Source organism: Sulfurimonas sp., from assembly GCF_019429335.1.
Lineage (GTDB): Bacteria > Campylobacterota > Campylobacteria > Campylobacterales > Sulfurimonadaceae > Sulfurimonas.
On the sequence record NZ_JAHYJB010000008.1, the window covers coordinates 1 to 57,671 of the forward strand.

The window sequence follows — 57,671 nt, forward strand, 5'->3', positions numbered from 1 at the left end:
TTAAACTTAAGTGTCGGTTTTTACTCCAAAGTGTCCGAATCATTTCCGACACCACTGTCCGATTAGAACCGACATCACTGTCCGAACTCAACCGACATTAGTGTCCGATTTGAACCGTTTTTTGCAAAGGGAGGGGTTTTAACATGCAAACCATCCAAATTAATAATCCGGAAGTAGAAAGCTTTATAGCTTCAAGATATGGTAATGACACGCAAAGCTTGGTCAATGATTTTATAAAATTTGTGAAGCTTTCTTTAGATGATGGCTACCCTGCGATTACAAAAGAAGAAGCAAAAAAAAGAGTTGCAAAATCACTCCAAGATATAAAAAGCGACGAAGCTGTACTACTTAGCCAAAAAGAGTATGATAAAGAGATAGATGAATTTATGAAGACTTTGTAGATGACAATTGTACGAAAAAGAGAATACTTAGATTCACTCAAAAGCATACTCTCTTACATCTCAAAAGATAGTAAAAACAAAGCTTTAACCTTCAAAAGCGAAGTAGATAACAAAATCAACAACTTAGCAAACTTTCCACATAAATTTCGACCATCCGTTCATAATGAAGATGAGAATGTTAGAGATATGATCTGATGTTACGATAATCTAAATCATTAAATTTACAAAAAGTAACATTGCAAGATTTTATAGGCATTAATAATGCTTAAAAGAGTGTATGCAACAACTACAAGATATTTACATAAACTTCACAATAAGTTCATTCGGAAAAATAGAAATGACAAAACTTTCACAACTAACAGGTCGGAGTCATGATATCTTTACAAAGTATTTACTCTTAGATAATTCTCTTGATGATGATAAAAGGCTATGGAAGTCAATAAAACCATTTCTAAGAGAGTATGAGAATGAAGAGAGTGGCTGCATTCTTATAGATGATATGCTTATGCATAAGCCATGGACAAAAGCTAATGATGTTGTTTGTTGGCACTATGACCATGTATCTCAAAAAATGGCAAAAGGTATCTTGATGCTAAACTTTCATTATACAGATGCTACAGGCATATCCATTCCATTAGGATATGAAATTATCACAAAGACAGAAGATGTTTGGAGTGAAGAGTATCAGAAATATATCAAAAAATCGCTCTTTACTAAAAACGAAATAATGCAAGATAAACTTCATGTTTTACATTTTAACAACGAGGTAAAATACAAATACATTTTATTTGATAAATGGTTTGCAAGTACCAAGAACTTGCTATTTATCGAAGAAGAACTCCAAAAGAAGTTTGTATGTCCAATAAAAAGTAATAGAAAAATAGCACTTACTTTGGAAGAAAAAAATAAAGGAAAATATGTTAATATCTCAACTATAGATATAGAGGGTGGTAGTAGTCGTTTGGTATACCTTGAGGGTTATGAAAAACCTTTAAGACTTATCAAGCAAGTAGTCAAAAACGGCGATGATGGCGAATCTACTTATTTATATCTTGTTACAAATGATATAGACTTATCTTTCGATGAAGTACTCGAAATCTACAAAAGACGGTGGAAAATAGAGGAATATCACAAATCACTCAAGCAGAATTTAAAAATAGAACACTCCCCTACAAAAGTTGAAACTTCACAAAGAAACCATATACACTTAGCCGTACTTGGCTTTATTAAATTAGAAAAACTTCGACTGAGTTACAAAATGAACCATTTTGCTATCAAGGAAAAAATCTATATTGAGGCTCTTCGGAGTGCTTATCAAAAAGTTCAGGAATTACAGGTTGCTTAGAATTGTAACATTTCTAGGAATTTATAAATTTAGATTATCGTAACATCAGTAAATAATTTATTACCGTGTAGAAAATTCATTCTATTCCAACTACCCTTAATCTATAATAACAAATATAAGTATTCAATCCAATAGAACATTATTTTAGATAAAATATAAAAAATATAAAAAAAGCTTTTAAATGAACTCACTTAGCATATTTGGCACAAGCAGCGATGCCGGAAAATCGACACTCAGTTTTGCGATAACCTATCTTCTGCACCATCGTGGCATCAGCGTAGCTCCCTTTAAAGCCCAAAACGTCTCAAATAATTCACATGTAACGGATGATAGTGGCGAGATAGCAATCCCTCAGTACTTTGCGGCAGAGGCAATAGGCCTAAAAACAACTACAAATATGAACCCTGTTTTGCTAAAGTCAGGCTCAAAAAACAGCGCTCATCTCATCATTAACGGCAAAAGTGTAGGCGAGAGGGACATGCATGCATATTACCGTGACATAAAAACACTACAACCCATCGTAAAAGAGGCATTTTTAAAGCTCAAAGATGAGTATGACGTCATTGTCGCCGAGGGGGCTGGAAGTCCTGTTGAGCTTAACCTTATGGATAAAGACCTCTCTAATATCTACGTGGCAGATGAGTTTAACACAAAGATTATCTTGATTGCGGACATTGAGCGCGGCGGAGTTTTTGCATCCATTTACGGAGTTTATAAACTGCTTCCAAAAAAACTGCGTGAAAATGTTATCGGAGCAATCGTCAATAAATTTCGAGGCGACATAACTCTTTTTGATGAGGGCAGAGTTATCATAGAGAAGAAGTTTGGCATCAAAGTTTTGGGCGTTGTGCCATACAAACCATTTAACCTCGGTTTTGAAGACAGCCAGTCTATAATGAACTACACTCAGGACAATTTAAAAGCCAAAATCAAGGTAGGCGTTATAAAACTCCCGCACATCAGCAACTTTACAGACTTTGAGCCGCTTGTTGCGGACCGTGAAGTTGCACTCTCCTTTATCTCAAATCCCGCCGAGGCTTCTGTACGTGACCTGATTGTTCTTCCAGGGAGCAAAAGAGTAGTAGAGGATTTGGCGTGGCTTCGTGAGAGAGGCTTTGAAGAGATTTTAACCTCTAAAAAACAAAAAATAGTCGCCATCTGCGGCGGTTATGAGATGATGTTTGAGCGCATCTTAGACCCAGACGGAGTGGAATCCGAACGTCAAGAGGTCAAAGGTTTAGGACGCATAAAAGGCGATGTAGTTTTTGGCAAAGAGAAGATTGTGAAAAAGGGGTGTTACTATCTCTTTGGCTACATGATAGATGGCTACGAAATACATAACGGAGTTGCTAAAAAAAGAGTTGTAAAGAAGAAAAATCTATACGCTACTTTTGTGCACGGCATTTTTGAAAACGACTCATTTAGATACAGACTATTCTCTAAAATAGATAAAAACTACGAGGGATATGACTTTAAAGAGTACAAGGCAAAAGCGATAGATGAGTTTGCAGAACATATAAATCTACATGTAGATATGGATTTTATAGAAATGGCGCTCCATGAGTAAAAAAGCACTCTTTATCGGCGGCATCAAAAGCGGAAAATCTCTAAATGCAGAGATATACACTCTCAAGAACTCTTCAAAAAAACCAATCTATCTGGCAACTACAGAGTTTATAGACGATGAGATGCAAAAACGCATCGACGCTCACAAACTCCAAAGAAGCGCTCAATTTGAAACTATCGAAGAGCCTCTGCAACTCTATAACGCAATAACAGAGTGTGATAGCTCTGTTTTAATTGAGTGTGTTAGTATCTGGATAAACAACATGCTCTACCACGGATTTGGATTTGAGGAGATGAAGAGAGAAATAGAGGAAATTTTGGCGCTTGATAAAACGGTCGTCTTTGTTCTAAACGATGTCGGATGCGGGATAATCCCAGAAAACAAGCTTGGACGTGAATTTATAGATATAAGCGGAAAATTATCTCAGCTTATCGCATCTTCTTGTGACGAGGTTTACCACACGATAGCCGGCATCTCAACGAGGATAAAATGAAAAATATTTTTAAAGGTTTCGCCCTCGCAATATCTATGTTAACAACTGTTCCTTTTTTTAAAATTCACGATTTTTACAAGGGAATAAACGGCTACGCTGTTATGTTTTACCCGCTTGTAGGCTTCGTGCTGGGCGCTGTGTTATGGGGAGTGCATGAACTTTTAAATCCGTTTGTAACATCAACTCATCTTGGCATCATCATCTTTGCTCTTTGGGTTTTGCTTACGGGGGCACTTCATCTTGATGGTTTCAGCGATACAGTGGATGGGCTTTATGCTCCTAAAGAGAGAGCCTTGGAGGTTATGAAAGACGCTCATATCGGCGGAATGGGGATGATAATAGGTGTCACTTTTCTTATCCTAAAAGCATCCTCTTTGGCGCATTTTGAACTATTCTATCTTCTGCCGCTTATTCTTATGCTCTCAAGACTAAACGCTGTTTTGGCAATCTACTTCTACCCTTACATCAGCAAAAGCGGGATGGGAACTTTGGCAAAAGAGGAGCTTACAAAATCGCAGATGCTTATAGCGCTCTTTTACTCATTTTTGATAGTTCTGCTATATAGCAAACTCCTTCTGCTTGTTAGCATTTTGTTAGTTTTGTTTGTTATTAAAAGCATATTTGTAAAGAGATACGGCGGTTTTACAGGCGATATTTACGGTTTTTGTATCGAAGTCAGCGAGCTTGTTCTTCTAAATATAGTACTCTTTGGCTTTTTTATATGAGAGTAACACTTCTTCGCCACGGTGAGGTCGATGAGAGATATAAAAACTGCTACAACGGGCACATAGACATAGGCTTATCGGAAAATGGCTCCGCTCAGGCAAAAGAGGTTGCAAAAAAGCTTGATGCAATGGAGTTTGACGCTGTTTATTGTTCTGATTTGAGACGCGCAAAAGAGACTCTTCAACACTCTCTGCATGTAGAAAATGCAATCTTTACGGATAAGCTCAGAGAGAAGTCGTGGGGAAAACATGAGGGACTTGGTTTTGATGAGATTATCGCTCAGGGCGAGGCAGAGTACATAGACTTTTTACAGTGGATAGAAGCACTTGACGGAGAGGCGCACAAAGAGTATGTAAAAAGAGTTGAGAAGTTTTTTTTCGAGTTTTTACCATCACTCAAAAAAGAGAATATCTTGATCGTTACCCATGCGGGAGTTATCCATGTTTTGCTCTCTCTTATAAACGACATAACGCTTGAAGAGGCTTTTGGCATAAAAATTGAGAACAGTTCGATAACAAGGGTTGAAATATGCTAAAATAAACCAAGATTTGAGAAACAAGGTCGAAAGATGGGCGATAAAATCAGCAGCATTCTAATCTCTCTAAAAAACAAAATTGATAAATTTAAAAAACGTATAGGCATAGTTGATAAAAAAGCGCTTATCTCTTTTGAGCTTTCCGAATTTATACAGGAGAGCGAATCTGCACTGCAAAAACTTCCAGAAACCTACAAAAATATCTATGAGTTTACACATGTGCAAGCACAGTTTTTTGTAAACAGAGAAAAAGAACTCAAAGAGATTGGAAACTCTTTTACAAACTGGACAAAAAACCGTTTTGTCGCTTGTGCAATTATTGGAGAAAAGGGATGCGGTATAACATCCATGCTTGATTATTTTTTGACCTCCATTCCGCAAATAGATACTATCAGGGGCGAACTGCACAAAAAAATATTCACTAAAGAGGAGTACTTCAGATACTTCAACTCTCTCTTGAAAACAGAGGGAATTGTGTCAAATAAAGAGCTAATCGATTTTCTTAACAATACACAAGGTGCAAAAATAATTATTTTAGAAAACATTCACCATATGTTCTTAAAAAAAATTGAAGGATTTGAGAGCATGAAGATGCTATTTGAACTTATCTCATACACTACAAAAAAAGTGTTTTGGATAGGTGTTTTAACTCCAGAGACATGGACCTACCTCAACAAAACAATCTCTATCTCAAACTACTTTACAAATGAGATATTTATGGAGCCTTTAGATAGTGATAACATAAAAGAGATAATTTCTAAGCGCAGTGAATTTGAAAATCTAAAAATAGAGTTTATCCCAAAAAATGAGAGACTTAAAAGCACTATGTTTAAGAAGCTAGGTGACGAAGATAAGCACCGTTTTTTAGAAGAAAAAATTTTTAAACAGCTGCATAAACTATCAAATGGAAACATCTCTCTTGCAATGCTCTACTGGGTAAGAGCGATTGAGAAGATTGATGAGCAAACTATCTTTGTCACAGAGATTGACGACATCGACTACTCATTTGTTAAAAATCTCTCCTCAGAAGCCCTCTTCGCACTTCAGGCGCTTATACTACATGACGGACTTGCGCTCAACGACTTCTCTATCGTGATGAACGAATCCCATGAAGAGTGCCGTAAGATGCTTATGCCGATGCTAAAAGAGGGGTTGCTCATACAGCCGCATAAAAAGTACAATATAAATCCTGCCATCTATAAGCAGATACATGACTATCTCTTATCTAAAAATTTTATCCACTAAGACGGAGCGCTAGTATGAAATTTATAACTCTCTTATTTTTTACTTTTTTTACGCAGTTACTATTCGCTGCCGATGCCTTGACAGAGGATGCCGAACCAGCAGTTGTCCCTATAGATTTTTTTGCAATATTTTCTCTCTCAAAAATTCTTTGGACGCTGCTCTTTTTTGTTATCGCTTATACATTTATAACTCTTTTAACAAAAATATTTGAGTTTTTTGCGCAAAAGAGCGCCAGAGTCAGAATCCCTATAAAAGGGTTTATTCCACTCTTTAGAATTGCACTTTGGACACTTTTTGTAATTGCAATCATAAAGATAATATACAACCCTCCAAAAGAGATTCTTCTTACTACTTTTGCCTCTGTTGCGATAGCGGTCGGTTTTGCTACGCAGGATTTGCTCAAAAATATATTCGGCGGTATTATGCTTCTTTTTGACCGCCCTTTTAAAGTCGGTGACAAGATAAAAGTTGGCGAGGATTACGGCGAGGTTATAAACATTGGACTTCGTGCAACAAGAATTGCAACTCCTCAAGACTCAGTGGTAGTAATCCCAAATATGGAGCTTATGAACACCTCCGTTTCAAATAGCAACTCTGGCGAACTATACTGTCAAGTAGTTGCAAAAGTCATGCTACCCATTGATGCGCCGATGGATAAAATCCGCAAAATCGCCATTGAAGCGGCGCAAGTTTCAAGATATGTCTATCTTAACAAACCTATAGAAGTGCTTTTTACAAACAAAATCTATCAACGCAGCTCTTTTTTAGATATGGAGATAAAGGCATATGTCATGGATATTCGTTATGAGTTTGAGTTTAAAAGCGATATGACGGAGATAGTTATAAAAGAGCTTTTTGCTCAAGGCATTATCAGCAAGGAAGATTTAGATTGATGAATACGTACAACATTTTTACAAACGAGCCTGACACTCTGCCAAGCGGCAAAGCGGACTTTTTACTAGCAGCTTCCGTTACAAAAACCTGCGAGATTGAGGGGATAACTCAAGCGGGCATCCCCGGAATGATACCGCTTACTCCTACGCTTGATGCGGAGTTTATCATAAACGAAAGAGTCTACTCTCTTGGTGAAGTTGCAGAAACTCCAACAGGCGTACCTACCCCTGCAATCATTACAAGAGCGGTACACAACCTCACACCTTTTAGCGCTATAGAGATTCTTGACTTGGGACTGCAAAGAGTGCCGCAAAATTCACCGTGCCAGCACTTTAACATTCTCCCATCTGACTCGATAGCCACGGGTGCAAATATAGACGCAAAAGCTGTTTTTGAAAAAGGGATGAGAGCGGGAAGAGCTTACGAGCTAAAAGGAAGCTATCTTATCCTCGCAGAGAGCACGCCTAGCGGAACAACAACAGCCGCGGCAACAGCCTTGGCACTCGGATATGAGTGCAGAGGCGACTTCTCTTCAAGTTTTCTAAATGTGCCGAGCAATATCAGAGACGAGACCATAAACATGGCTCTTTCTTTGATAAATAACGATATGGGCAATTTTGAAAAGCTCTCCTTTGTGAGTGACAATATGCTTATCTTCTGTGCCGGTTTTTTAATGGAAGCAACGCGGAGATTTCATGTGGTTTTAGCCGGAGGAACACAGATGGCGGCGTGCCTTTTGGTGGCGGACGCACTTAGAGAAGATGTACTGATGAGAGTAAAACATGAGAATATTACTCTTGCAACTACGCAGTGGGTGGCAGGTGATAAAAACTCGAATATTGCGCATATTTTATCACTTCTAAGCTACAAGCCGCATGCGATTTATACGACCTTTTCATTTAAAGAGGCGACAATTTCTGTTTTGAAAAAATATGACGATGGAGAGGCTAAAGAGGGCGTAGGTGCAGGCGGAGCGCTTGCTTATGCCTATACAAACGAGAGCGACAACGAAGAGATTTTAAGAGAGATTGAGCGCATTTTATATATAATGTAAATTTATATGTTAGAATTTCTCTAAAAAAAGGTTTTTTAGTTATGAAGTTGGATTTAAAATCAAAATTACTAATCTTGCTAATAATTCCCCTAATGTTCGTAATCGCTCTATCATCAACTATCCTCTATAGCCTATATAGCGAGAAAAAAAATCTAGAATATACAAAACACCATATTCTTCAAGCTGAAACATTATCCAGAGTTACCCACTATATGCAGATAGAGAGAGGTGTCACCACAGGATTGATTACAAGCTCAAATATTGATGGAAATAGCGAGCAGCTCCTAGATGCAAAGAAAAACACAGACAGGGCAATCGATGATGCGATAGCCAGAGTATCTTTGTGTGAAATATGCACAAGCAACGGTGAGGCACTAGAGCTTTTAGGAGAGATAAAATCAAGGGAAGAGGCTGATTTACTTCGCACTTCAGCGGTTTACGCAAGAGATTACTACACAAAAAAAATATCCTCTCTACACACTCTGATACAAGCAATCCCTTCGCTAATCGATGACAGAGAAAACAGAAACTACATTCAATCATACAGCTATCTCTCTTCTGCAAAAGAGGCTCTGGGCCAAAATAGAGCAATTTTAGTGGAAGTGTTTACAAATAAAGAATTTTTAAACAGCACCTTTATGGCTTTGAAGCAAAACATAAAAATATATAGTATTGATACTCAAAGTTTTATTACTGTTGCGTCAAAAAAAGTTTTATATTTTTATAATGAAATATTTAAAGGCGAAGCGGTCGAGGAGACATTTACAATAATAGATGCGGCTGTAAAAAACAGTGATTCTCTTGTAGCTACACCCTCCTATTGGTTTGAAAAATCGACAGAAACTATAAATCTGCTAAAAAAAGTAGAGGAGAAGCTTTTTAGTGAGGTAAATATTCTTATAAACGAAAAACTTGATGCCACCTCCTATAAACTAACGGCACTACTCCTGTTTTTAACTATCTCTGCGGTTGTTGTTACCTTTTTAATAGTGCTTACGGTTAGAAAAATTTTATTCTCTGCCAATGCACTAGAGAGCGAGTACGATAATTCGCTTCTTCTTTTAGAGCAGTACAAATCAACGGTTGACAGAAGCTTTATTGTCTCAAAGTCAGATGCAAATGGGATTATTACCTATGTAAATGACGAATTTTGCAATATTACCGGATATTCAAAAGACGAACTCTTAGGCAAACCGCACAATATAGTAAGACACCCAGATATGTCAAAAGAGACGTTTAAAGATTTATGGCATACTGTAAAAGATTTAAAACAGCCATGGTTTGGCAATATTAAAAACAGAAAAAAAGATGGCTCTTACTACTGGGTAAAAGCGATTATAAACCCGATAATGGACAATAACGGAAATATTGTAGAGTACATAGGCATAAGAACAGATATCACACAGCAGCAGAAAATAGCACAACACTTCCAAGAGCAGCTGATGGTATCTGTGAAAAACTTTGATTCCTCCTTGCATCTCTTAAAAGAGTATGAAAAGGCCATTGATATAAGCGCGATACTCTCAAGAACCGGTAAAGAGGGCAATATAACCTACGCCAATAACAAGTTTTTGGAAATTACAGAATACTCGCTAAATGAACTTCTTGGCAAAAGCCACAATATTTTAAAAACTGACGATACCGATGAAAAGCTCTATAAAAATCTCTGGACTACTATTACAAAAGGGAAGGTATGGCAGGGGATTCTCAAAAACAGAGCAAAATCTGGAAGAGAGTTTTGGGTAAATGTAACGATTGTACCCATTAAAGATATAGGCGGCACTATCGTCGAGTATCTCGCAATCAGAACCGATGTGACAAAAATCATGCAGCATAAAAAGGAGCTTGAAGAGTTTGCAAAAACTGACTCGCTGACTGGACATGGAAACAGATTTCAATTAAATTGCGATATTGAGAATTTGCTCAATCCCTCCATTGCTGTTTTTAACATCGACAATTTCAGACAAATCAACGATTTTTACGGGCATCAATTCGGAGATCTGGTTATCATATCTATCGCAAACAAGATATACAATCTTATTTCCAAAGAGAATAACCTCAGCTTTTACAGACTGCAGGGAGATGAGTTTGTCATATTGGCTACTAACACTCCAAAAGAGGAGTTTATATCAAAAAGCAGAACGATTTTAAACATTATAACAGAGAAGTTTAGCCTCAACAATGAGGAGATACTCCTCTCATGCAGCTGCGGAATCTCGTTTGAATACATGGAGCACCTTCTATCTAGCGCAAATATGGCGTTAAATGTGGCAAAAAAGAGTAATGTAGATTTTTTAGTCTATGATGAGTCTCTCTCGCTAAACAGCAAATATGAGAACAATATAACTTGGACAAGAAAACTCTCAAATGCACTAAAGACGGATAACATAGTCGCATACTACCAACCGATTGTAAATAACTCAGATATATCTAACAAAAAGTATGAGTGTCTTGTGAGAATGATTGACGATGGCAAAGTAATCTCTCCATTTTTCTTTCTCGATATCGCCAAGCAGACAAGACAATATTTTGATATTACTAAAACCGTAATTTATCAGGCGTTTGAGATGTTTAAAGACAAAAATATTGAATTTTCAATCAACCTCTCAATCAACGACATATTAGAAGCTAATATCTCCGACTATATACTAATGATGCTAGAAAAATACGACATCGGCTCCAAGGTTGTTTTTGAGATTGTAGAATCCGAGTATATAGAGAACGTTGATGGCGTTCTAAATTTTATAGCAGCTGTTAAAAAATATGAGTGCAAAATAGCCATAGACGACTTTGGAACAGGATACAGCAACTTTGAATATCTTATAAAACTAAAAGCCGATTATCTAAAGATAGACGGCTCTCTTATAAAAAATATGGACAGTGACCAAAACGCATTTTTAGTTGTTTCTACCATTGTAGATTTCTCAAAAAAGCTTGGCATGAAGACTATTGCAGAGTTTGTGGAGAGTGAAGCGATATTTAAAATAGTAAAAGATTTAGGGATAGACTACTCTCAGGGGTACTACTTCTCTGCACCAAAAAATATTTTATAAAATTTCCTAAACTCTATCAAGAAGTTTTTTAAGAATGTAGAGCTTCGCCTTTAAATCCTGCAACTCCTCATCGCTCTTGGCATCTTTTATCTCTTTTTTTGTCTGTTCTATCTTTTCGTAAAGCTTCTCTCTTAGTTTTTCCTTCTTCTTCTCATCGGTTATCTCACTGAAAAAAAGCTTCTCAATCCCCTCAAATACTCTATCTATCTTCATATTTGGACTCCTAAAGTTCTGATGTCTATATCTTTTATCCACAATATTGTAGCTACTTGTATCAGTTTTTGCGTCACGTCATAGGCAAATACGCTGTCGTTTATAAGCGATGTTGCCATCTTGGAGTCTATTTTATTCTCTCTTATTAGCGTATCTATTCTGCTGTTTTTAATGCTCTCAAGCGCCTTTGTATTCTCTTTTAAAAGCTCGATGGCAGAGATAACGTCAAGCTCATCATCATGCTCTTTTAGCTTCTCTATCGTGTCTATGGTTCTTGCGATGTAGAGCCTTAGGTTGTTATACTCATCTTTTACATAAGGGTTTTTTGATTTTGAGTAGTAGAGAATGTTTTTTTGCAAATCCCTCATATTTTTTATCGCCTCAATAATCATTCGCGAAGCAAGCTTTAGGTCATATACCTTGTTTTGATACTCTTCATTCATATTATCCTGCGAAAGAGTGGCATAGTGGACAATCTCGCCATAGAGTGATTTAATCTTGTTTGTGTAAAACTCGTTTATATCTGTATTTAGGGTTATGTCCGTATCTTTTACCGCGCTCTCCAAGTCGGCATTTTTTATAAACTTGTGTCTATGCAAAAACATTGAGTGAGAGATGGCTTCAATCGCGCTGTCGTAAAGACGAATGGTCTCTTTTTTTATCGACTCTATCGCCGCATCAGGTACATTTATAACCACTTTGTCGAGATAGAGCGGTTTTAGCGCATACATATTTACCTCTATAAAGAGCGTCTCCAAGTACTTCACAAGCCTGTGCGTAAATGGAGAGACGACCATAACTCCAAGAAGATTGAAAATAGTGTGAAAAAGTGCCAGCTTCATAGCGTAATCGTTATCAGCTATTCCTATTTTTGAAGCTAACAGTATCGTCAAATCGCTTAGTTGATAGAGAAAAATAACCGCTATCGTCGCGGTTGTAATGTTAAAAATAAAGTGCGCAAGAGCTACTCTTTTTCCGTTTGAGTTTGAAGATATAGCCCCGAGAACAGCAGTTATGGTCGTTCCTACATTTGCCCCGATTGAAAGTTCAAGCGCATTTATATAGACAATCTGGTTTGTAGCAAGAGCGGTGATAATAAGCGCCATTGCGGCACTGCTTGACTGCATAACTACTGTCGCAAAAATTCCAAAAGAGATGTAAATCAGAGCGCCCAAATACCCCTCGACCGCAAACTTTGAGAGTTCAAACCTGCTCTCTAAAACCTCAAATCCGTCTTTCATGTAATCAATACCTAGAAAAATAAATCCCAGTCCAAGCAGTATTTTTCCTACACCCTGATAGCTTTTGCTCTGCGAAAATCTCAGCACGACCCCAAAAATCACCATTGGCATCGCATATATCGCTATATCTATCTTTACGCCAAAAGAAGAGACTATCCAAGCAGTCGTAGTCGTTCCCAAATTAGAGCCGAAGATTACGCCGATAGCTCCTGCTAGAGTAATAAGCTCTGCACTTAAAAAAGAGATGATTATTACAGAGACCAGAGATGAACTCTGCATAATCGCCGTTGCAACAAATCCGGTTCCTATCGCCTTTGGCAGAGTATCTGTACTGACTTGCAAAGCCCTCTCAAGCACACCTCCGCTAAATAGTTTAAACCCCTCTTCCATAAAAACCATACCGACTAAAAATATAGCAACACCAGCTATGATAATCTTGTAGTCGTCGTTATAAAAGACCACAAATGCAAGGGAAAGTAAAAAAAACTGAAAATAGTACTTTTTTAACATCAGCGACCTTAGATGATATGAGTGTAATTTAACATACTACTATCTTTTGTTTTAAATTTGCTTTTTTATGTTTTTGTATTTACTAAGGTCTGAAGATATATTTTTTTCCTTCGCTATTTTTTACGTTGCAATTCTAAAAGTTGTTTATCCATCTATTCCCCCAAGATATTTACTATCAGATTTATCACGGTTTCTTTTTGTTGCGGGTCGCTTTTGGCAGTCATGAGTGAAAGTGCTACAAGAGCGTTATCATTGATTTTTAGCTCGCCGCTATTTTTATAAAGCATATTGTTTTTAGACAAAAAGAGAATAAACATAAAAGCACCGATGCGTTTGTTGCCGTCATTAAAAGGATGCCCTTTGATGATGTAGTAGAGCAGATTTGCCGCTTTCTCTTCTACGCTAGGAAGTAAATCAACACCGCCAAATGTTTGGTAGATGTTTCGCACCATACCGCCAAACTCTCCCGCTTTTTCATGTCCAAAAAGCTCGGTAGCTTCGCCTTTTTGCATAAGCTCACTTTTTAGTTGTGCGATAGCCTCTTTTGCCTCATCAAAATCCAAAACGAACTTTGCTTCTTTTGGCTCAATGTTTACATGTAAAGAGTCCTCATCATAACCTTGTAACAGTGACCAAGTACGAGAGTAGTTTAGTATTACATCCAACAGCCCTTTGGCTTCATGAAGTTCAAGCTCGCTTTGTGAGATAGTATTTTGCAGCAGTGATATAGTCTCGTTTAACTCTTTAAGCCCTTTTTGCTCCAGCCTTTTATGGTTGATAGCATAGCCGTTTACGAGATACTCTTTTAGGACTTTGGTCGCCCATACTCTAAAGCTTGTGGCTCTTTTAGAGTTTACTCTGTAACCAAGTGAGATGATCATATCTAGGTTATAAAATTCTACTTCCCGTTTAACTTCTCTTTTTCCCTCTTTTTGAACTGTTGCATTTTTTGCAACAGTTGAGTTTTTATCTAGTTCGCCCTCTTTAAAAATATTTCTTATATGCCTTGAGATAACAGACTTATCTCTATCAAAAAGCACTTCCATCTGCTTCTGACTCAGCCATACGGTATCGTTTTCAAGCGATACATCAAGCTTTATCTCTCCGTTTATATCTTTGTAGATGATTATGTCTGACTTGATTTGATTATTCATTGTTTTTTCCTTATTTCAAACTATCTTTACTATTCCACGAGAGACGAGCAAGTCTCTTACCGCTTTATTGTTAGTTACATGTTCACTTGAGATTTGACTTTTACAGCTCATATTTCGAGCTTTTACTTTGTACTTGGTAATTTCCGTTGCAAAATCTTTTGCTTTGAGCGATAGTATTGCTATGTCTGGGAACTTTTTTTCTATCATCGATGTACTCCAAAAATCAAATAATTACAAATATATTAGCAAGAAAGATAAAGAGCAAGAAAAAGTATTGCGATTTGTCATAAATTTTTTTTCATTTCTATATGCCGTACTTTAAATATTGGTATTTGTTTATTCAAGATAAAATAGAGCGTCCATAAGAGCTACTCTTCCATTCCAAGCTTTTAACTCTTCTTTATTAGTTGGTTTATCTGAATTATACCAAGGGGATTGCCTAACTGGTTCAATAATTTCATCCCAATATCTTTCATAACTTTTTGCTTTTATAATATCTCTTTTTATTCCGAAATTTTTCATTAAATTAGGTTGATTTGCCCCAGTTAAACAAAAAAACTCATCTGGTCTTTTCATTGAAAGTAATCTAGTTATAGGGCTTACTCCATAACCCCATCCAGCTTTTTCAAACTTATTATCAATATCTTTAAAAAACTTATCCGCCATTTTAAAATAGTATAAAAACTCATTATAGTTTTTAAAACTAACTTCTCCATCTAATGGCATAAGTTTAAGACTATCTGAAATATATTGTAATTGTGGATCATTAGGAGCTAACCTGCCTAAAAATGCTGGTATTGGCATTCTTCCAAATAATCTCCAATCTTTTATTCCATCGCTTATTTTATTCGCACCAGCAATATTCTTTCTTTGTATTTCTGTCATCTTTTCAAAACTATTCTGATTAAAATATTCACGAACTTTTGTTAAAAGTCTTAACCTCTCATCTAAATGGTTGCCTTTTTCTAGCAATAGAGAATAATATTCATCCCAACTCAATGATAAAATTGGTGATTTATACAAAGGATTTTGTATTACATTTGGACTAAAATCATCAAGATTTTGCTTTTGTATATTTTTTTGATTCCAAACATTTTGATAACCTTGTAAATCTTCTTTTTTAAAAATTTCAGCTTTTTTATAATAGTTATCAATTATGTTTTTAATTTCTGTAAAATTATTGCCATCTTTTGAGTTAAACATTGTCATAACTTCACTATTTTTAGATAAAGCAGATTGTGTAAAATTCGCACTTCCGCTTAAACAAATCCAATCGTTGTCATCATTCCAAAATAGATAAATTTTTGGATGAAAAATACCGTTTTCTTGTTTATAAAATCTTACCCTTTCATCATCTAAAAATTCTTTTATAAAATCAGGATGTGTCTGATAAAAGTGTAGTCCAACTGTAGAAAATTTAATTTTCTTTTTATTATCTATTAACAATTTAAAAGCCTCGCTACTAGCAGAAGCCCAAGCAACGGACATACTAATATTCTCAAATTTTGTAATACAATCACAGATATTGCGTGCAATTTCTTTAGCAGAAGATAAAATTTGCATTATTTTTCCTTGTTATTTTTTCATTTCACATACCGATGTTACCAAATATTAATGATGATGTTCCGCCTTAAGCAGCTCTTTTGCAGCCTCGTCCGAGAGCTGTTCTATCTCCAAAATCTTGCCGCTTGCTACGAGCGGGATGCCTGCTAGTTCATGATTTGCATTGAGGGTTGCGTGCTTTTTCTCTATGCTCTCAACCACATAAACCACTCCTTCCTCTTCGCCGTCAAGTTCTGCACCTACATGAATATCATCAGGCAGATCTTTGAGCAGTTCTTTTAAAACTAAAGTCTCATCATACTCTCCAAACGCTTCTGCGGGAGTGAGCGTAACATGAAAAGTATCACCTATCTTTTTTCCCTCAAGCTCATCTTCTAGCTTTTGAAAGATTTGATTATAACCGCCGTGAATATACATAAGCTCCTCACTCTCATCAATTATGTTGCCCTCTTCATCTTCAAGCTTTATAAGCATTGACACAAGTGTATTTTTTTTAATTTTATCCATAGAAAATCCTTTCATTACCTAAGTAACTCTTTTTGTTTTTTGGTAAGTTTATCGTAAACAAGCCCATAAGAGTGGTCTATTAGTTCTCTAAGAAGCGCATCATCCACATCGCCGCCGAGTGTTATGATGTTCCACTGTTTTTTGCTCTTTTCATATTAAACAAAACAACCGCCGCAAATGCCAACAGACACCCGATAATTGTAGAGAGAGCAACAACCTCACCATAGACAAACCAGCTTGAGACTATTGCCCCTATCGGGACTATAAACATAAAAACTCCAGTTCTGTGCGCTCCGACTTTTCCTGCTGAGACAAAATAGAGCGCGGTGCTGAATGTTCCCGGAATCACTCCGATAAAAATTATAGTCATCCAAAAAACAGCATCATACGCTTCAAAATCAAACGGCGCGTACGGCAGAGCAAAAAGCATATTTATAAAAGCCGTAACTCCAAAAACAACAAAAGTGTAAAACATCAAATGCGCTCTTGAAGAGGCCTTTTGCGAGATAACCGTTACAAGCGACCAGACAAAAGCGCACCCTAAAAAGTATGAGCTTTGAACATCAAAAAACCCAAATCCATCAAAAGGTATGCGAAGAAGAATCACAGCGCCCAAAACACCAATGAAGAGCGCTGTAACCTGCCTAAGCGAGACTTTTGTGCCCAAGAGGGATATAGACAACATGTAAGTAATGATTGGAGCAAGAGAGGTAACCATCGTGCCGCCGTATCCAGCTTCTCCATGGCTAAGACCTGCAAAAAAGAGGTAGTTAAAAAGCGAGGTAAGTGCTCCTGCAAGTAACATGTACAAAAATCCCACTCTATCTGTTTTAAGGGGAGTTTTTAAAAACCACACAACAGGAATTATGCTTATAAATGAGACGGCATATCGCCAAAAAGCCGCTACTTGCGCGTTTGAGTGTTCAGCCGCGACCTTGCCTGCCGTCCACGCAACACCCCAAAAAAGCATAGCTATAATCATCCACACAAAATATTTGGTACTGTTTTTTGTCTCTTCCACTATTTTTCCGTTGTGTCTTATAGTTTTTTAGCTATCTGTCTCTCGTTTTTCTATAACCTTTATTGCTTATCCCGCGTCCCGCATAGTTTTTCTTAAAACATGCCTGACAGATTCCGTATGGTGAGTTTGGCGGCAGCGGAGCATTGCACATTCTGCACTTTGTGGCAAGCTGGCTCTGCTGAAGCGAATTTTCTATAAATTTATTTAAAATCCCTCTTGATGCTCTGGCTCTGTTTGTATCGATAAAGTAGTCGCTAAAGCGGTAACTCAGCCAGAGATAGAGTGAAATCTCTTTTACCATATCCTCGGCACGGAGCAGCTCATCAGTCGTCTGCGCATAACTTCCGACAAGTGGTACGATATTGTAATGTATTGGCATCCTCTTCTCAAGTGAAGCCAGATAGCTCTCATAAGCCGCAACGATATATGGAGATTTTAGAGTTAATGGCGCACAAGCTAGATGGTACTTTGTAGCAATATCGAGATCGTAACTGTCAACCAAGATAGAGGTCTCCAGCATGTCATCAAGATTTGTTGCCATAAACGGGCCGTCAAACTCCATATTTTTTACAAAAAACATCAAAATCTCATGCAGTGACTTCTCCTCAAGAATATTACCGACAAGTTTGATATGGTCAAGATTTGCCATCACTTTAAAAGGCACTGTTATCTTTTTCGCCTCTTTATGAAAGTTCTTTTGTATAACACTCAAAACATCACCGCTCAAGGCTCCTACATAACCCTCTTCATGAAGCCCGAATCTTCCCGCGCGACCAGATATCTGATGAATTTCGCTCGGCAGAAGGCTTCTGTCATTTACTCCGTCAAACTTCTCGGCTTTTGAGAAAAGAATGGTTTTTATGGGCAGGTTCATCCCCATCGCAATAGCATCGGTAGCAACGAGTATCTGCGTCTCGCCTGCACGAAACCTTCTTGCCTCTTCACGTCTGACTTCTGGAGAGAGATTTCCGTAAACAACACTAACACTGAAATATTTGGAGAATGTTTGTTTTAACCTCAGCACGTCTTTTCGGCTAAATGCGATGATTGCCGTGCCTTCTTCCACATCTTTTTCACTAACAGGTGAGTTTAAAAGTGTTAGCGGATTTTTTCTCTCAAACTCTATTATCTCAAGCTCTTCACCCAAATACTTAGCAAGCTCTACTATCGCCTCTTTTGCGTTTGGCGAACCTGTCATTATGACCTCTTTAGCAGGCGCGCCTATAATTGCATTTGCCCATGCCCAGCCGCGGTCGCGGTCTTCTAGCATCTGTACCTCATCGATTACGCAGACATCTACATCAACGTCAAAGTTTACCATCTCGATGGTTGAGCTTATATGCGAGGCATCTTCACTGACAATCTGCTCCTCTCCGGTTATCAAAGAGGACTCAATACCGCTCTCTTTTAAATCCTCAAAACCCTCTAACGCCAAGAGTCTAAGCGGTGCAAGGTAATATCCAGTATCTGCACTCTTTAACTTCTGCATAGCCTGATATGTCTTTCCGCTGTTGGTAGGACCTATGTGAAGTGTCAATTTTCTTCTCATGTCACGTGCCAGCGGAAAAAGGTTTTTAAAATCCCTGATTGTGCGTGCGAGCAGTTCGTATCTCTGCTTTTTTGCTATCTCGTCATGGATGGAGTGTGCAAATCTTTTAACTGTCTTTCGCGCGATTTTCGGCGAGATATTCAGCGATGAGGGCAACAGGTCAAACAGAGCCTCATAAACTTTTGAGTAGAGCACCGCATGAGTCAAATGAAGCAGAGCAGCATAAGAGTTGCACTCCTTAACCAAAGAGTTTAAGTCACTTAAAAACTGCTCTTCATGCTCTTTTTTGGAGTCGTTTATCACATCGCTAAAATCTAATCCGTTGCCCTTCCATATATCTTCTAGAAGCGAATTCAGTTCAACATGCAGTTCTAAAACATATGGCTGATTTTTGTCTGAATGCGGCAGTTTTAGGCTCTGCTCAAGACGTATCAATAGCTCCTCGTCATGAAGTTCTGTCTCAACGTCTCCAAGCTCTCCTGAAATAATGCTAGAGAGAATGCTCTCTTTTATAAGCGGATAGGAAACCTTGGTTTTAGGAGGCGTTACACGAAGCGAGCTTACTATCTCTTTTTGAGTCAGATACAGATGCGGGTCACTAAGATTTGCTATAAAGTTCTCTATCTCTTTTTGCTTTAATGCAACTACACGCTCCTTCTCTTCATTTATCTCTTTAACAAGCAGCTCTTCTTCGCTGTTTTGAAGGTAGTCGTAGTCGTAAACTTTGGTATTAAGCGTCAAAATTTTGTGAAAACTCTGTCCATATAGAACATAATGGAGCGAGGCGTTGAACTCCAACGAGTCGTCGATGTCAAAAATTCCGTCAACTTTTTTCTGAACGCGCTCTTTTTTCAGATTATATCTTATGTGTCGTAGCTTTGACTCCATCTTCTCTATGGTAATTTTTTTGCTTCTAACGTCCATAAAAGCTTCGCGAAGCAGCCTAGCCTCCTCGTGGCTTACATGCAGCTCATCTATCAGTGCGTCTATCTTATCTTCTCTCTCAAGAGTTGGCTCTTTTGAAACGGGCGATTTATAAATCTTGCCCTCATGTGTAAAGAAGTTTAAAATGTCTGAGCGAAAGTGGCTATCCGCCTCACTCCACAACATTCTTGCCATCTTAATAAGCATATCTCTGCTCTGGTCGATGTCGTAGATGCCAAGAAAGCTAAAGAGCTCACTCAGCGTTTGTGTGCTTACTCTTGCAACCCCAATATCAAACGGGTCGTCGTCAAAATATTTTCTTATTTTTTGGTTTATCTTAGAGTTTTTCTTGTTTTTCTTTGCCATTTATCTTGGTCCATATCACTCAAAAGCTTTTTTTATAATCTACAAACTTTATAATGATATATAATAGCAAAATAGTGGTTACAAATGAGACTAAAATATTTGTTGTCTAGCCCAAGGAATGCTTCGCTTATAATCTTCTGCTAATTTTTTGAGAATTTGTCGTTGAGTTGCTTGAGCCATCATTCAATAAAGCTTGTCACTCTGAGTGAGCGCACTTCTCCCGTCACTCTGAGTGAGCGCACTTCTCCCGTCACTCTGAGTGAGCGCACTTCTCCCGTCACTCTGAGTGAGCGCAGCGAGTGAAGAGTCTCTGCTGAAGTCCAAGAGAGATCCTTCGCTTCGCTCAGGATGACAAAAAGGGGCACTCAGGATGACAAACACCCGTCACTCTGAGTGAGCGCAGCGAGTGAAGAGTCTCTAGCTGTTATATCAAATCTTCATACAAATCTTGCCAAGTTGCATTTTCTTTCTCAATGAGATTTATTTTTTTGCTTCTTTTCCATCCTTTTAGAACTTTTTCTCTTGTGATTGCTGTTTGCATCTCATCGCAAAGCTCAAAATAGACTAACTTTGTTACATTGTATCTTGCAGTAAAACCTTCAACGACATGATTTTTATGCTCATAAATTCTTTTAATCAAATTAGATGTAACCCCTACATACAAAACATGATTTGACTTATTAGTAAGCATATAGACAGCAGGTTGTTTTTGCATGTGTTTGCCTTTTTGAGTTTTATAAATTATAACAAAATTTTGACTTGAGCTTATGAGAGAGATCCTTCGCTTCGCTCAGGATGACAAAAAGGGGCACTCAGGATGACGAAAAGGGGCACTCAGGATGACGAAAAGGGGCACTCAGGATGACGAAAAGGGGCACTCAGGATGACGAAAAGGGGCACTCAGGATGACGAAAAGGGGCACTCTGAGTGAGCGCACTTCTCCCGTCACTCTGAGTGAGCGTAGCGAGTGAAGAGTCTCTGCCTGCCCCGTCAAATGCTCTTACATTTAGTTTCCATAAAAACTTTTGTACCAATTCACAAACTTCTCAACTCCGACATCTAAAGAAGTATCAGGTTTATATCCAAAGTCATTCATCAAGCCGCTTACATCCGCATAAGTAGAGACCACGTCGCCGTCTTGCATCTCCATAAAGTTTTTCTTCGCCTCTTTGCCCAGTGACTTTTCAAGTGTTTTTATAAAGTCTAAAAGCTGGACAGGTGCGTTGTTTCCTATGTTGTAAATTCTGTAAGGTGCAGTTGAGCGGTCGGCTGGGAGGTTTTTAGATTGCCACGCTTCGCTCGCAATGAGAGCAGTTGCCGGATTATCTATAACTTTTATAATTCCGTCTACAATGTCGTCTATGTAGGTAAAATCCCTGCTCATATTGCCGTGGTTAAATACCTTTATGGCTCTGTCGTTTAAAATTGCATCGGCAAAGAGCATGGGTGCCATGTCGGGTCTTCCCCACTCGCCATAAACTGTAAAAAATCTCAGTCCCGTTGCTTGAATGCCGTAAAGATGAGCATAAGAATGCGCCATCATCTCATTTGATTTTTTAGTAGCTGCGTAGAGGCTTACCGGGTGGTCCGTATGGTCGCATGTCTTAAAAGGGTGTGATTTGTTAAGTCCATATACTGATGAACTGCTTGCATATGCTAAGTTTTTTACACCAAAGTTTCTGCAAGCCTCCAAAATATTTAAAAATCCAACTACATTGCTTTGAATGTACGCATGCGGATTTTCTATGGAGTATCTTACACCCGCTTGCGCGGCAAGATTGCAAACTGCGTCGAACTTTTCGGTTTCAAAAAGGTTATTTATGGTTTGTGTATCTTCAAGACTAGCTTTGATAAATTTATGTTTTGGATACTTTGATGATAAGATTGCCGTGCTACGCTCACAATGACCATTTATCCCAAGTTCTGCTAATCTTGCATACTTTAGATTTACATCGTAGTAGTCGTTAATATTGTCTAATCCCACTACCTCATCGCCGCGTTCTAACAATTTTTTTGCCAAGTGGTAGCCAATAAAGCCGGCTGTTCCTGTTACTAATATCTTCAAATCAAAATCCTCTTAACTATCGCTATTAAATATATCTCTAGTATAAATTTTATCTTTTACGTCCATAATGCTATCGCTCAACCTGTTTGCCACTATAACATCGCTCATCTTTTTAAACTCATCCAAATCTTTTATGACTCTTGAGTTGAAAAAGTCATCTTCTTGACATGCAGGTTCATAGATAACAACCTCGATGCCTTTTGCTTTTATGCGCTTCATAATCCCCTGAATAGCACTGCTTCTAAAATTATCCGAGCCTGTTTTCATAACAAGTCTGTAAACTCCGACAATTTTTGGCTTTTTTGCCAAGATGCTATCTGCTATAAAATCTTTTCTTGTGCTGTTTGATTTTACAATCGCCTCAATCATATTTGATGGCACATTTGCATAGTTTGCAAGAAGCTGTTTTGTATCTTTTGGCAGGCAGTACCCGCCGTATCCGAAACTTGGGTTGTTGTAGTGCGTTCCTATGCGCGGGTCAAGTCCGACACCCTCTATAATCTGCCTTGTATCTAGTCCGTGTGTCTGTGCATAACTATCTAACTCGTTAAAATATGCAACTCTCATGGCAAGATATGTATTTGCAAAAAGTTTTATCGCTTCGGCTTCGGTACTGTCCGTAAATAAAATCGCTATATCTTTTTTGATGGCGCCCTCTGCTAAAAGATTTGCAAATTTCTCCGCTCTTTTGCTCTTCTCTCCGACAATAATTCGGCTTGGGTAGAGGTTGTCATGAAGAGCCAAACCCTCTCTTAAAAACTCTGGAGAGAAGATGATATTGTCCGTTTTAAACTTCTCTTTTAGGCTCTTTACATAGCCTACGGGGATTGTTGATTTTATAACCATCACGGCATCTGGATTTATGCTTAAAATATCGGCAATTACGTACTCTATGCTTTTCGTATTGAAATAGTTTGTCTGCGCGTCATAATCTGTAGGAGTTGCAATAATGATATAGTCAGCCCCCATGTAAGCCTCTTCTTTATCCAGAGTTGCGCGAAAATTGAGGTCGTCTCTTAAAAGATACTCTTCTATCTCTTTGTCTTCGATAGGAGAGATTTTTCTATTTAGCATCTCCACTTTCTCTGGGATAATGTCAAGTGCTACCACTTCGTTATGTTGAGACAGAAGTATCCCGTTGCTAAGTCCGACGTACCCTGTTCCCGCTATTGCTATTTTCATCTAGTTTAATCCTGTAATTATTTAATGTTTATATTTTAAAATAGCTGCATTTTATCCAGATTTTACTTTTAATAAAATTCTAACATGTAGAAAAATTATCATTTTATGCTAAGATATAGACGATTTTCAGCTAAAAGGCAGCCTCATGAAATATATACGATTTTTCAACGAACTAAACATTAATGATGTTCCAACTGTCGGCGGCAAAAATGCTTCACTCGGAGAGATGTACCAAAAACTCACTCCAAAGGGTGTAAATATTCCAAACGGTTTTGCTACGACAAGCGATGCCTACTGGCTCCTTTTGCAAGAGAACAACATAAAAGAGAAAATAGCCGACATCTTGCATGATTTAAATATTAGCGACACAAATAACCTTCAAAAGCGCGGCCTTGAAGTGCGTACACTTATCTTAAACTCACACCTTCCAGAAGCGCTTGTTGATGAGCTGCTTGAGGCATACAAAACTCTATGTGACGAATACAATACAGATGCGGTTGACGTAGCGGTGCGCTCTTCAGGAACGGCGGAAGATTTGCCCGATGCCTCTTTTGCGGGACAGCAAGAGACTTTTTTAAATATAAACACTCCGGAGTCGCTTCTTCTAAGCGTCAAAAAGTGCTTTGCCTCACTCTTTACCGACAGAGCTATCAGCTACCGTACAAGCCGAGGATTTAACCATTTTAAAGTTGCTCTCTCGGTCGGCGTGCAGAAGATGGTTCGAAGCGACATCTCTTCAAGCGGGATTATATTTACCATAGACACCGAGAGCGGTTCAGAAAATCTAATCCTTATAAACTCCATCTGGGGTTTGGGTGAAAATGTGGTAAGCGGGCGGGTAAACGCCGATGAATTTTTCATCTTTAAACCGACTCTAAAAAACGGAATCAACACTATTTTGAAACGCTCTTTGGGGAGTAAAAAAGAGAAGATGTTATACAGCGAAAACATCCATACCCTAAATGTCCAGACAAGCCAAGCGGAGCAAAAAAGTTTCTCCATAAGCGACAGTGAAGCGATGGAACTTGCCAAGCAGGCTCTTATAATAGAGGAGCATTACGGACGTCCGATGGATATTGAGTGGGCAAAAGACGGTAACGACTCCAAACTCTACATTGTTCAGGCAAGACCTGAGACAGTTATGAGCAAACTAGACCAGAGTATCTCCATAGAACACTACTCGCTTGAGAGTGCAAAAGGTGCAAATATTTTAGCATCGGGTCGGGCAGTAGGGGATAAAATCGGCTCCGGCAAAGTAACCATCATAAATGACACAACGGAGTTTGAGAGATTTAACGAGGGCGACATCTTGGTGGCGGATACGACAAATCCCGACTGGGAGCCTATCATGAAAAAGGCTTCCGCCGTTGTGACAAACCGCGGAAGCAGAACATGTCATGCCGCAATAGTTGCACGTGAAATAGGCGTTCCTGCTGTTGTTGGATGCGGCGATGCAACTACTGTTTTAAAAGATGGCCAAATGGTAACCGTAAGCTGTGCACAGGGCGATGAGGGGTATATCTACGAGGGAGAGATTCCATACTTTGTAAAGACCGTAGATATGAAAGAGCTAAGAGCTACAAAAACAAAACTCTTTGTAAATGTCGGCAATCCTGCAGAAGCTTTTAACTTTGCAAAGATGCCAAACGACGGCGTGGGGCTTGCCAGAATGGAGTTTATCATGAACAACTCCATAGTCGCTCATCCGATGGCGCTTGTTGACATGCACAAAGGAAAGAGTGTAAAAGACGAGGAGAAGATACGCTCTTTTATGACGCCTTACACTGACACAAAAGAGTTCTTTGTCCATAAACTGAGCGAAGGCATAGCGATGATTGCGGCTGCTTTTTACCCAAAGCCAGTCATTATCAGAACAAGCGACTTTAAAAGCAACGAGTACCGCAATATGCTCGGCGGACTTCTCTATGAAGCAGAGGAAGAGAACCCGATGATAGGTTTTCGAGGGGCAAGCCGATACTATGATGAGAGCTACCGTGAGGCTTTTGAGTGGGAGTGTGCAGCGTTAAAGAGAGTGCGCGAAGAGATGGGGCTTGGCAACATCAAAATAATGATTCCGTTTGTTCGCACGCCTGATGAGGGAAGAAAAGTCATAGAGATTATGAGCAAACAAGGGCTAGTCCGAGCAAATGATGGACTTGAAATATACGCAATGTGCGAAATTCCCGCGAATGTGATACTAGCTGAAAAGTTTTTAGATGTTTTTGACGGCTACTCAATCGGCTCAAACGACCTGACACAGCTCACTCTTGGAGTCGACAGAGAGAGTGCGAAAATCGCCCACATATTTGACGAGAGAAATGAAGCAGTTAAGAGAATGTTACAGATGGCGATAAAAGCGTGCAAAGAGAGAGGAAAATACATTGGCATCTGCGGTCAGGCACCATCAGACTACCCAGAGATTACGGAGTTTTTAGTTCAAGAGGGGATTGACTCAATCTCGCTAAATCCAGACTCTCTTTTTAAGATGCACAAAGTCGTAGCAGACCTAGAAGAGAAGCTGGCTTTAGGATAAGTTGTTAAAAAGAATAAATGTAATACAATACCGTATTACAAAATAGAGGAGACTAAAATGACTGCTACAGTTAGGCTTGATGAGGCTCTTGAGAGTAAATTAAACAGATTATCAGATGTATTACATAAAAAGAAAAGTGATGTCATTAGAGATGCTATTAATTATTACGCGGCAAATATTGAGAAAACTAAAAAATCGCGAATTTTAATGGCTGTTGAAAAGACAAAAAATAGCGATAAAAATGAGTACAAAGATTTTGAGGGCACTTTAGATGATGGTCTCTAAGGGTGAAATTTGGCTGGTAAACCTCAACCCTGTCAAAAAAAATAATGAAATGGGCAAAATCAGACCTGTAGTTGTGTATCAAAATAATGAATTAAACCACAGTGATTACCCAACTACAATTGTACTGCCTCTGACAACTTCACTTATAGATGATGCCCAGCCGATACGAATGAGAATAGAAAAAAGAGATGATTTAAAGCAAAATTCTGACATTGTCATCACTCAAATAAGAGCCATAGACAATGACAGGTTCATTGAAAAACTCGGCACTCTTACAGAAAAAGAATTAAAAAAGGTAAAAGAACTTTTTGATGAAATATCTTCATGACGATAATTTTTTTCTAAAAAATTTCTCTAGTTCCATAACAACGCCAAGCACAAGCGCAATTAAAAGCAGTGTTGCCCACATCTTTAAATCCACCGGTTCAATACTAAGCAGCGACTGCATAAAAGGGGTGTACATGGATATCATATGAACACCCTGCGCGGCAATTACCGATATCCATAAAAAAATATTTCTGGCATGATTGATTTTAAAAATAGAACTATTTTCACTGCGTGAATTAAACGTATGCACGTTTACCAAGAGCACCATCAAAAGTAGAGTAATATTCCTTGCACTCTCTTCTTCATAACCAAATTCCAGCATAGTATAAAAGACTATAAATGCGGAAATACCCATATACAAGCCGCCTACCGCCACTCTACTAATCATAATTTTATTAAATATAGACTCTTTTGGATTACGCGGTTTGCGTTTTAGCACCTCCGACTCCGCGCCTTCAACGGCAAGTGCAACATCTTGAAAACCGTTTGCAACCAGATTTAGCCATAAAAGCTGTACGGGAAGGAGAGGGATTGGAAGAAAAAATATAATTGAGAGCAGAACAAGCACAATCTCTGCGACTCCCGTAGATATGAGAAGATGAATTACTTTGCGTATATTGTCATACGCCACACGCCCCTCCTCTACACCGTTGACTATGGAGCCAAATGAGTCATCGGTCAGAATCAAATCGCTCGATTCACGCGCAACGTCCGTACCGCTTTTTCCCATTGCTATCCCGATATTAGCAAACTTCAGTGCAGGTGCGTCATTGACGCCATCTCCAGTAACTGCTACATAGTGCCCAAGATTTTGAAATGCTTTTACGATAAGCTGCTTTTGCTCCGGTGATACACGCGCAAAAACTCGTTTATCTGCAATCTCCTCTTTATGCGCTCCTCTTTGCATCCAACTGGAAATCTCCACTCCGTCAATTATTTCATCCCTGATTGTCGCAATTCCTAGCTCTTTTGCTATGAAAAATGCGGTATTTGGATGGTCTCCCGTTACCATTACAACTTTAATTCCCGCTTCCCTAGCAGTTTTTACAGCCTCTTTTACTCCCTCGCGGAGCGGGTCGGTTATCGCCGCAAATCCGCTATACGTATAACCCTCCTTTGCGATGCCATCCTCATCGCTCACCTTATATGCCAATGCAATATTTCTAAACCCTTTTGCCGCCCACTCATCCACCTGCTTTAAAACGGCTCCAATCTCATCTTCGCCGAGTGTAGACATGCGAAGTATTATCTCCGGAGAACCTTTGATAAAATGTACCTTTTGGGACTCAATCTCATAGCTCATTGCCGAATATTTGTTCACAGGCTCGTACGGCATGGCATTTATAGCCTTTTTCTTTTCATGCTTTTTGAAAAGTTCTTCATCCAAAGCCAGAGCGTATTTAGCAAGTGCAATATCGACCTGGTCACCTATAAAAATCAGCTCGCCATCCTCTACGTGATGCGTAGATTCATTGCAAAGCCTTGCGCCAAGAAGCAGATGTTTATTGATATACTCATCAGGGTTATACGCCTTCTCGGGCGTTACAAAATACTCAACGCTAAGACTGTTTTGGGTCATAGTCCCGGTTTTATCACTTGCTATTAGTGTGCATGAACCTAGTCCCTCAATGGCTGAGAGTCTCCGCACTATGACATTTCGTTTGCTCATTTGTGCACTTGCCACGCTGAGTGCCACCGTAATGGCCACCGGAAGCCCCTCTGGTATAGCTGATACGGAGAGTGCAACCGTGAGAAAAAATATATCTTTTAGTGGCATATCCTGATAGACGCCTAGAATAATTATAAGCAGTACGACACCGAGAATTATTTTGGAGATATTTATAGAAAACTTCTCCATTCTGAGCATTAATGGCGGTTTTGCCACACTGTCCGAAGCCAAAAGCGAGGCTATTTTGCCGACCTCAGTCTCACCTGCCACCGCCGTTACGACTCCGATTGCCCTCCCTTTTGTAACCATAGAGCCGCCGTAGAGCATATTTTGTCTCTCTCCGATTGGCTCATCACCTGATTTTGACATGTAGTTAAAATCTTTACTTACCTCAAGCGACTCTCCCGTAAGAAGAGACTCGTTTATCTGAAGCTCATTCGCCTCAAGGAGCCTTATATCGGCTGGAGCTTTGACGCCCGATTCAAAAAAAACAATATCCCCCACCGTTATATCTTCGCTTGCTATCTGAGCGCGATGTCCATCTCTTAAAACCTGCACAAAGGTTTTGATTGCTTTTTTAAGAGCATCAGCTCTCTCACCGGCAATATACTCCTGATATGTCCCTACTACCGCGTTTATTAAAAGTGCCGTCATTATAAAACCGGCATCGCTGTACTCCCCAATCAAAAGTGAGATAGCTGCCGCAACAAACAAAATATAGATAACAGGGCTTTTGAACTGCTCAATAAATATGCCAAACAGAGTGCGCTTCTTCGCTTGAGCCAAAATATTTTTGCCGTATTTTGCAGTGCGCATGGAGGCCTCTTTGCTGCTAAGACCCTCTGCACTGCACTCCAAATCACGTAGAGTCTCCTCTACGCTTTTAGTATGAAACATAACCTACTCCCAAGCACTATATAGACACTATCATAGTTTGGGCTAGCTTAAAGCAGACTTCAATAATATTATAAATTTGTGGTAAAATTTCGCCGATGAAATTTAACGTACTGCTTTGCATTCTCTTTGCCATTGTTACAAGCTTTACGGCAATCCATGAAGTAAAGCACATTCAGCACAATGACAGCTCAACCTGTCTAATCTGTACCGTTAATAACAATTTAGTCTCAGGCGATGCAGTCAAATTAGTCTCAGATGTTGAGATTTTTCACTTTGAAAATATCGCTCAAAACAACCAAATCACATATCTATATGTAAAAGCAAATTCAAACCAAACACGCGCCCCTCCCTCAATATCCTAAATCAATTAAAATAACTCTTTCATAGCACATTACTCGCTTGCTTAGGCTTCGCTACGCTGCAGAATCGCTCGCTTCGTATCTCTATGAAAGATATTTAAAAACAATCATTACAAAAATAAAAAATTATAAATAATTAGGATAGAAAATTATGAAAAAAATATTATTATCAAGCGCACTATGCACGGCTTTAGTTTATGGTGCGGATGTACTTCCTGTTGAAAAAAGAACTTTTGATCAGTCAAAGTTTATTCCAGACATCTCTTTGGTTATGGATGCCTCTTATGTTGATAGAAATGTAAAAGACGATGAAGTTGGGCACTTGGAAGTTCCCGGTGTGGCTCATGGGCTTTTAGGCTCTCATACACACGGGGATAGCAATCATGCGACTTATAACGCAGAGAACGGATTTAATCTAAACTATGCAGAGCTTGTGTTATCTAGTTCGGTAGACCCATTTTTTACTATGGACGGTATATTTCACTTCTCAGAGAACGGTGTCGAGATTGAAGAGCTTTTCTTTACCTCAAATGCTCTTAGATACGACACAAAACTGAAGGGCGGAAAGTTTAACTCAAACTTCGGCTACCTGAACGAACAGCACCACCACGCATGGGATTTTGCGGATATGCCTCTTGTATATGAGTCGTTTTTAGGAATGCACGGTATAAATGAAGTAGGTGCCCAGCTTCAGTGGACGGCTCCGACTCCGTTTTACCTTATGGCTGGTTTTGAGATACTTCAGGGCGAAAATGAACAGATGTTCGGCAAAGAGACTATCGGCGACGTTGAAAACCCGATAGCAGAGGGCGAAGATGGTCCAACCCTTTATGTAGGTTACATAAAAGCATCTCACGATATAGGCGACACGACAATCCTCGGCGGCATATCCTATGCGCAGGGTGCATCAAGAATTGACCACAGCACAGACGAAGAGAATCCGCACGCATTTTCAGGCGATGCGAAACTATACGGTGCAGATCTTGTACTTTTGCACTCTTTGGATTCATACAGCTCTATAAAATGGCAGAGCGAATACCTGCAAAGAGAGCTTGACGGTACACAGTATACGCTGGATGTGGACGGAAACATAACAGGCTCGCCATTGATGCTTAAAAAACAGAGCGGTCTCTACTCACAACTTATATATACGCATGACAAAAACTGGAAAATTGGTCTGAGATACGACACAATACTCAAAAATGACGTAATTTCAAACGGTTTGAATGTAGAACAGCCAAACGGACTTGACAAATATACGGCGATGGCAGAGTATCACACAAGTGAGTTCGCAAGATTTAGACTTCAATACAGCCAAGATAATGCAATGTTCAACGAAGCAGGTCAAAGAGAGAAGATAAGCACTATCATTCTTCAAACAAATATCTCTATCGGCGCGCATGGTGCTCATAGTTTTTGATTAGAAAATCTTTTATAACACATACTCGCTCATTTAGGCTTCACGGTGGGTACCCCAAATCTTGCACAACAAGATTTGACCCTTCCGTTGCAGAATCATTCGCTTCGTAAGGTTATATAAGAAATTTATTAGCCTCATTTGAGGCAGATTGGAGTACATTTGAAAAAACTACTAACACTTATAACACTACTGCCGCTAACACTGTTAGCTCATCTAAATATCGCGGTAAGTTACCCATACATTGGGGCGCTTACTAAAACAATAGGCGGCGAGCATATTACGACTACTGTTTTAGCAAAGGGGAACTGGGACCCGCACTTTATCATCCCACGCCCCTCTCTTATAACAAAAGTTAGAAATGCAGATGCGCTTATCATGAACGGCGGACAGCTTGAGATTGGCTGGCTTCCTCCGCTCATAAACCGTGCAGGCAACCCGAAAACTTCGCCATCATCTGCAACATTTTTAAACCTCTCTCACCATGTTGAGCTTATAAACAAGCCTAGCGAGGTCGATAGAAAAGATGGAGACATCCATCCAGACGGCAATCCGCACTTTCATCTTGACCCAAAAAATACTCTGCTCCTTGCAAATACCATCAAAGAGTTTTTAATCTCAATAGACACTGAGCATAGGGATGTTTATGAGAAAAACTTTGCTGTTTTTTTAGATATGTGGCATAAAAAGATGAGCGAGTGGAGCCAAAAGATGAGCGATAAAAATGGCTTAAAAGTTATCCAGTTTCATGATAATCTTGCCTACTTTAACAAAGCGTATGGGCTTACAAACATAGGAACGATTGAGCCTCTTCCCGGAATTCCTACATCTTCAAAACATACTATCAACACGATAGAGCTTATAAAAAGAGAGAATCCTTGCTGTATCTTGCATGATGTTTACCACTCAACAAAAACAGCCGATTTTATAAGCCAAAAAACTGGGATAAAGGTTGTTTTAATGCCCCACGACATAGAAGCGCTTGAAAATATCGACAACCTGAGCGCGCTCTTTGACTATCTCACAGGTGCAATAAAATGACAGATATTCTGCTTGTTCCCATCGCACTTGTTATTATCCTTGTTATGCTTCACTCCTACTTTGGCATGGAGATATTAAAACGCGGTATCATCTTCACAGACCTTGCAATTGCCCAGTTTGCAGCTCTTGGCTCATCTATAAGTCTCGGCTATTTTCATAATGAGCACTTCTATCTCTTAACACTTAGCTTTGCACTTTTGAGCGCATTTCTTATAGCCTTTGCCTCGACAAGAAAACTCCATCTTGAAGCCTTCATCGGGATACTTTATGTTTTAGGCGCAAGCGGCATCATGATGGTTCTCTCTCACTCCGCAGAGGGGATGGATCACTTCAAATCGCTTCTTGCAAGCGATATACTTTTTACCCCTCCCATGGAAGTTGCAAAGAGTGCGGTTATATACTCATTTATAGCACTCGCGCTATACTTTGCTTATCCAAAACTCAGCGGTTTTTTAAAAGAGCTTCTCTTCTTCTCGCTTCTTGCCATTACCGTTACCTCTTCGGTTGCACTTGCTGGAGTTTTTGTGGTCTTTGTGCTTCTTATCGCACCGCCTTTTGTAGCTCTGTCTCTAAACTTTAAAAAACCTTTGCTGGGCAGTTTCTTTTTTGGATGGTTTTTTAGTATAAGCGCAATTACACTATCATACTTCTATGACTTGCCGACTGGCTACAGTATCGTTTTTTTAGGCGCTGCTTTAACCGCGGCTGCGGTTTTGACAACATCAAAAAAGGCACATGAGGGCTGATATGGAATTTCCAAACGAGTGGACGCAAAAAGAGTTTTTACAAAACAAAAAGAGGCTTGAAGCAGAGGGGATAAAAGTGGTTCTTATAGATACTGTTTTATCGCCGATTGAAAATGCAAACACTGTTATCTACAACCCTTATGAACTAAAAAATGAGCCAGAGGGAAGCGTTTTCGTATTTTACTGCGACAGCGGAAAAGCAACTCTAAACAGACTTGATGAGTATAAAAAGAGGTTTCCAAAGCACCACTGCATATCTCTTAGAGGCGGCAGAGGCTATTGGCGTATCAACATGAGCGTTTTGGATGAGTAGGCATGAGGAGCAGCTTGAACTCTTTATCCAAAATCTCCAGAGCGAAAACTTTTACGATGCACACGAAGATTTGGAAGCCCTCTGGTATGAGAGAAGATTTGAAGATAGCGATGAAGTAAAACTTCTAAAAGGATTTATCAACGCTTCTGTCAGTTTTGAACTGCGCAAAAAAGGTAAAACAGAGCAGGCAAAGAAAGTCTGGAACAACTACCTTAAATATAGAGATTTAGTCAACGACATAAAATCCCTACATGTAGAAAAATATCATCAGATTATAAAAATAATAGATAAAATATATAAATAAACAAAAATCTTTAATTCCAATTTTGATATAATTCCGAAAATTTTAGGGAGGACAAAATGGATATATCAAAATACAGTGATTTAATTCTTCTTTACGGCACTCAATACGGTTTAAAAATTATCGCTGCTCTGGCTATATTTTTTGTCGGCAAGTGGGGAGTGAAAAAAATCACCGCGCTTATCAAAAAAATAATGCTAAAAGCCGCGTTGGATTTGACTTTAGTCGAGTTTTTGGAAAATGTTATCTATTTCGCGCTCCTAATAGTTGTTATCATAGCTTCTCTTAACGCTCTTGGCATCAACACCACATCATTTTTAGCGATATTTGGTGCAGCGTCTTTGGCAATCGGTTTAGCTCTTAAAGACTCTCTTTCAAACATCGGCGCAGCGGTTCTTATAATTATATTCAGACCTTTTAGGGTCGGGGATTTTGTAGAAGCTGCGCGGACTTCGGGCAAAGTAGAGGAGATAAATCTCTTCTCAACCATAATGGCTACACCCGATAACAAAACCATAATGATTCCAAACTCCGCTGTTATAAACTCCAATATAACAAACTACTCAAACAAGCCTACTCGTCGTGTTGAGCATATCATTGGTGTAAGCTACAGCGATGATTTAAAGTATGTAAAAGAGGTGTTAAATCAGATTATAAAAGAGGATGAGAGAGTTTTACTCGAACCTGAGCCGCTTGTTGCAGTTAGCGAACTTGGCGAAAGCAGCGTAAATTTCACGTTTCGCGTATGGGTCAATAACAACGATTACTCGAATGTCTATTTTGACATGTTAGAAAAAATAAAAGTTACGTTTGATGAAAAAGGGATAACGATTCCGTTTCCGCAGATGGATGTACACGCAAAAAGGATTGAAAATGTTTAAAACAGTTGTTGCTCTGCTTGTTCTTGCTACTTTCGTAGTTGCACAAAATCCAGAAGACATTAAAGATGAGATACGGATTACCAAAGAGAAAATCAAGAGATTAAATGAGAATTTAAAATCTCTTGAAGAGAGCCTCCCGAAAGAGGATTACGCGTTTAAGGCGGTTGCAGAGGTAGGATATACGGCAAACTCTGGAAATACTGACACAGAGGCTTTTAATGTTGATGCGAAGATTACAAACAGCTGGGACCTTCACTCTCTTGAGGCAATACTGCTAATGCAATACGGAACCGAGGATGGCATAGAGAACAAAAACAGACTTCTTACAGAACTTTTGTACGACTACAAACTATCCGATAGACTCTCTATGAACTACCTTGCAGGTTATAAAGATGATAAGTTTTCAGGTTTTGCATATCAATTCTATACAGGTCCCGGCGCTAAATATATAGCAATAAAAGATGAAGTGCAAGATTTGGCGGTTGATGGAAACCTTCTATACTCAAAAGACGAGATAGAAGATACATATACGCTTAACGGCAATGTTGTTAAATACCCATACCCCGCTGGAAGCATAGGCCTAAATGACGGACATGTCAGAAGCTACGCTGCATACAGATTAAAAGGTGTTTATAACCTGCAGCTTCTTCAAAATCTAAAATTTCACCAGACACTAAGCTACAGATCAGAGTTTTCTGACCTACAAAACTATTTTATCTACTCAAAGACAGGAGTATATAACAAGCTGACGGATATATTTTCTGCAGGTATTGTTTACCAGATAGACTATACGAACAAACCCGCTCTTCCCGGTAAAACATCAACCGATAAGATTTTTACGTTTAACCTGATTGCTAACTACTAGATGTAACACACTGAAACGAACGCGTCCGTTTCAGTGGGAGGGACTCACCGTCCCTTCCAACCCCCTAAAGCTACGAAAAAAACAAGTTTTTCGAGAATTACAAGCTAATTTTTTTTAAACTATTCCCCCAAATATACAAAAACCAGGTTGCTATAAGCGCGATAAGAGTCGCGCTTAGAAACAGGTAACTTGGGTAATACTCATAGACGTATCCTGCAATAAGCGCCCCTGTAAACGCTCCAAATCCATATGTTATGCCTGAGAAAAACTGCTGTGCAAGCGATTTGTGCTTGTAAAGATAAAATAGATAGCTGATTGCTGCCGAGTGAAAGAGTGCAAAACTAAGCGCATGAAGAGCTTGCGAAAAGAACAGAATAGTAACATTATCAGGAAACAAAAATAACAAAAACCATCTTATTGCGGTTATAAAAGTAGTTGCCTGAAGTATAAAAAGCAGATTTCTGCGAAGAAGGGAGCCTTGAAAGTAGAGCATAAAAATCTCCACGACAACCCCAAAACTCCAGAGATAGATTGTAATATCTAAACTGACTCCATGGTCCGTCGTATAGATGGTAAAAAAGTTGTAAAATGGACCAAAACTTACCTGCATAAACGTAAGCCCTGCCCACAATCTCCAATCTTTTAAGAGGTTAATATCGTTTGTAGCATCTTCGCTCTTATCCAAAAGTGCATCAGCCTTTTTTGCTATTACAAACCCTATCGCAGATGTAACGATGGTTAAAACAAGAAGATAGACAAGCGCAACATCCGCCGAGCTTAGAAACTTAACCAGCACAAGAGCCACAATAATAAAGCCGACAGATCCAAACAGCCTTATTTTTCCATAGCGCTCTTTGCCAAGATATTTAAGTGAAATTAGCTCAACATAGGGCAGTACAATGCTAAGTCCAACACCCAAGCTGATATTTGAAAAAAGGAGTTTATAAAAACTATCAAGCGAGAAATAAAACGACACGGCGCTTAAACACATTATCAAAAGAGAGATATTAAAACTCTTTACATTGATTTTAAGCCCTTTTATAAATGCAAAAGGAACCAAAAAACGCACTAAAGGAGCCGCAGCAAATATTATACCTATATCACTGGCACTATATCCCGCCATAGAGAGGACTTTTGGCAAGAATATTATATAAACACCGATAATTGAGAAGTAAAAAAAATAAAAAATTGCTAATAAAATTGACATGCGCAATTATATCTTAAAGAGCCAAAAGATATTATATGCTTTTCATAAACTTAAACTAATATATAGTTCTTTACTTTAAGGACATTTTAATGACATTATTTGTGTATAATTTTTTTAGACGCAAAAACAGGAGGTCTACTGTGCTAAAAGTGATGAACGATGAAGACTTTATAGTATCTAAAACGGACCTAAAAGGTCGCATTACATACTGTAACAAAATATTTATGGATATGGCCGAATATAGTGAAGACGAACTTCTGGGCAAACCGCACAGCATCATCAGGCACCCTGATATGCCAAAAGCCATTTTTAGATACGTGTGGGAGACAATACCGACAAAACATGAAGTCTTTGCATACGTAGTAAACAAGACCAGAAACAACAATGACTACTGGGTATATGCAAATATAACCGCATCTGTTGACTCTAATGGAAAGATTATAGACTACTACTCTGTAAGAAGAAAACCAAATCAAAAAGCAATTGATCTCATAATCCCTATTTACAAAAAAATGGTAGAGGTGGAGAAGAGCATCGGTGTAGACGCTTCGTTTAATGTTTTAGCAAATATCTTAGCAGAAAAGGGGGTCGGTTACAATGAGTTTATTATCTCTCTTCAAAATCAGTAAAAACAGAAACAGCCATCAGCAGATGAAGGATTTGATGATACATGTGTTAAAAGACGCGGCTGACGGAAAACTCGGCGGCAGAATAACCAACATACCAAATGATAACTCCAAAGAAGCGGCATTTGCATGGACTATAAATGATGTACTTGACCAATTTGAAGCTTTTATGAGAGATGTTGAGACCTCCATTGAAAGCGCTTCACGGGGTGAGACATACAGGATAACAAATCCAAAAGGACTGCATGGAATATTTCGAAGCACCTCAGAGAAACTAAACATGGCTATATCTTGCATTGCAAGCGATTACGAGACAAAAATAAAAGGCAATCTCTCATCAAAACTTAGCGAACTAGGCGGAGGAATCGGTGCAGGACTAGAGGTTATACAAAAGGATATCAATGACTCTCAAAACGACTCTATAGCCATAGCAGATGTATCGCAAAAAACTGCCCACTCATCTGGAGAAAGCTTACAAAGCGTCATAGAGATAGGAAAAAAACTAAACACTCTTGTGGGCTCAATCGCATCTTCACATGGCGCTATCATCAACCTTGAACAAAGAAGCAGAGAAATTTCTCACGTTGTGGGAGTAATCAAAGATATTGCCGACCAGACAAATCTTCTAGCTCTTAACGCCGCAATCGAAGCGGCACGGGCAGGCGAGCATGGAAGAGGATTTGCAGTAGTTGCGGACGAGGTAAGAAAACTTGCAGAGAGGACGCAAAAAGCGACTCAAGAGATAGAGATAAACATATCTACGCTTCAGCAAGAAGCTAACGAAATAAGAACAAACTCCGACCAAATTTCTGAAATTGCCCAAAGCTCAAATGAGGTAATAAATGAATTTGAAGCAACCTTTAAAGAGCTCAACTCTTTTGCGAACCAATCTTCAGACGTGTCAATAAAAATTCAAAACAGAATGTTTGCCACACTTCTAAAGGTTGACCACGTTCTCTTTAAATCAACGGCCTATACAGCCGTCTTAGATGCGGATGCAGAGAAAACATTTGTTGACCATAAAGAGTGTCGTATGGGCAAATGGTATCTTGGAATCGGCAAAGAGCAGTTTGGACATACAAAAGCATTTGCAGAGATTGATCCGCTTCATGCAGAGCTTCACAACGCAGTCTTTAGAAACCAGCTCTTTACAAAAGAGAACAGCATTCTTAAGAAGAACAATCCTGAGATAATCATAAAAAACTTTGTAGATATGGAGAGTGCTTCAGAGAAGCTTTTCGCAAAACTAGATGAGATGGTAGAGCAGTCTACAAAAAAAATTAGAAATTAGAAATAGTTATACTTCATTCCCCGCTTAAAGTCACTTTTTTAATGAAAACATTATTAAAAGTGCCTAAAAATATCCAAAATTATGCTAATATTCCGACACTATTTCAGGGATAATTGAAAGACATGCAAACAAATATTAACTTAAACAAGGGGTACTTTTATGCAAAAAGAGATGGCAGAAAACGACTTTATTGTATCTAAAACAGATTTGACGGGTAAAATTACCTACTGCAACAAGATATTTATGAATATGGCCGAATATAGCGAAGATGAGCTTCTCGGCAAACCGCACAGCATCATTAGACATCCGGATATGCCAAAAGCGGTTTTCAAATTTCTGTGGGATACTATCCCTACAAAGCAGGAAGTATTTGCTTTTGTCGTAAACAAGACTAAAAACAACAACCACTACTGGGTATATACAAACGTAACAGCTTCGGTTGACAAAAACGGCAAAATTATCGGCTATTACTCAGTAAGAAGAAAACCAAATCCAAAAGCTCTTGAGGTAATAATACCTCTCTACAAAGAGATGATTAGGGTTGAAAAAAGCGAAGGGGTTGGCGCCTCATTTAAAGTTTTGATGGACATATTACAAGAAAAAGGCATAGGCTATGATGAACTTATTATCTCTCTTCAAAAATAGACAGAGCGCACTTCTATTTGTAGCTCTCTTTTTAGCTGCTCCCTACGCCCTATACAATCAAGAGTATCTATTTGCATCTCTGCTGCTTTTAGCCTTGGCATCTTCTTTGTTTATCAAGGTGGGCAATGATTACGAGCTTAAATCTCCAACCTATCAGTCAATGATTAAAGTTTTAAACGAGGTTTCAAACGGGGAGCTAGAGGGGCGTGTTACACATATACCTGACAATGGCTCAGTAGAGTCGCAATTTGCGTGGAGCTTAAATGACGCGCTCGACCAGCTAGAGGCGTTTATGAGAGATGTCCATGCTTCGATAGAGTACGCATCTTTGGGTAAAAACTACAGACTTACCTACTCCTCAGGACTACACGGCAGTTTTAAAAATACTTCCAATGAACTTAACGATATTATGGGCTACATTGCGGATGGTTATACGTCAAAAATAAAAGGCGAACTCTCTCAAAAGTTAAACAATCTAAGCGGAGGAGCAAGCAACACTTTTGAAACAATTCACAGCGATATTATCCTTACGCAGAACGATTCAACCGCTATTGCCGAAGTATCAAAAACAACTGCTGCGCTCTCATCGAAAAGTCTGGAAGATGTTAAAGAGATAAGCGAAAACTTCAACTCGCTTGTAGATTTAATCTCATCTTCTCATCATACGATAGTAAATCTAGAGCACAGATCAAACGAGATTTCTATAGTTGTAGGGCTAATAAAAGATATAGCCGACCAGACAAACCTTCTAGCCCTTAATGCTGCAATTGAAGCCGCGCGAGCCGGAGAGCATGGACGCGGATTTGCAGTTGTTGCGGATGAAGTAAGAAAACTTGCCGAAAGAACCCAAAAGGCAACGCAGGAGATAGAGATGACCATCTCAACTCTTCAGCAAGACTCCAATGATATACGCGCAAATTCCGACGACATATCTGAAATTGCACAAAAATCAAGCGATGTCGTAAACGAGTTTGAACAAACATTCTCTCAGCTTAATATCTCAGCAGAACAGTCTGCACAAAGATCAAAAAAAATAGAGAGCAGATTGATGGTAACCTCGATGAAGGTGGAACTTGCACTCTTTAAAACGGATGCCTACGCCTCTATATTTGACTCAAAAGAGTCTTATGTCTATGAGGATCATTCAAGCTGCAACCTCAGCAAATGGTATGTCGGCGAAAGAGCACGATATTTCGGACACACAAATGCATACAGGGCAATCGGCCCCGTACATAAAAAAGTTCATAGCTCTGTTGCCAACAATCTTCCATATATTAAAAACAACTCAATCTTTAAGAGCGAAAGTGTAGACAAAATTGTTCAGAACTTTAAAGAGATGGAAGATGCATCAGGAGAGCTCTTTAAACAGCTTGATAATATGGTGAAAGAATTTTAACTTATTTATCAATTATTAACTTATAATTAAGTACAATGTTGCATCTCGATTATGTTCAACCCCTTTCATAAAAGAGATAATATTACCTATAAATTATTTTAATTATCCGGTCATACCCCCCCCCTTTGGCTCGGATAATTATGCTAAACTTACCTTATGAAAAAAATCATCCTGACTACGTTAAACTCAAGATTTACTCACACCTCGATTGCACTTAGATATTTATATGCAAATCTGCATGAACTACAAGAGAGTGCCGAGATTTTAGAGTTCAGCATAAATGATGCTCCGCAAACAATCGCGCAAAAACTGCTTGTTAGCAAGCCGCAAATCATAGGAATAGGCGTCTATATATGGAACGTCTCGGAGGTTTACGAACTTCTGCATGTAATAAAAAAGTCTCTCCTGATGCGAAGGTTATATTAGGCGGCCCAGAGGTCTCGCATAAACCTTTTAGAGTCAATTTTGATAACGCTGACTATATAATTCAAGGCGAGGGAGATTTGGCTTTTTACGAGCTGTGCAAAAAAATCATAGCAGGAAACGCTCCTGTGGAAAATATTATTAAAATGAGTATGCCCTCTCTTAAAAACGTAGCTCTTCCCTACAGATATTACACGGATGATGATATAAAAAACCGCTACATATACGTTGAAGCCTCGCGCGGATGCCCATTTGCATGTGAGTTTTGTCTCTCATCTATGGATGAGAAGGTGCGCTCATTTGACCTTGATACACTTTTAGAGGAGTTTGAACTTCTTTGGCAGCGTGGGGCTAGAAACTTCAAATTTATAGACAGAACGTTCAACCTCAACATAAAAACTGCAAACCTGTTGCTTGATTTCTTTTTAAAAAAGCCTCCTCCTTATTTCGCCCACTTTGAAGTAGTCCCTGACCATTTTCCGGACTCGCTAAAGAGTAAGATAGCCCTATTTTCCGAAGGTGCGCTACAGCTTGAAATAGGCATACAGACACTTAATGAGCAAATCGCAAACAATATCTCAAGACCGCTAAAACTCGACAAAATCAAAGAGAATATAAAATTTTTAGAGCATGAGACAAAAACGCATATGCATCTTGATTTGATTGTAGGTCTGCCAGGAGAGTCTCTGGAGAGCTTTGGAGCCAACCTTGATGAACTAGTGCGTCTAAGCAGCTGTGAGATTCAGATAGGGATACTCAAAAAGCTATCAGGCACATATATAAACCGCCACGATATAGAGCACGGCATGATATACAGCGATATTCCGCCTTATGACGTGCTTCAGACATCCAAACTCTCCTTTCATGAGATAGGAGTTATGAAAAGATTCTCAAGATTTTGGGATTTAACCTATAACAGCGGCAACTTCAAAGAGAGTGTCAAACTAATCTGGCAGGATGGGAGCGTCTTTGAAAACTTTTATAAGTTTAGCCTTTGGATTTATACACAGACGGATTCTACATGGCAAATATCACTCCAAAGACTCGGCGAGCTGCTTTTTAGATATCTTTGCGAAGTTAAAAACCTCACCCCTGAATTAGTAGCTGAAAGAATGCTCTCAGATATGATGAAATTAAAAGGGCGCGCAATCCCGGAGTATTTAAAAGAGTACGCTATTGGTATCTCAACCCGCAACAAAGAAGGAACATCTGGTTTTAATAAAAGACAGCACTAATGTCAGAAATTTTTCGATATAATCTTCGCATGTTTAAGTTAAAAATAGTTGTATTGCTATCACTGCTTTTTTCAAGCATCTTGCTTACGGATGAGCCGTACGTGGACAAAGATCTGCTAAATGAGATAGCTGACAAGTATGGAGTTTTTGCAAAAAAAAGATTCTTCTATCTTCAAGAAACTCTAGACTCGGTAAAAGATAAAAGCGACTTGGAAAAACTAGAAGCGGTAAATAACTTTTATAATGAAGTCAGATATGGCTCCGATATTAAAATATACGGCAAAAGCGACTATTGGGCTACTCCGTGGGAATTTTTGGGCAACGATAGAGGCGATTGCGAAGATTATGTTATAAGTAAATACTTCGCTCTTAAACACCTTGGGGTTGACTATAAAAAACTTTTTTTTACATATGTCCGCTCTACTAACTTTAAAGAGCCGCACATGGTACTTACCTATTTTGAAACACCAAAAAGCGAACCGCTGATTTTGGATAACAACAATCGCAAAATATTCCCCGCATCACAAAGAAAAGATTTAACACCAATCTATAACTTTAACGGTGATGTGCTTGATAAAGTCGGTAAAAACAATGAAAAATCTCACAAAAAATGGGACGAACTAAAACTCAACATGCAAAGGAAAAAAATATGACACTATTTAAACAGATAGCTTTAATGTTATCAATATTTTTACTAATCATATTGGCAACTGTACTCATACTAAACTTTCAAAGCGCAAACAAAGGGGTTCAAGACAGGCTTTATGATGATGCAAAAAATACTGCTACTTCTCTTAGCCTTTCGCTTGGGAGCGCCAATGGCGACCTCTCCATGATGTCAACCATGATAAATGCAAATTTTGACAGCGGGAACTATAGTCTTATATCTCTTGTTGATGTTGAGAACAATTCGCTTTATGACAGAAAGACAGAGAGCGACATCAAGACAGTTCCAAAATGGTTTATATCCCTTATAGAGCTTCAAGCGCCGATTGCCCATGCTAATGTCTCAGCAGGATGGAGCCAAGTAGGGATTTTAAGCGTTCAAAGCGATTCAACATATGCCTACAAGCAGCTTTATTCTATTTTAATTGACCTTCTTATCTATTTTACAATTATCGCGCTTGTCAGTCTTGTAACGCTTAACCTGCTGCTTCACGCTGTTTTAAGGCCTCTAAAAGAGGTGCAAAAGCAAGCTGGGGCAATTACAAAAAACGAGTTTATCATTCAAAGCAATATTCCATACACAAAAGAGCTCGCAGATGTGGTGCTTGGAATGAACAATATGGTTTCAAAAGTAAAAGCTATGTTTGACAAAGGAAATGAGGAGTTAAAAGCGCATAAGGAGCTTGAGTATGTAGACCAAGATACACAGCTAAGAAACCGCAAGTACCTCATTGACAGGCTTCCTGCTTATCTAAAAGCTGACGCATCTTATGAGGGCGGGGTAAATATGCTAATCTCTCTGAGCGGAATAATTGAAGCCAATGAAAAACTTGGGAGACAAAACGTAAACAAGATCTTTATAAAAATTGCCGATATCTTCAGAAATGGCACAAAAAATATTAAAGATTCTATCGTTGCAAGAATCAACGGCACCGAATTCTCGCTTCTTCTTCCAAACTACTCAAACGAAGAGGCGATAGAACTTGCAAAAAACATACAGCAATCTTGCAAAGATGTTATTGAAGCAGCAGAGCTTGATCCAAATGAGACTTTTGCCTCTGTCGGGTTATACAACTATAGACACAGCGACAGCATAACAAAACTGCTCTCAAAATCAGACAATGCGCTTGCGCAGGCAAAATTCAACCATGAAAACATACATCTTGAAAAAGCAGAAGATGCCATAGAGGTTATGGGCAAAGAGGCTTGGAAACTTCTTATCAACAAAGCTATAGAAAAAGAGAGATTTAGTTTTGTCTCTTGGAGTGTTATAGATACGAAAGCCAAAAAACTATCTCACAATGTCCTTAGCATCAATCTGACGCTTGATAAAAACAGCTCTTACGGCTATGCTCAATTTATGGCTCCTGCGATACAATCGGGACTAAGCTGCAACATATACAAAAAAATTGTCGACATGTTATTTAAAAACTCAAGTATGATGCTGAGCGCCTCAACCTACTCCCTTAGACTTCCTCATGAATATCTGGAGGATAAAGATACATACGGCAACTTAAGCGAGCTTCTTCGCGCAAATGCAGCGCTCCTGACATTTAAAGTAATCATCGAACTGCCTGACAGATTAGTCCGTCAAGACTCAAAACTAATAAGAGAGTATATAGAGCTCTTTAGAAAATATGGTATAAGCATCGGTATTTTTGAATTTATCGGCGAGAGCAAAGACTATGGCTACCTGCAAGAGCTTAGACCGGTATATATAAAGGGTGAGAGTAGCTACTTTTTAACACAAAGCGATCAGTCTCTCTCAGCACTTAGACTTATAACAGATACTCTTGGCATCTCACTTATAGCCGTTGGTGTTAGCGATACCCTAACGTTAGAAAAACTAAAAGCCAGAGATATACATATTGTTCAAGGAAAAGTAACAGAGATGGTTGATATTTAAAGGAATCTTTACTATTATAGTAGTATCCTTTAGACATAAAAATTAATAAAAGGTTGGACTTACTATATGTTTTTTAAAAACAACAAACTCGCCGGTGCACTTCAAGCTAAAGAGGCAGAGATAGCACTCCTGCAAAATGAGTTGGAATATGCAAATGAAAAAATTTCAAATCTTGAAAAAAAAGCTAAAAATGCAAGTAGCGAGCACGCCATAAATCAACTTATCAAGGCTCTTGTTGATGGTTTAAATGAGAGCTGTTTCAGAGACTTATCAGGTTTACAAGCTGATTTGAGCAATAATTTAAATGAGCTAAAAGATATTGATCAAAGAAGTGAAGATAACAACCGCAGCGCAGATGACGCGCTCATTGATGTGAATGTTCTTATGCAGACGATGGTCTCTCTGCTTGAGCATATAACCAGCACCTATGATCAAGTCAGTACACTAAACACTAATGTTGAAAACATATCAAGTGTTATCAGCCTAATCAAAGATATAAGCGATCAGACAAACCTTCTTGCACTGAATGCGGCTATAGAAGCGGCGCGTGCTGGCGAGCACGGAAGAGGATTTGCAGTTGTTGCGGATGAAGTAAGAAAACTTGCCGAAAGAACCCAAAAGGCAACAAGTGAAGTCGAGATAACGGTTCAAAGCCTAAAGCAAAATACGCAAGAGGTGCATGAACACTCAAAATCGATGGAAAAACTCTCAACCGACTCAAATGAGCAGGTAAGCTCACTTCAAGAGAAGATGCACAATCTTCTTGAGAGCTCTGAGATTATCGTTGAAAAGAACCAAAACATTACTAACGCTGTATTTATGGCTCTAGTTAAGCTTGACCACCTGCTATTTAAATCAAACGGCTATAAGACTGTATTTAAAAATCAAATTGACGGCCATTTTGCTTCAGACACAGAATGTCGTTTAGGTCAATGGTATCACACCGGAATAGGCAAAGAAAACTTCAGTACAACGCCAAGCTATCCAAAGCTTACAGCTCCGCACAAAGAAGTTCATGAAAATATTAAAAAAGCTATAGACTGTGTGGCAAATAATACATGTACTGAGCAATCTGCAAACGTAGTAACATATTTTAGAGATGCAGAAAAAGCAAGCAAAAGTGTTACGGAAGTTTTAAATGCTATGCTGGCAGAGGAGAGAGCCGCAAGGTCTAAAGGAAAATAGGCTCTAAATTCCTCTGGAATTTAGCCCTTTTGCTATTGCCTCGTTTATCTCCTGCTTATATTCAGGATTTTGTTTCTCAAGCTCTCTGTCGAAATTGATTATCAAATCTTTGTTTGCATTAGGGTGTCTGCATAAAGTAAAAAGTATATCTATATAGATATCAAAGTCTGGATGAGCCCTGAGTCCGAGCTTTTTATGTACTTTTCCGTGGTATTTTATGATTGCGTCAAGTGCATACTGAAGCTTCTTGGAATCTGATTTTTTATTTTTAATTATTCCTTCCAAATAGTTTAAATCAAGCTCTTTTTTCTGAGCTTCACCACTTGGCTCTTTTTTCTCTTCTTGCTCAGCAGGCTTAATATCTGATAATTTCTCTTGAGAATTTTTTGTGCCTCTTGGTTCTAAAAATAGCAACAATAGCAACAAGCCCAACAGTGCAACCAATCCCACAATAGACTTGATAATTAATTCTGCTTCCATTAGCCGCCGTTTTTTGTTTTATTATACCTTAGTGTAAATAAAGATGTCTATATATCGTGGATTTTATAAGAAAAGTTAATTAGGTGGTGGACAGTGAGGGATTCGAACCCTCGGTAAGTTTCCCTACGGCCGCGTTCCAGGCGACTGGATTAAACCAACTCTCCCAACTGTCCATGTTTAAAGACGGAATTTTATCTACAAATCCCTTAAGGGTAGCTCTGCTGAAGCTTATATTGAAAAATCGCTATAGTCATACTTCTGCAAATCTATATAGTACTTTTTGCCTATCGTAATAATTCTAGGATCCTCTTTTGAACTCACTTCAAACTTCTCTTTTATCTTTGAGATTTTTTTCTTTGAGAAATTTTTACTCTTTAGGTACTTGTTTAGTGATATCAGTCTACGGTTCTCTATGCTCTCTTTTGGTTCTCTTGGTTGGATTTCGGCTTCATATGCCTCATCATCCGCGCCTATGGAAATCTCCTGCGGAGCACTTAGCATAAACTTTGAGGAGATGGCGTTTATGATGTTTTTAAGCTGCTCATCCTTCTCTTTATATATGTTCTCAATCTTTATTCTCTCTTCTATCAGCATCTGCTCTTTTTGGTCTCTGAGAGTTCTTGTCTCGCCCTCAAGAGTCTCTACTTTATGCTGAAGTTTTGCGTTTTGCTCTTCTAAAAATTTATAGTATCTGTCATCGCTGTTATGAGAATTTTTTTGACTGCTTGCTTTTTTCGCTGCAACCTGAGTGCCGTCCTCTTTACCGAGGATAACAAGTTTTACTCCGTTTTCTACTACACTGTGCAAAGAACCTCTTCTTATACGGTTATGTATTGCCTCTTTGGATACGCCGAGCTTATCAGCCGCATCAGAAATTGTTAACTTTGACATGTAGCCTCTCCCTATCTCATATTTTCAAAAACAAGCGGCGCTTCCCACTCCATAGAACGAATAGTTGCAATAACTTTTTGCAAATCATCCAGCTTCGCCCCCTTGACTCTAATGGAATCGCCCTCTATCTGAGCTGTCACTTTTAGTTTTAGGTTTTTTATCTCAGCTACGATTTTTTTAGCCTCTTTGGACTCAATGTAGTCCACCACTTTATATGTCGCTTTTCTTGTGTTGCCGCTTGCATTTTCAACTTTTACTTCATCTAAAACCTTTGAAGAGAGATTTTGTTTTAAAAGCTTTGTTACTACGACATCTTTAAGCGCTTCTAGTTTGTTATCACTTGAGGCAACTAACACCAACAGTTTGTCTTTCTCTTTAAAGTCAACTTCATAGGTCGTGCCCTTAAAATCATAACGGTTTGCAACCTCTTTATCAACCGAATTTACCGCATTTTTAAAACTCTGCATATCTATCTTTGCACTTATATCAAATGAGTACTCTTTTGCCATTTTTTTAAACCTTTTGTAAAATAGTTGTAAATTATAACATAAAAAATGGTGTTAGTTAAAACTGTGGGCTTCCGTCAAAACCGAACCCGCCGCCAAAACTTGCAAAACTCGGATCGCTATAACCTAACATTGCGCTTCTTGCCCTTAGCTTTTCTATATCCGCTTTGCTTGAAATCTCCTGCGGACAAACCAGAGTACACTCGTTGCAGAGCGTGCAGTCCCAAACGCCGTTTGTTTGAATAACATCCATCTTCTCTTTTGGATTTTGCTCTCTTTTGTCGCTAACATACCGCCAAACTCTTGTTAGCGCAAACGGTCCTAAAAATTCGCTATTTACTGCATAAACAGGACAGGCGCTATAACATGAGCCACAAAGGATACAGTCACTCTGAAGCTCATTTCTCTTCTCATCTTCATGAGAGAGCAACACATTCTCTGTTATAGAACTCTGCCACGCTTTTGCTTTTGCATTAAAACCGTAAGCCTTATCCATATCCACAACAAGGTCGCGCATTACCTCGCTGTTTTTAAGCGGCTCTATCAGGTCTCCATCTTTTGCATGGTAAGAGCATGCCAAAACCTCCTTGCCGTTTGCCCTCACAGCGCAGCTTCCGCAAACACTGCTTCTGCATCCGCTGCTGTACGAAAGGGACGGGTCAAGTTCCGTTTTAATTCTATTTAAAAGCTCTAAAAGCGTGGAGCCCTCTGCGTCAATATCGTACTCTACAACACTATCTCTTTTGATATTAATTTTCATAGCTGAGCGCCCCTTCTTTGTCTATAATTGTATGGGCTTCAAACTTTTTATCAGCATGTGGCGCATCAACTCTAAAGTGTGCTCCTCTGCTCTCATCTCTGCCGATAGCAGAAATAAGAATAAGCTCGCTGATTTCAAGCATATTTTTAAACTCCAAAAACTCTCTTAAGTTTGTGTTATACTCTTTTGTTTTATCACTTACACCCATTTTAGGCAATAAGGCTCTTGTCTCTCTTACTTTGTCCAAAACACTATAGAGCGATTTCTTCTCTCTTTTTATTCCTACATGTAGATAAAACAGCTCACCCAAATCTCTCTGTTTTTCATAAAAATTTATCTCGTTTGTATATCTCTTTATCTCGGCAATTTTCTCTTGGAAAATATTTTTATTTTCGCTAATCTCTGTAGTTTTATCAACACTCATGGCATACTTTGCGGCTCTATCTCCTGAGAGTTTGCCAAAAACAACCAGCTCAAGGAGCGAGTTTCCTCCAAGCCTGTTTGCTCCGTGCACTCTATGGCTTGCGCACTCACCGACTGCAAAAAGTCCATTTATACATGTAGATGAGTTTTCATCAACCTCTATTCCGCCCATAGTGTAGTGAGCTGATGGCTTGATGGGTATCAGTTCATGAACAGGGTCAATATTTTCATACAGCTTTGCAAGTTTTGCCTCTTGGGGCAGCTCGTTTTCTATAAACTCTGTACCCAAATGCCTTATATCCAAAAACACATCTCCGCCCTTTGCTATCTCATCGTTTATTGCCCTTGCGACCTCATCACGCGGTGATAGTTCGTTAGTAAATCTCTCACCCTTTGAGTTTAGCAGATACCCTCCTGCGCCTCTGGCACTCTCGGAGATTAAAACAGATGAGTTTTTAAGTGCGGTCGGGTGAAACTGTATAAACTCCATATCACTTAGCCTTGCGCCGGCGCGCACTGCAGCGGCAATCCCATCACCGCTAGATGCAACCGAGTTTGTCGAGTGTTTGTGAAAAACTCTGCTGTATCCTCCCGTAGCGACTATAACACTTTGCGCCTCGTGGATTTCAACCTCACCGCTTCTTATGTTTAAAACACTAACACCGCTAACATATGGCTTTTGTTTGTCACTACATATAATAAAATCCAAGAGATATCTCTCATTTAAAATCTCAATTCCCTCCGCCATACATCTGTCATAAAGCGTATGAAGGATTTTAAGACCTGTATAGTCCTGCGCGTAGCAAGCTCTGGCTGCATACGCGCCGCCAAGTTTTCTCTGTGCAATTTTATTCTCTTTCGTTCTGCTAAAAGGAACACCGATGCTATCCAGCCATAAAACGACATCTGGAGCGCTTTGGCATAAAAACCTCACGGCATCCTCGTTTGCAAGCCCATGTGCGGACTTAAGAGTATTCTCTACATGTAACTCTACGCTATCCTCTTCAACATTTGAGAGTGCCGCATTAATGCCGCCTTGCGCCATACATGTCTGGCTTCTTGTGGGATACTCTTTTGTTATCACAACTACTTCAGCGCCGCTCTCGTGTGCGCTAAGAGCAGCTACAAGTCCTGCTCCGCCGCCGCCTATAACAATTACTCTATTTTTCATGATGACTGCCCACTTCTATTGTAAATTTTGCCCCGTTTTGAATATTTTGAGCGTATATTCTGCCTCTATAGTGCTGCTCAATAATATTCTTTGACATGTGAAGACCCAGTCCCGTACCGTTTTTATCAAATTTTGTAGAGAAGTATGGATCAAAGATTTTATCTATAATCTCCTCATCTATACCGCCTGCATTATCGCTTATCTCCATAACCGCCAAATTGCCTCTGTCATAACTTTTTATAACTATCTGTGCATCTTTTGTACCATTCTCCACAAACTGCTCTTTTGCGTTATTTATGATATTTAAAACGACCTGAACAAACTCGTTTTTAAAAAGCATAACCCTGTTCTCAGATGTCAGCTCCAGACAGAGGTCTATGTTTTCCAAAGCAAGGCTCTCTTCTAAAAGCCAATACGCCTGCATGGCTGGATTATTCAGAGTAAACTCCTCCTGATGCTTATTAGGTCTGTAAAAATCGCTAAAGTCAGAGACGATGCGGCTCAAATTTTGAGTGTAGAGTCCTATTTTTTTGAGCTTCTCATCAAAAAACTTTAAAAATGCTTCTCTTCCTTTTTTCTCGCATAGATTGTACTCTTCAAGCTCCAAAGCCATTATCATTGATATATGGAGTGTGGATATCGAACTTAAGGGCTGCTTCCACTGATGCGCTATCATGCTTACCATCTCGCCCATCTGAGCAAGACGCGATTTGTGCAGAAGATAGGTATCTTTTTGCTGCATCTCGCTGACAGCTTCGGCAATCTTTATTTCAAGTGTGCTGTTTAACTCAAGGAGTTTATTCTTAAGCTCTTCAAGTTCGATATTTTTTTTCCTTAAAATGTTTTGTTTATAAAAGAATATAAAGATTATCAATAGCGCCGAAAAAATCATCTCGTACAGATATTCAAACTTTACGTTTTTAACATAGTTTATAGAGACGCGCTTGTTAAAAAATGTATGGATATCCGAATGCTCTACATTTTTTGAAAATTTTTCAAAAATATTGTACAGAATTTCATCGTCATCCCTTACTCCAAAGCTGATACCTACCTTCTCATCAAACTGCCCTGAAATTTTGAGATTTGCGTTTGAGATATTTTTAAAAGCGTATGCAGTAAGTGTCAAACTGTCTATGTATCCATAGTATTTTCCACTCTTAACACCATTAAATCCATCTTTTATGGAGTCTACATATTTTAGTTTTATTCTGGGATGCTTCTCTTTTAAATTCTCGATAAAAGGGTTTCCTTTAATAACTGCAAACTCCATCTCCAAAAGACCGTCAATATCCACTATATAGTTTTCTGATTTCTTTGTAACTACTATCAGCGGCTCATGGTGATACGGAGTTGTTGTTTTTAGCCCTCTCTCCTCTTTGTAGTATTTTGCCGTTGGAAGCAGGTCACACTTTTTATCCCTAAGATTTTGCAGCGACTCTTCCCAGCTTTTTGTATCAACAAGTCTGTATGATACCTCCATGCTCTCTTTTGTCAAACTTAGTATATCAGCGCCTATTCCGACAAATCTATTATTTTCTACTGCACTAAGCGGAAGCAAATTCGCAACGGCGCAGATATTAATCTCTCCTCTTTGCCTGAGATACTCCTCCTCTTCTTTGGTTAAAAACTTCTCTTTTACGCTAAATATGAGCCTATCCAAATCAACATCATTATCTACAAGTCCCATAACTCTGTATATATCTAGAATTCTCTCTATCTTGTTTTTTCTCACACTCCCCAGCGGCACGCCGTTTGTAAAGGAGAGTTTTTTAAGCTCCTTTGCTTCATAAAGCAGTGCATCTTTTGTTTTGCCGGCAGAGTTATACTTTTTGTAGATAATCTCAACTGTTTCCTCAATATTTTCAAAAGCGTACTCCCACCCCTTTATGGATGCTTTTTTAAAACTATCTACTTTTTTTGGATTTTTGCGAACCTCTTCTTGTGAGGTAAAGAGTATGTCATCATAAAAGTCAAAACCTCTCTCTTTTGGGGAAAACGTTTTAAACTCTATCCCTCTCTTTGCTAACCCGTAAGGCTCATTTGAGATATATCCGGCGTAAAGGTCAACTCTTTTTTCAACAAGATTTTCAATGTCAAAAGTGTGCTTTTTGTAGTTGACACTCTCTTCGCCCAATTTTGCAGACTTTATCATGGTATATATTGATGCCGTCTCAACAGCATCTTCGGTAATCATCGCGGTTTTGCCGATAAAATCTTTTACATCTTCTATGCCTGAGGATTTAAGTGCTATTAGAACAAGTGGCGAGCTTTGGAATGTCGCACTTAGCAGAGATATCTCTTTGCCCTGCGAGTAGTACCAAATCAGGCTTGAGCGCCCTATTCCATAAGTAGTTCTACCGTTTACTACATCATCTATAATATCTGTTTCACTGCTGAATTTTTTTATCTCTACATTAAAACCTGCATCTCTGTAAAAACCCTTCTCTTTTGCCATATAGTATCCGGCAAACTGAAACTGATCAAGCCACTGAAGCTGAAGGGAGACCCTATCTAAAGGTCTCTCTGCTGCATGAATATAAACGAAAAGGGACAAAAAAATCAGTATAAATCTCATAACACGACCAATTGCTTAAATGTGGTAAATTATACCACAAGAGTCAAAAAGTAGTATCTTGCAACCCTTAAAGTTCCGGCTATTAAAAGAAACCAAATAAACTTAACCCTGACAAGACCTGCAACAAGTGTCAGCGGGTCGCCTATAATTGGCAGCCATGAGAGCAAAAGTGCATAGCACCCATATTTGTGTCCATATCTGTACGCTTTTGCTCCCATTTTTGATGAGAGAAGTTTTGTTTTTGTCTTTTCGTAAAGAAGATAGCCTAAAAAGTAGTTCAGGATTATTGCTAGAACATTGCCGCAAGAGGCATATATAAGCGCATCCGATTTTGACATGTCGTTTGAGATAGCCGCAACAAATGCTACCTCTGAACTAAATGGAAAGATTGTAGCCGCCAGAAATGCGGATAAAAAAAGTGCTAGTTCTGCGATTGTTGGTGCTTTATAAATGATTTTATATTTTCAATAACGCTCTGTATCAGTCTCTCTCTTGCCTCGACGCTTGTCCAGGCAATGTGCGGAGTTATATAGAGTCTCTCTCTGTTTATAACTGAGAGCAGCGGATGATTGCGCTCCATCGGCTCTTTTTTCAGCACGTCCAAACCGAAGTAAATCTCTCTCTCATCAACTATGCGTGCAACTGCCTCTTCATTGATAATTCCGCCGCGCCCGAGGTTTAAAACAATAGCCTCCTCTCTGCACATTAACAACCGTTCATATTCTAAAAGATTGAGAGTTTTATCGTTTAGCGGGGCATGAATGGAGATAATATGTGATGTTTTTAGAAGTTGCTCAAGTTCTACATGTAGAAAATCTTCTGAGTTGTTTTTCCCGCTTGTCGAGTAGTAACAAACCTCCGCTCCAAAAGCTTTTGCAATATTTGCAACACCTCGCCCGATAGTTCCCAATCCTATGATTCCCCATCTTTTTCCTTTTAGCTCAAAGAACGGCTTGGAGATATCCGTAAATATTTCGCTTCTGGAGTATGAGCCGTTTTTAACATACTCATCATAATATCTCGAATGTCCCATAAGATAAAAAAGCATAGAAAATGTGTGCTGTATAACTGAATCAGTTGAGTATCCTGATACATTTTTTACCTCGATGCCCATCTTTTTTGCGGCCTCCAAATCAACATTGTTCATGCCGGTTGCCGCAACGCATATAAGTTTGAGAGATGGAGTGTTTGCCATGTGCTCGGAGGTTACAACAACCTTGTTGGTAACCACAATAGTACTATGCGCAATCCTCTCCTGTGTCTGCTGGGGCGAAGTTGTTTGAAAAATATCAACGTCGCCAAGTTTGAAAAATCCGCCAAGAAGAGTTTCGCCAAAGGTAAGAGCATCAAGAATAACAATCTTCAATTTAGATATCCTTGATTTTTGTAATTAACTCTCTTGATTTCTCTAACGCTTTTTCAACCTCGTCAAAAACAAGCGCGACTGCAAGACGTCTCCCTTTGTGTGCCTCAGGTTTTGAAAATACGCGAACAAAACTGTTATCGCTGAATAGACTCTCATCTACGCTGATTGCCGGAGCGTAATTGTGAACTTCTGATTTAAACGCGGCAGATGCTCCCGGACCGTAGAATGTAAATCCAAGAGGAAGCCCTAAAACAGCACGCAAGTGGAGAGCAAATTCGCTTTGAGACTGAGTGATAAGCGTAACCATTCCAGTATCATGCGGACGAGGTGAGACTTCCGAGAAGTAAACCTCATCGCCTTTTACAAACAGTTCAACCCCAAAAAGACCGCGCCCCCCAAGACCATCTGTGATAGCTTTAGCCATCTCTTGTGCACTTTTTTTCGCCACTTCGCTCATCTGCATCGGCTGCCATGAAAAAACATAATCGCCATCACGCTGTTCATGCCCTATCGGTTCGCAAAATAGAGTCTCTTTGCCGTTTCTGGCAGTTAGCATTGTTATCTCGTAGTCAAAGTCTATAAAAGCTTCAACTATCAGCTCGCTTGCATCACCTCTAGCCTCTTTTGCTATCTCCCATGAAGCGTCGATGTCATCTGCGCTTTTTGCCACGCTTTGACCATGCCCTGAGCTGCTCATAACAGGTTTTATAACACAAGGAAACCCCATGCGCTCTGCCGCTTCTTTAAGTTCATCTTTTGTCGTAACAAACTCATACTTGCCGGTTTTAAGTCCTAAAACCTCTGCCGCGAATGTACGGATATTTTTTCTGTTCATGGTCTTGCTAACAGCACTTGCGTTTGGTATAACGTTATACCCCTTATCTTCTGCCGCAAAAAGAGCATCTATGCTGATAGCCTCAATCTCAGGCAAGATATAATCAGGTTTTTCGCGGTAAATAATCTCTAAAAGAGCGTTTTTATCCTGCATGTTTACAACATAACTTCTGTGTGCGACGTGATGGGCAGGAGCGTTTTGGTATCTGTCAACAGCTATAACTTCAAGACCAAGTCTTTGAGCTTCGATAGCCACTTCTTTGCCTAGCTCGCCTGAACCCAGAAGCATGATTTTTTTTGAATTTGATTTTAATGGAGCGCTAAATTGCATGGGTATTCCTAATGAAAAATATTAGAAATATTATATCGTAATGAATTGAATAAAGAAAATCTAGCCTACCAAGAAGCTAGATTTCATAGGAGGCTAGATTTAACTTACTGTTTTAAACCTATAAGTGTTTGAAGAAGCTGGTCAGAAGTGGTAATCGTTTTACCGTTAGCCTGATAACCCCTTTGAATAATGATAAGCTGTGTAAGCGCACGTGACAAGTCAACGTTAGAAGCCTCAAGCGCAGCCGATTGCATAAATCCGCGTCCTGCAGTTGCAGCCGTTCCTATAATAGGATCTCCTGAGTTTGCAGTCTGAATATATACGTTTCCGCCCTCTGTTGAGAGCCCCTCGTTGTTCGTAAACTTAGCCATAGCAATCTGAGCTAATCCAAATGAACGGCCATTACTAAATGAACCGACTAAAGTACCGCTCTGGTCAATTCTGATACCGACCAAATCCCCGCCCGTAAAACCGTCTTGGCTTATTCCGGATGTTGATGAAGGTGAGTCAAAGCTTGTCATGCCGTCAAAACTGTTAGACGTTCCAAGCTTAATTGCAACCTGCTGATTTGCCGCTGAACCGTTGTTTGCGGTAAAAGAGACGTTTGGCGGATTGTATGTTGCCAGTGAGCCGTCACTGTTAAATCTAACAAAGCCCGTCTTTTCATTGTATGGCGCTACAGAGTCAATCGTTGCAGGCTCTGGAACACTTATTTTCATATTCCATGTACTTCCCGTTGAAGCGTCAACCGCAACTTTTCTAAACTGTGTTCTAAGCGTATGCTTTGAACCTAGTGAGTCAAATATATCGATACTTGCAGAGTGCGTTGCAGCGTTAAAGCTTTGTGAAAATGCTTTTCCCGTGCTTCCGGCAGGCAACGTCGCGTTAAGTGCTTCCATATTTCTAGTAAAGCGTGTATTCTCGCTTATTCCACCACCGACAATGCTGTTTGCACTCATGCCGGTAATAGCGAGGTTGATATCGTAGTCGCCGTCTTGTGAACCGCCAGGATTTGAGAGCTCAAATTTACCCTGAGAATTTACGATTATCTCTATGTTGTTTTCATTAAAAACCCCATCTAAATCGCCGTCGCCAACCGCTCTTGCCTGGTTTTCCAAAGCTTCACGAAGATCTGCTATAGAGGTAAACTTCTTATCGCCTCCAGCAACCGTAACCGCACCTGTCGGATCATACTGATATCTATAAGCGGTAGCAGCAGAGTCGCCTACGACAAAGCCACTGTTCGCATTGCCAACTGCGAATATTCTAACGTTGTGGGAAGCGTTTGTGTCAGAGTTGCCGTTTGTTAGCGTAATTTGCCCTGCTATTGGATCATATGTGGCAGTTATACCTGTTACCGATGTTTGTGCATTTATAGCAGAAACGTAACGAGCAGCATTCTCAGCCTGAGTTTCTAGCCCCGTACCGCCGCTTGTATTTATCTGCTTTTGCGTACCGTTGTCCAACTCAAATGTGATATCAAGCTCAGCCGGCAGACCTGGACCGCCGCCTGCAGCAACTATGCCAGTTGCAGTCGTATTAGTTGGAATAAATGATGCCCAAATACCCTGTCCCGCCTGAAGATTGAACGCCTCTCCGGAGTCATTGAACATTACACCCATATCGCCGGAATCTATCGGATTTCCGTTCTCATCCACAGACTGAAGTATCGGAAGAACCGTTCCTGTCGGATAGCTCTTTACCTCATACTCTGGTGAGTAAGTTTTTACCAATGGACCCGAGTTTAGGTTTGCCTTGATAACAACATTTTGCGTCGGAGATGCGGGAGTTGTAAGTCCCGGAGGAATGTTTATATTTGTAATGGGCGCCGTTGCGTCAACAAAACCGGTCGCTCTGTCTCTTAACCATCCCTGAACAATAAATCCGTTATTGTCAACGAAATTTCCGCCTGCATCAAATTTAAAATCCCCTGAACGGCTATACTTATAAGTATTTCCGCCATCAGGAGAGATTATAAAAAAGCCGTCACCTTGAATAGCAACGTCGGTATTTTTATCTGAATTTTGAATAGAACCCTGAGAGAATATACGCGTCATTGAACTAACAGTAGAACCAAGCCCTACCTGAACAGGGTTTTTACCGCCAAGCTCGCCTTGAGGGGCTGTAGCGATAGCCTGAGTTTGAGCTAAAAGGTCCGAAAAGTTGGCACGAGAATATTTAAAACCTATTGTATTAACGTTTGCAATATTGTTTGACTCTACGTCCATCGCGATTTGATGCGACTGAAGCCCGGATACGCCGGCAAAAAGTGATTTTAGCATGTTAAATCCTTTGTTATTATTTGATAATATGCACTAAAACGAACGCGTTCGTTTTAGTGAGAGGGACTAAAGTCCCTTCTAACCCCCTTGCCATGGAGTATGCCATTGGTTAGCATACCTAAAAGCTACGAAAAAAGTTTTTCGAGAATCGCAAGGTGTTTTATGCCATTGTTTGTAAAAGTGCATAAGCCTAATTATTATAAGTGAAAACATTTAGCATTTAATGTTCC

Annotated in this window: 55 protein-coding genes, 1 tRNA gene and 1 pseudogene; 32 read left to right on the plus strand and 25 right to left on the minus strand. The window is 39.2% G+C overall.

Annotated features, from left to right (window positions below; genetic code table 11):
* The first annotated feature begins 143 nt into the window (after positions 1-143).
* From K0A91_RS04615 to K0A91_RS04665, 11 genes are all read left to right on the plus strand, one after another.
* Positions 144-401, plus strand: coding sequence for a hypothetical protein (locus tag K0A91_RS04615; protein ID WP_295008601.1), 258 nt, complete (start codon positions 144-146; stop codon positions 399-401).
* Positions 402-596 (plus strand): type II toxin-antitoxin system RelE/ParE family toxin, encoded by a 195-nt coding sequence (locus K0A91_RS04620; protein WP_295008603.1) that lies wholly within the window; start codon positions 402-404, stop codon positions 594-596.
* A gap of 82 nt (positions 597-678) precedes the next feature.
* Positions 679-1,746, plus strand: a complete 1,068-nt coding sequence (locus tag K0A91_RS04625; RefSeq protein ID WP_295008605.1) for a transposase — start codon at positions 679-681, stop codon at positions 1,744-1,746.
* A 181-nt stretch (positions 1,747-1,927) separates the two neighbouring features.
* Positions 1,928-3,313 (plus strand): cobyric acid synthase, encoded by a 1,386-nt coding sequence (locus K0A91_RS04630; protein ID WP_295008606.1) that lies wholly within the window; start codon positions 1,928-1,930, stop codon positions 3,311-3,313.
* Positions 3,306-3,806 carry a bifunctional adenosylcobinamide kinase/adenosylcobinamide-phosphate guanylyltransferase gene (locus tag K0A91_RS04635; RefSeq protein WP_295008607.1) on the plus strand — a complete coding sequence of 167 codons (501 nt, stop codon included), beginning with the start codon at positions 3,306-3,308 and terminating at the stop codon, positions 3,804-3,806. The genes K0A91_RS04630 and K0A91_RS04635 overlap by 8 nt, the downstream gene beginning before the upstream one ends.
* Positions 3,803-4,531 (plus strand): adenosylcobinamide-GDP ribazoletransferase, encoded by a 729-nt coding sequence (locus K0A91_RS04640; RefSeq protein WP_295008608.1) that lies wholly within the window; start codon positions 3,803-3,805, stop codon positions 4,529-4,531. The genes K0A91_RS04635 and K0A91_RS04640 overlap by 4 nt, the downstream gene beginning before the upstream one ends.
* A complete protein-coding gene (cobC, locus tag K0A91_RS04645; RefSeq protein ID WP_295008609.1) occupies positions 4,528-5,067 on the plus strand; it encodes an alpha-ribazole phosphatase family protein in 540 nt (179 codons plus the stop codon). The genes K0A91_RS04640 and cobC overlap by 4 nt, the downstream gene beginning before the upstream one ends.
* Before the next feature lie 33 nt (positions 5,068-5,100).
* A complete protein-coding gene (locus tag K0A91_RS04650; RefSeq protein WP_295008610.1) occupies positions 5,101-6,312 on the plus strand; it encodes a hypothetical protein in 1,212 nt (403 codons plus the stop codon).
* Positions 6,313-6,326: 14 nt separating this feature from the next.
* Positions 6,327-7,205, plus strand: a complete 879-nt coding sequence (locus K0A91_RS04655) for a mechanosensitive ion channel domain-containing protein (RefSeq protein WP_295008611.1) — start codon at positions 6,327-6,329, stop codon at positions 7,203-7,205.
* Entirely contained in the window at positions 7,205-8,260 is a 1,056-nt protein-coding gene (locus K0A91_RS04660; protein WP_295008612.1) for a nicotinate-nucleotide--dimethylbenzimidazole phosphoribosyltransferase, read from the plus strand. The genes K0A91_RS04655 and K0A91_RS04660 overlap by 1 nt, the downstream gene beginning before the upstream one ends.
* A gap of 41 nt (positions 8,261-8,301) precedes the next feature.
* On the plus strand, positions 8,302-11,313 hold the full coding sequence (locus tag K0A91_RS04665; protein WP_295008613.1) for an EAL domain-containing protein: 3,012 nt from the start codon (positions 8,302-8,304) through the stop codon (positions 11,311-11,313).
* Between the two features lie 6 nt (positions 11,314-11,319).
* Here the strand turns inward: K0A91_RS04665 and K0A91_RS04670 are convergent, their stop codons facing one another.
* From K0A91_RS04670 to K0A91_RS04725, 12 genes are all read right to left on the minus strand, one after another.
* Entirely contained in the window at positions 11,320-11,526 is a 207-nt protein-coding gene (locus K0A91_RS04670) for a hypothetical protein (protein ID WP_295008614.1), read from the minus strand.
* Positions 11,523-13,277 carry a Na/Pi symporter gene (locus tag K0A91_RS04675; RefSeq protein ID WP_295008615.1) on the minus strand — a complete coding sequence of 585 codons (1,755 nt, stop codon included), beginning with the start codon at positions 13,275-13,277 and terminating at the stop codon, positions 11,523-11,525. The genes K0A91_RS04670 and K0A91_RS04675 overlap by 4 nt, the downstream gene beginning before the upstream one ends.
* A gap of 152 nt (positions 13,278-13,429) precedes the next feature.
* On the minus strand, positions 13,430-14,431 hold the full coding sequence (locus tag K0A91_RS04680; protein WP_295008616.1) for a virulence protein RhuM/Fic/DOC family protein: 1,002 nt from the start codon (positions 14,429-14,431) through the stop codon (positions 13,430-13,432).
* A 15-nt stretch (positions 14,432-14,446) separates the two neighbouring features.
* The gene (locus K0A91_RS04685) at positions 14,447-14,638 is read right to left on the minus strand and encodes a hypothetical protein (RefSeq protein WP_295008617.1); all 192 of its coding nucleotides are present in this window, start codon (positions 14,636-14,638) and stop codon (positions 14,447-14,449) included.
* A gap of 129 nt (positions 14,639-14,767) precedes the next feature.
* On the minus strand, positions 14,768-15,994 hold the full coding sequence (locus K0A91_RS04690; RefSeq protein ID WP_295008618.1) for a phospholipase D-like domain-containing protein: 1,227 nt from the start codon (positions 15,992-15,994) through the stop codon (positions 14,768-14,770).
* A gap of 48 nt (positions 15,995-16,042) precedes the next feature.
* A complete protein-coding gene (locus K0A91_RS04695) occupies positions 16,043-16,501 on the minus strand; it encodes an FKBP-type peptidyl-prolyl cis-trans isomerase (protein ID WP_295008619.1) in 459 nt (152 codons plus the stop codon).
* 121 nt (positions 16,502-16,622) lie between these two features.
* On the minus strand, positions 16,623-17,522 hold the full coding sequence (locus K0A91_RS04700; protein ID WP_295008620.1) for a DMT family transporter: 900 nt from the start codon (positions 17,520-17,522) through the stop codon (positions 16,623-16,625).
* A 31-nt stretch (positions 17,523-17,553) separates the two neighbouring features.
* Positions 17,554-20,361 (minus strand): helicase-related protein, encoded by a 2,808-nt coding sequence (locus tag K0A91_RS04705; protein WP_295008621.1) that lies wholly within the window; start codon positions 20,359-20,361, stop codon positions 17,554-17,556.
* 179 nt (positions 20,362-20,540) lie between these two features.
* The gene (locus tag K0A91_RS04710; RefSeq protein ID WP_295008622.1) at positions 20,541-20,726 is read right to left on the minus strand and encodes a hypothetical protein; all 186 of its coding nucleotides are present in this window, start codon (positions 20,724-20,726) and stop codon (positions 20,541-20,543) included.
* Positions 20,727-20,785: 59 nt separating this feature from the next.
* Entirely contained in the window at positions 20,786-21,076 is a 291-nt protein-coding gene (locus tag K0A91_RS04715; protein ID WP_295008624.1) for a GIY-YIG nuclease family protein, read from the minus strand.
* 291 nt (positions 21,077-21,367) lie between these two features.
* A complete protein-coding gene (locus K0A91_RS04720) occupies positions 21,368-22,426 on the minus strand; it encodes an NAD-dependent epimerase (RefSeq protein ID WP_295008625.1) in 1,059 nt (352 codons plus the stop codon).
* 12 nt (positions 22,427-22,438) lie between these two features.
* Positions 22,439-23,608, minus strand: a complete 1,170-nt coding sequence (locus K0A91_RS04725) for a nucleotide sugar dehydrogenase (protein ID WP_295008626.1) — start codon at positions 23,606-23,608, stop codon at positions 22,439-22,441.
* 145 nt (positions 23,609-23,753) lie between these two features.
* On the opposite strand from K0A91_RS04725, the gene ppsA reads away from it, so the two are divergent.
* Genes ppsA through K0A91_RS04740 form a run of 3 tightly spaced genes read left to right on the plus strand, consistent with a single transcriptional unit; the run spans position 23,754 to position 26,754 of the window.
* Positions 23,754-26,141, plus strand: coding sequence for a phosphoenolpyruvate synthase (gene ppsA / locus K0A91_RS04730; protein WP_295008627.1), 2,388 nt, complete (start codon positions 23,754-23,756; stop codon positions 26,139-26,141).
* Between the two features lie 57 nt (positions 26,142-26,198).
* A complete protein-coding gene (locus tag K0A91_RS04735) occupies positions 26,199-26,426 on the plus strand; it encodes a CopG family transcriptional regulator (RefSeq protein ID WP_295008628.1) in 228 nt (75 codons plus the stop codon).
* Positions 26,413-26,754 carry a type II toxin-antitoxin system PemK/MazF family toxin gene (locus K0A91_RS04740; protein ID WP_295008629.1) on the plus strand — a complete coding sequence of 114 codons (342 nt, stop codon included), beginning with the start codon at positions 26,413-26,415 and terminating at the stop codon, positions 26,752-26,754. The genes K0A91_RS04735 and K0A91_RS04740 overlap by 14 nt, the downstream gene beginning before the upstream one ends.
* Here the strand turns inward: K0A91_RS04740 and K0A91_RS04745 are convergent.
* Positions 26,749-29,319 carry a cation-transporting P-type ATPase gene (locus K0A91_RS04745; protein WP_295008630.1) on the minus strand — a complete coding sequence of 857 codons (2,571 nt, stop codon included), beginning with the start codon at positions 29,317-29,319 and terminating at the stop codon, positions 26,749-26,751. The genes K0A91_RS04740 and K0A91_RS04745 overlap by 6 nt on opposite strands.
* A gap of 95 nt (positions 29,320-29,414) precedes the next feature.
* On the opposite strand from K0A91_RS04745, the gene K0A91_RS04750 reads away from it, so the two are divergent.
* The 8 genes from K0A91_RS04750 to K0A91_RS04785 all read left to right on the plus strand — a co-directional run bounded on the left by K0A91_RS04750 (position 29,415) and on the right by K0A91_RS04785 (position 35,242).
* Positions 29,415-29,681, plus strand: a complete 267-nt coding sequence (locus K0A91_RS04750) for a hypothetical protein (RefSeq protein ID WP_295008631.1) — start codon at positions 29,415-29,417, stop codon at positions 29,679-29,681.
* Positions 29,682-29,829: 148 nt separating this feature from the next.
* Positions 29,830-31,098 (plus strand): hypothetical protein, encoded by a 1,269-nt coding sequence (locus K0A91_RS04755; protein ID WP_295008632.1) that lies wholly within the window; start codon positions 29,830-29,832, stop codon positions 31,096-31,098.
* Positions 31,099-31,257: 159 nt separating this feature from the next.
* Positions 31,258-32,136 carry a metal ABC transporter substrate-binding protein gene (locus tag K0A91_RS04760; protein ID WP_295008633.1) on the plus strand — a complete coding sequence of 293 codons (879 nt, stop codon included), beginning with the start codon at positions 31,258-31,260 and terminating at the stop codon, positions 32,134-32,136.
* Positions 32,133-32,882: a metal ABC transporter permease gene (locus tag K0A91_RS04765; RefSeq protein WP_295008634.1), complete on the plus strand. Its 750-nt coding sequence runs from the start codon at positions 32,133-32,135 to the stop codon at positions 32,880-32,882. The genes K0A91_RS04760 and K0A91_RS04765 overlap by 4 nt, the downstream gene beginning before the upstream one ends.
* Position 32,883: 1 nt before the next feature.
* The gene (locus tag K0A91_RS04770; RefSeq protein ID WP_295008669.1) at positions 32,884-33,195 is read left to right on the plus strand and encodes a hypothetical protein; all 312 of its coding nucleotides are present in this window, start codon (positions 32,884-32,886) and stop codon (positions 33,193-33,195) included.
* Complete coding sequence (locus K0A91_RS04775; RefSeq protein ID WP_295008635.1) at positions 33,188-33,499, plus strand: DUF309 domain-containing protein; 312 nt, start codon at positions 33,188-33,190, stop codon at positions 33,497-33,499. The genes K0A91_RS04770 and K0A91_RS04775 overlap by 8 nt, the downstream gene beginning before the upstream one ends.
* 56 nt (positions 33,500-33,555) lie before the next feature.
* Positions 33,556-34,377, plus strand: coding sequence for a mechanosensitive ion channel domain-containing protein (locus K0A91_RS04780; RefSeq protein ID WP_295008636.1), 822 nt, complete (start codon positions 33,556-33,558; stop codon positions 34,375-34,377).
* Positions 34,370-35,242 carry a DUF481 domain-containing protein gene (locus K0A91_RS04785; RefSeq protein WP_295008637.1) on the plus strand — a complete coding sequence of 291 codons (873 nt, stop codon included), beginning with the start codon at positions 34,370-34,372 and terminating at the stop codon, positions 35,240-35,242. The genes K0A91_RS04780 and K0A91_RS04785 overlap by 8 nt, the downstream gene beginning before the upstream one ends.
* A 97-nt stretch (positions 35,243-35,339) precedes the next feature.
* Here K0A91_RS04785 and K0A91_RS04790 read toward each other — a convergent pair whose 3' ends face one another.
* Entirely contained in the window at positions 35,340-36,449 is a 1,110-nt protein-coding gene (locus K0A91_RS04790; protein WP_295008638.1) for an MFS transporter, read from the minus strand.
* A gap of 140 nt (positions 36,450-36,589) precedes the next feature.
* Here K0A91_RS04790 and K0A91_RS04795 point away from each other — a divergent pair, with 140 nt between their 5' ends.
* The 10 genes and pseudogenes from K0A91_RS04795 (at position 36,590) to K0A91_RS04835 (ending at position 45,822) form a co-directional block, all read left to right on the plus strand.
* Positions 36,590-37,078 (plus strand): PAS domain-containing protein, encoded by a 489-nt coding sequence (locus K0A91_RS04795; RefSeq protein WP_295008639.1) that lies wholly within the window; start codon positions 36,590-36,592, stop codon positions 37,076-37,078.
* On the plus strand, positions 37,047-38,366 hold the full coding sequence (locus tag K0A91_RS04800) for a methyl-accepting chemotaxis protein (protein ID WP_295008640.1): 1,320 nt from the start codon (positions 37,047-37,049) through the stop codon (positions 38,364-38,366). Before K0A91_RS04795 ends, K0A91_RS04800 begins: the two co-directional genes overlap by 32 nt.
* Before the next feature lie 159 nt (positions 38,367-38,525).
* Positions 38,526-39,011 (plus strand): PAS domain-containing protein, encoded by a 486-nt coding sequence (locus K0A91_RS04805; RefSeq protein ID WP_295008641.1) that lies wholly within the window; start codon positions 38,526-38,528, stop codon positions 39,009-39,011.
* A 409-nt stretch (positions 39,012-39,420) separates the two neighbouring features.
* Positions 39,421-40,032: pseudogene (locus K0A91_RS11005) on the plus strand (methyl-accepting chemotaxis protein); the annotation flags it as partial.
* Positions 40,033-40,071: 39 nt separating this feature from the next.
* On the plus strand, positions 40,072-40,407 hold the full coding sequence (locus tag K0A91_RS11010) for a CZB domain-containing protein (RefSeq protein ID WP_366511622.1): 336 nt from the start codon (positions 40,072-40,074) through the stop codon (positions 40,405-40,407).
* Positions 40,408-40,563: 156 nt separating this feature from the next.
* Positions 40,564-40,833, plus strand: a complete 270-nt coding sequence (locus K0A91_RS04815) for a hypothetical protein (protein ID WP_295008642.1) — start codon at positions 40,564-40,566, stop codon at positions 40,831-40,833.
* The gene (locus tag K0A91_RS04820; RefSeq protein ID WP_295008643.1) at positions 40,761-42,065 is read left to right on the plus strand and encodes a B12-binding domain-containing radical SAM protein; all 1,305 of its coding nucleotides are present in this window, start codon (positions 40,761-40,763) and stop codon (positions 42,063-42,065) included. The genes K0A91_RS04815 and K0A91_RS04820 overlap by 73 nt, the downstream gene beginning before the upstream one ends.
* Positions 42,065-42,718 (plus strand): transglutaminase-like cysteine peptidase, encoded by a 654-nt coding sequence (locus K0A91_RS04825; protein ID WP_295008644.1) that lies wholly within the window; start codon positions 42,065-42,067, stop codon positions 42,716-42,718. The genes K0A91_RS04820 and K0A91_RS04825 overlap by 1 nt, the downstream gene beginning before the upstream one ends.
* A complete protein-coding gene (locus K0A91_RS04830; RefSeq protein ID WP_295008645.1) occupies positions 42,715-44,637 on the plus strand; it encodes a LapD/MoxY N-terminal periplasmic domain-containing protein in 1,923 nt (640 codons plus the stop codon). The genes K0A91_RS04825 and K0A91_RS04830 overlap by 4 nt, the downstream gene beginning before the upstream one ends.
* A 66-nt stretch (positions 44,638-44,703) precedes the next feature.
* Positions 44,704-45,822, plus strand: coding sequence for a methyl-accepting chemotaxis protein (locus K0A91_RS04835; RefSeq protein WP_295008646.1), 1,119 nt, complete (start codon positions 44,704-44,706; stop codon positions 45,820-45,822).
* A gap of 3 nt (positions 45,823-45,825) precedes the next feature.
* Here K0A91_RS04835 and K0A91_RS04840 read toward each other — a convergent pair whose 3' ends face one another.
* The 11 genes from K0A91_RS04840 to flgE all read right to left on the minus strand — a co-directional run bounded on the left by K0A91_RS04840 (position 45,826) and on the right by flgE (position 57,441).
* The gene (locus K0A91_RS04840; protein WP_295008647.1) at positions 45,826-46,302 is read right to left on the minus strand and encodes a hypothetical protein; all 477 of its coding nucleotides are present in this window, start codon (positions 46,300-46,302) and stop codon (positions 45,826-45,828) included.
* A gap of 84 nt (positions 46,303-46,386) precedes the next feature.
* Positions 46,387-46,475 (minus strand) — tRNA-Ser (locus K0A91_RS04845).
* A 55-nt stretch (positions 46,476-46,530) separates the two neighbouring features.
* Entirely contained in the window at positions 46,531-47,193 is a 663-nt protein-coding gene (locus K0A91_RS04850) for a DNA-binding protein (RefSeq protein WP_295008648.1), read from the minus strand.
* Between the two features lie 11 nt (positions 47,194-47,204).
* The gene (locus tag K0A91_RS04855; protein ID WP_295008649.1) at positions 47,205-47,702 is read right to left on the minus strand and encodes a YajQ family cyclic di-GMP-binding protein; all 498 of its coding nucleotides are present in this window, start codon (positions 47,700-47,702) and stop codon (positions 47,205-47,207) included.
* A gap of 55 nt (positions 47,703-47,757) precedes the next feature.
* Positions 47,758-48,459: a 2Fe-2S iron-sulfur cluster-binding protein gene (locus K0A91_RS04860; RefSeq protein WP_295008650.1), complete on the minus strand. Its 702-nt coding sequence runs from the start codon at positions 48,457-48,459 to the stop codon at positions 47,758-47,760.
* Positions 48,449-50,053, minus strand: a complete 1,605-nt coding sequence (locus K0A91_RS04865) for an FAD-dependent oxidoreductase (protein WP_295008651.1) — start codon at positions 50,051-50,053, stop codon at positions 48,449-48,451. The genes K0A91_RS04860 and K0A91_RS04865 overlap by 11 nt, the downstream gene beginning before the upstream one ends.
* The gene (locus K0A91_RS04870; protein WP_295008652.1) at positions 50,043-52,607 is read right to left on the minus strand and encodes an ABC transporter substrate-binding protein; all 2,565 of its coding nucleotides are present in this window, start codon (positions 52,605-52,607) and stop codon (positions 50,043-50,045) included. The genes K0A91_RS04865 and K0A91_RS04870 overlap by 11 nt, the downstream gene beginning before the upstream one ends.
* Before the next feature lie 50 nt (positions 52,608-52,657).
* On the minus strand, positions 52,658-52,966 hold the full coding sequence (locus K0A91_RS04875) for a VTT domain-containing protein (protein WP_295008653.1): 309 nt from the start codon (positions 52,964-52,966) through the stop codon (positions 52,658-52,660).
* Between the two features lie 83 nt (positions 52,967-53,049).
* Positions 53,050-53,994 carry a D-2-hydroxyacid dehydrogenase gene (locus K0A91_RS04880; RefSeq protein ID WP_295008654.1) on the minus strand — a complete coding sequence of 315 codons (945 nt, stop codon included), beginning with the start codon at positions 53,992-53,994 and terminating at the stop codon, positions 53,050-53,052.
* A gap of 1 nt (position 53,995) precedes the next feature.
* Positions 53,996-55,159 (minus strand): formate-dependent phosphoribosylglycinamide formyltransferase, encoded by a 1,164-nt coding sequence (purT, locus tag K0A91_RS04885; protein ID WP_295008655.1) that lies wholly within the window; start codon positions 55,157-55,159, stop codon positions 53,996-53,998.
* A 104-nt stretch (positions 55,160-55,263) separates the two neighbouring features.
* The gene (gene flgE, locus K0A91_RS04890; protein ID WP_295008656.1) at positions 55,264-57,441 is read right to left on the minus strand and encodes a flagellar hook protein FlgE; all 2,178 of its coding nucleotides are present in this window, start codon (positions 57,439-57,441) and stop codon (positions 55,264-55,266) included.
* Positions 57,442-57,671: the final 230 nt, after the last annotated feature.

Bases quoted from the DNA above. Each gene is read 5' to 3' on its own strand.
- K0A91_RS04615 (WP_295008601.1), top strand. From the start codon at position 144: ATGCAAACCATCCAAATTAATAATCCGGAAGTAGAAAGCTTTATAGCT.
- K0A91_RS04620 (WP_295008603.1), top strand. From the start codon at position 402: ATGACAATTGTACGAAAAAGAGAATACTTAGATTCACTCAAAAGCATA.
- K0A91_RS04625 (WP_295008605.1), top strand. From the start codon at position 679: ATGCAACAACTACAAGATATTTACATAAACTTCACAATAAGTTCATTC.
- K0A91_RS04630 (WP_295008606.1), top strand. From the start codon at position 1,928: ATGAACTCACTTAGCATATTTGGCACAAGCAGCGATGCCGGAAAATCG.
- K0A91_RS04635 (WP_295008607.1), top strand. From the start codon at position 3,306: ATGAGTAAAAAAGCACTCTTTATCGGCGGCATCAAAAGCGGAAAATCT.
- K0A91_RS04640 (WP_295008608.1), top strand. From the start codon at position 3,803: ATGAAAAATATTTTTAAAGGTTTCGCCCTCGCAATATCTATGTTAACA.
- cobC (WP_295008609.1), top strand. From the start codon at position 4,528: ATGAGAGTAACACTTCTTCGCCACGGTGAGGTCGATGAGAGATATAAA.
- K0A91_RS04650 (WP_295008610.1), top strand. From the start codon at position 5,101: ATGGGCGATAAAATCAGCAGCATTCTAATCTCTCTAAAAAACAAAATT.
- K0A91_RS04655 (WP_295008611.1), top strand. From the start codon at position 6,327: ATGAAATTTATAACTCTCTTATTTTTTACTTTTTTTACGCAGTTACTA.
- K0A91_RS04660 (WP_295008612.1), top strand. From the start codon at position 7,205: ATGAATACGTACAACATTTTTACAAACGAGCCTGACACTCTGCCAAGC.
- K0A91_RS04665 (WP_295008613.1), top strand. From the start codon at position 8,302: ATGAAGTTGGATTTAAAATCAAAATTACTAATCTTGCTAATAATTCCC.
- K0A91_RS04670 (WP_295008614.1), bottom strand. From the start codon at position 11,526: ATGAAGATAGATAGAGTATTTGAGGGGATTGAGAAGCTTTTTTTCAGT.
- K0A91_RS04675 (WP_295008615.1), bottom strand. From the start codon at position 13,277: ATGTTAAAAAAGTACTATTTTCAGTTTTTTTTACTTTCCCTTGCATTT.
- K0A91_RS04680 (WP_295008616.1), bottom strand. From the start codon at position 14,431: ATGAATAATCAAATCAAGTCAGACATAATCATCTACAAAGATATAAAC.
- K0A91_RS04685 (WP_295008617.1), bottom strand. From the start codon at position 14,638: ATGATAGAAAAAAAGTTCCCAGACATAGCAATACTATCGCTCAAAGCA.
- K0A91_RS04690 (WP_295008618.1), bottom strand. From the start codon at position 15,994: ATGCAAATTTTATCTTCTGCTAAAGAAATTGCACGCAATATCTGTGAT.
- K0A91_RS04695 (WP_295008619.1), bottom strand. From the start codon at position 16,501: ATGGATAAAATTAAAAAAAATACACTTGTGTCAATGCTTATAAAGCTT.
- K0A91_RS04705 (WP_295008621.1), bottom strand. From the start codon at position 20,361: ATGGCAAAGAAAAACAAGAAAAACTCTAAGATAAACCAAAAAATAAGA.
- K0A91_RS04715 (WP_295008624.1), bottom strand. From the start codon at position 21,076: ATGCAAAAACAACCTGCTGTCTATATGCTTACTAATAAGTCAAATCAT.
- K0A91_RS04725 (WP_295008626.1), bottom strand. From the start codon at position 23,608: ATGAAAATAGCAATAGCGGGAACAGGGTACGTCGGACTTAGCAACGGG.
- ppsA (WP_295008627.1), top strand. From the start codon at position 23,754: ATGAAATATATACGATTTTTCAACGAACTAAACATTAATGATGTTCCA.
- K0A91_RS04735 (WP_295008628.1), top strand. From the start codon at position 26,199: ATGACTGCTACAGTTAGGCTTGATGAGGCTCTTGAGAGTAAATTAAAC.
- K0A91_RS04740 (WP_295008629.1), top strand. From the start codon at position 26,413: ATGATGGTCTCTAAGGGTGAAATTTGGCTGGTAAACCTCAACCCTGTC.
- K0A91_RS04745 (WP_295008630.1), bottom strand. From the start codon at position 29,319: ATGTTTCATACTAAAAGCGTAGAGGAGACTCTACGTGATTTGGAGTGC.
- K0A91_RS04750 (WP_295008631.1), top strand. From the start codon at position 29,415: ATGAAATTTAACGTACTGCTTTGCATTCTCTTTGCCATTGTTACAAGC.
- K0A91_RS04755 (WP_295008632.1), top strand. From the start codon at position 29,830: ATGAAAAAAATATTATTATCAAGCGCACTATGCACGGCTTTAGTTTAT.
- K0A91_RS04765 (WP_295008634.1), top strand. From the start codon at position 32,133: ATGACAGATATTCTGCTTGTTCCCATCGCACTTGTTATTATCCTTGTT.
- K0A91_RS04770 (WP_295008669.1), top strand. From the start codon at position 32,884: ATGGAATTTCCAAACGAGTGGACGCAAAAAGAGTTTTTACAAAACAAA.
- K0A91_RS04775 (WP_295008635.1), top strand. From the start codon at position 33,188: ATGAGTAGGCATGAGGAGCAGCTTGAACTCTTTATCCAAAATCTCCAG.
- K0A91_RS04780 (WP_295008636.1), top strand. From the start codon at position 33,556: ATGGATATATCAAAATACAGTGATTTAATTCTTCTTTACGGCACTCAA.
- K0A91_RS04785 (WP_295008637.1), top strand. From the start codon at position 34,370: ATGTTTAAAACAGTTGTTGCTCTGCTTGTTCTTGCTACTTTCGTAGTT.
- K0A91_RS04790 (WP_295008638.1), bottom strand. From the start codon at position 36,449: ATGTCAATTTTATTAGCAATTTTTTATTTTTTTTACTTCTCAATTATC.
- K0A91_RS04800 (WP_295008640.1), top strand. From the start codon at position 37,047: ATGAGTTTATTATCTCTCTTCAAAATCAGTAAAAACAGAAACAGCCAT.
- K0A91_RS04805 (WP_295008641.1), top strand. From the start codon at position 38,526: ATGCAAAAAGAGATGGCAGAAAACGACTTTATTGTATCTAAAACAGAT.
- K0A91_RS11010 (WP_366511622.1), top strand. From the start codon at position 40,072: ATGAAGGTGGAACTTGCACTCTTTAAAACGGATGCCTACGCCTCTATA.
- K0A91_RS04815 (WP_295008642.1), top strand. From the start codon at position 40,564: ATGAAAAAAATCATCCTGACTACGTTAAACTCAAGATTTACTCACACC.
- K0A91_RS04820 (WP_295008643.1), top strand. From the start codon at position 40,761: ATGGAACGTCTCGGAGGTTTACGAACTTCTGCATGTAATAAAAAAGTC.
- K0A91_RS04825 (WP_295008644.1), top strand. From the start codon at position 42,065: ATGTCAGAAATTTTTCGATATAATCTTCGCATGTTTAAGTTAAAAATA.
- K0A91_RS04830 (WP_295008645.1), top strand. From the start codon at position 42,715: ATGACACTATTTAAACAGATAGCTTTAATGTTATCAATATTTTTACTA.
- K0A91_RS04835 (WP_295008646.1), top strand. From the start codon at position 44,704: ATGTTTTTTAAAAACAACAAACTCGCCGGTGCACTTCAAGCTAAAGAG.
- K0A91_RS04840 (WP_295008647.1), bottom strand. From the start codon at position 46,302: ATGGAAGCAGAATTAATTATCAAGTCTATTGTGGGATTGGTTGCACTG.
- K0A91_RS04850 (WP_295008648.1), bottom strand. From the start codon at position 47,193: ATGTCAAAGTTAACAATTTCTGATGCGGCTGATAAGCTCGGCGTATCC.
- K0A91_RS04855 (WP_295008649.1), bottom strand. From the start codon at position 47,702: ATGGCAAAAGAGTACTCATTTGATATAAGTGCAAAGATAGATATGCAG.
- K0A91_RS04860 (WP_295008650.1), bottom strand. From the start codon at position 48,459: ATGAAAATTAATATCAAAAGAGATAGTGTTGTAGAGTACGATATTGAC.
- K0A91_RS04865 (WP_295008651.1), bottom strand. From the start codon at position 50,053: ATGAAAAATAGAGTAATTGTTATAGGCGGCGGCGGAGCAGGACTTGTA.
- K0A91_RS04875 (WP_295008653.1), bottom strand. From the start codon at position 52,966: ATGTCAAAATCGGATGCGCTTATATATGCCTCTTGCGGCAATGTTCTA.
- purT (WP_295008655.1), bottom strand. From the start codon at position 55,159: ATGCAATTTAGCGCTCCATTAAAATCAAATTCAAAAAAAATCATGCTT.
- flgE (WP_295008656.1), bottom strand. From the start codon at position 57,441: ATGCTAAAATCACTTTTTGCCGGCGTATCCGGGCTTCAGTCGCATCAA.